Origin of the sequence: Flavobacterium sp. Root935 (assembly GCF_001429295.1) — a bacterium.
Taxonomy (GTDB): Bacteria; Bacteroidota; Bacteroidia; order Flavobacteriales; family Flavobacteriaceae; genus Flavobacterium.
In genome coordinates this window covers 51174-108844 of record NZ_LMJL01000008.1, presented here as the reverse complement: position 1 = coordinate 108844, position 57671 = coordinate 51174, and the positions used below count along the sequence as shown (strand labels likewise).

Here is a 57671-nt window from a genome sequence, read left to right as displayed (position 1 = left end):
AAAAGTGGGCGAACATAAAGGCGGCAGAACCACTTTCACATTAAACATAACAAAAGCCGTTTCTTTCGATAAAGAAAACCAGATTTTGGTTAAAGCCGCACATCCCTCTTTTATTGCAGATCTTCCGTGGGTTTGCGGAGGCTGTTCCGGAGAATGGGGATTTTCTGAAGGCTCTCAGCCAATGGGAATTTTTAGACCAGTTTCTTTAGTTGTAACAAACGACGTTCGGATAGAACCTTTTGGCGTTCATATCTGGAATGATAAATCAGTTTCCAAACAAAAAGCGATTCTTCATACTACAACAGAAATCAAGAATTACGGAACATCAGCACGAAATTTGACTGTAGAAAATGTTCTCGTTGATGCTTCAGGAAAGAAAGTTGCCATTACAAAAAGCGACAACAAAATTAATTCAGGAGAAATAAAAGAAATAGCACAAACACTTCCAGAGATTGTAAATCCGAAATTATGGTCGCCGTCCAATCCGTATTTGTATAAATTGGTAACTTCAGTTTACGAAAACGGAAAAGTAATCGATCAGTTAACAACGCCTTACGGAATCCGCTGGGTGAGCTGGCCGGTCAGCCGTGACGGAAAAGACAATCGTTTTTTTATCAATGGCGAACCTTTATTCATCAACGGAACCTGCGAATACGAACACTTAATTGGAAACAGTCATTCGTTTTCAGACGAAATGATTCATTCCCGAATCGAGCAAATCAAAGCGGGTGGATTTAATGCTTTTAGAGAAGCACATCAACCACACAATTTATTATATCAAAAAGAATTAGACGAAAACGGAATTTTATTTTGGAGTCAGTTTTCGGCACATATTTGGTACGATACGCCTGAATTCAAAGAAAATTTTAAAACCTTATTACGCGAATGGATTAAGGAGCGCAGAAACAGTCCGTCGGTGGTGATGTGGGGCTTGCAGAACGAAAGTACTATTCCGAAAGAATTTGCTGAAGAATGTACACAGATTATTCGTGAAATGGATCCGTTATCAGCTTCTCAACGAATCGTGACGACTTGCAACGGAGGAGAAGGTACAGACTGGAATGTCGTTCAAAACTGGTCAGGAACGTATGGCGGAGATCCGTTAAAATATCATTTGGAAATGAGCACGCAGTTGCTAAACGGCGAATACGGCGCTTGGCGTTCCGCCGATTTACATACCGAAGGCGAGTTTGACCAAAAAGGAACTTTGAGCGAAAACAGATTCTCTCAATTAATGGAAATTAAAGTCCGCGAAGCCGAATCGGTTAAAGATAAAATTGCAGGGCAATTCAACTGGCTTTTTGCTTCGCACGAAAATCCGGGACGTGTGCAAAACGGAGAAGGATTTCGAGATATTGACAAAGTTGGTCCGGTAAATTACAAAGGGCTTTTCACCATTTGGGGTGAACCTTTAGATGCGTTTTATATGTACAGAGCCAATTACGTTTCGAACAAAACCAATCCGATGGTATATATCGTTTCGCACACTTGGCCAAGCCGTTGGGATAAACCGGGCATCAAAAACGGAATTGACATTTATTCTAATTGTGACGAAGTAGAATTGTTTAATGACGTGAATAAATCTTCTTTAGGGAAATTAAAAAATCCAGGAATCGGACAGCATTTTCAGTTCAATAATGTCAATATTCAATACAATGTTTTGTATGCTGTTGGTTATGTAAACGGAAAAGTGGCTGCTAAAGATTATATCGTTTTGAATACACTTCCGAAAGCACCAAATTTAGCCGATTTAACTCCTGAAAAAACAGATTTATTAAAAGATAAAAAAGGCTATAATTACATCTACAGAGTAAATTGCGGTGGATCTGAATTTAAAGACAGTTCAGGAAACACTTGGTTTACAGATACACACAAAAGCGGAAAATATACTTGGGGTTCTTCATCATGGACAGATAACTTTGAAAAACTTCCGGATTTCTTTGCGAGTCAGAGAACGACTTTTGACCCAATAAACGGTACAAAAGATTCCGAATTATTCCAGAGTTTTAGATATGGCGCTGATAAATTGCGTTACGAGTTTCCTGTTCCCGAGGGAGAATATTTAGTAGAATTATACTTCACAGAACCGTGGTACGGAACAGGAGGAGGAATGGACTGCAAAGGCTGGCGTTTGTTTGATGTTGCGATTAACGAAAATGTCGTTTTAAAAGATTTTGATATTTGGGCAGAAGCTGGACACGATCAGGCTTTGAAGAAAACTTTTACAATAAAAAGCAAAGACGGAAAAATTGTGATTTCGTTTCCGAATGTAAAAGCAGGGCAGGCCATTATTTCTGCAATTGCCATTGGAACTAAAGATCGAAAACTAAGACCCGCCGATGCTTCGCCAAAAAATATTGAGAATTTGGTTCTGGATTCGTATGAGAAAACCAACCGAATAGCTTCGTGGATGGATATCAATTCAAAACAATTTTCAGATTCTGATGTTGTTTTTACCGAATTGCCTTCTGAATTATTTGGTGCCGATTATTTACAGCTTTCAGTTACTTCTAAAAATAAAGGTTCGTTTACTGCCAAAGAAGATTCGAATATTTATGTTTTGGCTGATAGCAAAATGAGAGAATCAACTTCATTTTCTGATTATAAAAAAATAGAGGAAAAAGCGAAAAACAGCAATGGAGTTTCGTTTACCATTTTCAATAAAAAGGTTAAAAAAGGAGAAAAAGTTCTTTTTGATAATACTGAGTCTATAAGCACAATTGCTGTTGTCCCAGTTTATGATATGGGCGAAAAAGACGATTCAAGACCTGTTGTAATCATTGAAGCTGAAAACGCTAAAACAACAGGAACCGGAATTGAAAAAGGAAATTTCAAAAAAGCCGATTATATTGAGTTTACCAAAAAAACAGCAAACAGTATTCAGTTTGAAGTAAAACCGGGCGTTGCGGGAATTTATTTGATGCGTTTTAAATTCATGAATAGAAATGAAACGCCTTTAAAAGTCAAATTTAAAATGGAAGATGCATACGGAATTTTAATGCGAAACGATACCATTGAGTTTTTTACAGCACCAGAAAAATGGAAGATTTTAAATACGACGTCAGGTGGTTATATTAATGCGGGAACGTATAAAATAACGTTGGAAGGAGATGATTTGAAAGGATTGATGCTGGATAATTTTGAGTTTCAATAGGTTTTTTTTGAGGTTCAAAGGGGCAGAGGTTCAGACGGACAAAGGTTTTCATCGTAGAGACGCACTGCAGTGCGTCTAACACACAGTACGGCCAATTGGAACGTAGACGCACTGCGGTGCGTCTCTACGGAAAAAACGTGTGAAGATTTTATTAGAATAAAAAACATATTTATGATTAAACATAAAAACATATTTCAAAAAATTACAATAGCCTTATTGTTTTCGATTTCAATTTTTGCGCAAAAACAAGCCAGAATTGTCGAAGATTTCAATAAAAACTGGAACTTTAAATTAGGAGATTATCCAGATGCAATTCAATCAAATTTCGATGTGAAAGATTGGAGAACTCTTCAACTGCCTCATGATTGGAGTATTGAAGGCGCTTTTGATAAAGATGCTAAAACCAAACAAGCGCAGGGATTTCTACCCGCTGGAAAAGGCTGGTACCGCAAAATATTTACTGTTCCTGCAAACTGGAAAAACAAAACGGTTTCGGTTGAGTTTGACGGCGTTTTTAAAAACAGCGAAGTTTTCATAAATGGCAAATCTTTAGGAATGCGCCCAAATGGTTATATTTCATTTGGGTATGATTTATCGAAATATGTCAACTTTGGAAAAGAGAATATTATCGCGGTAAAAGTCGATAACGATGCACAACCGAATTCAAGATGGTATACGGGTTCGGGAATTTACAGAAATGTACGTTTGGTTGCCAGCGAAAAATTGCATGTAGGGAAGTGGGGAACTTTTGTTACCACGCCTGAAGTTTCTGCAGCAAAATCTAAGATTCATTTAGAAGTTACGATTGATAATGACAATGAAACTTCGAAAGAATTTAAACTAGTTACTTCAGTTTTAAATGCGGACAATAAAGAAGTAGCTAATTTCACTTCAACGGAAAAAATATCGGCTAAAACGTCAGAGAAAAAGATTCACGATTTGGTTTTAAATCAGCCAAAATTGTGGGATACTGAAAACCCATATTTGTATAAAGTAGTTACTAAAATTTATGAGAAATCGAAATTAGTTGACAATTACGAAACGCCTCTTGGTTTCCGTTTCTTTAGTTTTGATTCGGCGAAAGGATTTTCTTTAAACGGAAAACCAACGAAGATTTTGGGAGTCTGCCTACATCATGATAATGGCGCTTTAGGAGCTGTCGAAAATATTCATGCGGTAAGAAGAAAACTGACTTTGATGAAAGAAATGGGCGCAAACGCCATTAGAATGTCTCATAATCCTCATTCTTTGGAAATGATGCAATTGTGTGACGAAATGGGGTTCATCGTTCAGGACGAAGCTTTTGACGTTTGGAAGAAGAAAAAAGTGACCAACGATTACCACAAAAATTGGGATGCGTGGCACAAACAGGATTTAGAAGATTTTATTAAAAGAGACCGCAATCACCCATCGGTTATGATGTGGAGTATTGGGAATGAAATTAGAGAACAGTTTGATTCGACAGGAATTGCGATTACAAGAGAACTGGCTAAAATCGTGAAATCGTTAGATACGACTCGTCCTGTAACTTCGGCTTTGACCGAAAATGTTATTGAAAAGAATTTTATTTATCAATCTGGAGCTTTGGATCTTTTAGGGTTTAATTACAAACACGAAGATTATAAAGATTTTCCAACTCGTTTTAAAGGACAAAAAATATTGGCTTCAGAAAGCGTTTCGGCTTTAGAAACACGCGGACATTATGATTTTCCAGATGGAATTAAAGCCTGGCCAACCAAACACGGTGCTCCATTTGACGGGAATGCAGACTGGACGGTTTCAGCTTACGATCAGGTGAAATCGTACTGGGGCGCAACGCACGAAGAAAACTGGAAAACTATTAAAAAACAGGATTTCATGGCGGGAACTTTTATATGGACCGGTTTTGATTATATCGGAGAACCTGATCCATATCCGTATCCGGCGAGAAGTTCTTATTTCGGAATTGTGGATTTGGCTGGACTTCCAAAAGATGTATATTATATGTACCAAAGTGAATGGTCGAACAAGACAATGCTGCATATTTTTCCGCATTGGAACTGGAAAAAAGATCAGGAAGTAGAAGTTTGGGCATATTACAACAATGCCGATGAAGTGGAATTATTCTTAAACGGAAAATCTCTCGGAACAAAATCAAAACAAAATGATGACTTGCATATTTCATGGAAAGTGAAATTTGAACCAGGAACATTAAAAGCTGTTTCAAGAAAGAACGGAAAATTAGTTTTAGAAAAAGAAATTCGCACAGCGGGAGAAGCTTCAAAAATAGATCTAAAAGCAGATAAAACGACAATTAAAAACGATACTTACGATTTGGTTTATGTCACGGTTTCTATGATAGATAAAGATGGAAACTTATTGCCAAATGCTATGGATTTAATCAATTTTGAAGTGACTGGCGGAGGAAAATTAGTTGGTGTTGATAATGGTTATCAGGCCAATTTGGAGTCGTTTAAAGCGAATTCCTGTAAGTTGTTTAATGGTAAATGTATTGCGATTATTCAATCAAACGGAAAAAAAGAAAATATTCAGTTGAAGGCGACGACAGGAAATGGAATTCCAGTTTCGTCGATTGATATAAAGATTAATTGATCGTTGAATTTATATTTCGCCCCGCTGGGGCTTTTTTCGTGATTTTTACCGTTTTCTATAAATATTTCGCTCCGCTGGAGCTTGTTCTAAAGAATTAAATAGTTTTCAGATCTGGAAGAGCGAAATATTTATAGAAAAGAATTTTCGAATTTATAAGAGCTCCATGGGAGCGAAATATTTGAATCTAAAATTAAAATTTAGAAATTCTATAAATTAAGCTCCTATTGTGTTTGTTATGCAATTAAATAGTTTTTCAGCTCTGTAAGAGCGAAATATTTATAGAAAAGAATTAACAAGATTATCACAAGCTCCATGGGAGCGAAATATTTAGATCTAAATTTAAAAAATCAGTAAACTCCATTAGAAATAATGGAGTTTTTTGTATGAAGTTACAAAGTAGATTTTGTCTTATATTAGCATCTTTGATAAGAAATAAAACACTATGATATTAGCATTTGATACTTACTATTTTGACGGAAAAGCCAAAACAGTTTGTTTGGAATTTGAAGAATGGAATGAAAGTAAAAACTTTAAAATTCACACCGAAATAATAGAAAATGTAGAAGAATATATTCCTGGTGAGTTTTACAGAAGAGAACTTCCCTGTATTTTAAGTTTATTAAATCAAATAGATCTAGCAAAAGTTGATGTTATAATAGTGGATAGTTTTGTTTATTTAGATGATGATAAAAAATATGGTTTAGGCGGACATTTATACGAAAGGCTTAATAAAGAAATTCCGATTATTGGCGTTGCCAAAACAAATTTTGCATCGATTGAAAAAGATAAAGTCGGGATATTAAGAGGTGACAGCCAGAAACCCTTATACGTTACGGCAATTGGTATTGAACTGGATGATGCAGTTCAAAAAGTAAAAAGTATGTCAGGAGAATTTAGAATTCCAACATTGTTGAAAGAGCTGGATCGATTGACGAAAGAGAATTTATAACCAAAACTCCATTAGAAATAATGGAGTTTTTTAGTATCCGTCATTTTGGCTAATAGATCTTCCAAAACGGCTACAAACACCTTTATACTTCGGCTGATCTTTGCATTATAATTTTAAAATAATTAAAAATGCAAAAGACAATTTTTATTACAGGAGCTTCAACAGGATTAGGAAAATCTACAGCAAAATTATTTCAAAGCAAAGGCTGGCAGGTAATTGCGACCATGCGTAATCCAGAAAAGGAAACAGAATTAAATCAATTAGAAAATGTGATTGTACTTCCGTTAGACGTGACAAATTCAGAGCAAATTGATTCTACGATTAAAAGTATTACAGAAAATTATTCGATCGATGTAGTTTTAAATAATGCTGGTTATGGTTTAATTGGCGCTTTAGAATCTTTAGAAAATCATCAAATCGAACGTCAGATCGTGACTAATTTATTTGGGGTTATTCGAGTTTCAAAAGCTTTTGTATCTCACTTCCGAGAGAAAAAAAGCGGTACATTCATTAATATTACTTCTACTTTCGGATTAATGGGTTTTCCTACTTGTTCGATTTATAGCGCAACAAAGTTTGCCGTAGATGGATTTTCAGAAAGTCTGGCATCAGAATTAGTCCAGTTTGGAATACAAGTAAAAGTTGTGGCTCCAGGCGGCATGAAAACAGATTTTGCCATACGATCTATGGAAGTTGCACAACACGAAGCATATGAAAAACTAACTTTTGAAGTGAGTAAAGGGTATAGCGCAGAACAATTAGAAAATTATACAAAAGCCGAAGATGTCGCTCAAATTATCTACGAAGCTGCGACAGATAATAAGAATCAATTACGTTATATTGCCGGAAATGATGCCAACGCATTATACAATGAGCGCTTAAGTTTGGGAGCTGAAAATCAGGTGAAAAGTATCAAAACAATGTTTACTTTTTAATTTTAGATCAGATGAAAAATCAAGCTATAGAATTGACTACCTTTAAATTGAAAGGATTTACAACAAAACAGTTTATTGAAGCTAATGCTGCAATTGATGCATTTTTGAAACGCCAAAAAGGATTTCGTTCCCGAACTATTTTCGAATTAAAGAAAGATGTCGTGTATGATATGCTGGTTTGGGACAGCGAAGAAGATGGTACAAGTGCAATGCATAAATTAATGACTGAATTGAGAGATTCGCCCGTACATGATATGATCGATCAAAGTACTGTGAGCTGGAACATTGCGCCAGTCGAACATTTTGTAAATTTGTAAAATATTCAGCGTTTTAAGCTGTACATTCATCCATGAAAATGAAAAACCAACCCAGAATATTCAATACCATTTCGGAGTTGCATAAAGCAATGGGACAACCGAAACCATTGCATCCGCTAATTAGCATTTTGAATTATGGCGAAGCCGTATTTGAGCCCACAGATTTTGAAAATGGAATTGTTTTGGATTTTTATAAGATATCTTTCAAGACAAATTTTACAGGAAAACTGCGTTACGGACATGGTTTTTACGATTTTGAAGAAGGCGGAATGTCGTTTGTTTCTCCGGGGCAAGTTTTGAAAATGCAGGAAGAAGAAGCCGATTACAGCGGTATGTCATTAAATATTCATCCAGATTTTTTTCGTCCATATTCTTTAAATGAAAATATTAAAAAATATGGATTTTTCTCTTATTCGGCTGCCGAAGCTTTATATCTTTCAGAAAAAGAAAAAGAGACAATTTTAGGCGTTTTTATAAATATTCAGAATGAACTGAACGAACGAATCGATCATTTTAGTCAGGATGTTATTATCTCGCAAATAGAACTTTTGCTGAATTACAGTAATCGATTTTACAATCGACAATTTATAACCCGAAAAGCGGTTAATAATGATGTGCTTTCTAAACTGGAAAATTTATTAGAAGATTATTTTAATAGCGAAAAACCACAAGAAAATGGTTTGCCAACGGTTCAATATGTTGCAGACGAATTGCAGTTGTCCTCCAGATATTTGAGCGATTTATTACGAAGTACTTCGGGACAAAATACACAACAGTTTATTCATGACAAATTAATAGAAAAAGCTAAAGAATACATTGCCAAAGGAACTTTTTCGGTTTCAGAGATCGCTTATAAATTAGGTTTTGAACATCCGCAGTCATTTAATAAACTTTTCAAGAAAAAGACAAATACAAGTCCGATCGAATTTAAAGAATTATTTAATAAAAATTAAAATATTGCATTAGTAATTTTGAACCATATATGTTATTTTAAGTTTCCTCTTAATTAAGATAACATATATGGTTTTATTCTTTAAATTAACTTAGCGCCTCTGCTTCAGATAGCTATCGGGATTGTGTGATTCTTTGTACATTTATAAAAAAAAATAATGACACCAACTTTCTTCGCAAATCAATCCGAATTTAGAAAATGGCTAGAGAAAAATCACCAAAAAGAGAAAGAACTTTTGGTCGGTTTTTACAAAGTTAACAGCAAAAAGCCATCTATGAGCTGGTCAGAATCTGTAGATCAGGCGCTTTGTTTTGGGTGGATCGATGGCGTTCGGAAATCTATAGATCAAGATAGTTATACCATCCGTTTTACTCCCAGAAAGCCTTCCAGCATTTGGAGCGCGATTAATATTCAAAAGATGGAAGATTTAACCAAAGTAGGACTTATGACAGATGCCGGATTAAAAGCATTTAGTTTTAGAACGGAAAGTAAATCTAAAATCTATTCACACGAAAAAGAACCCGTTCCGCTGGATGAAGCTTATGAGAAAGAGTTTAAAAGTAATAAAATAGCTTGGGAATTTTTTGAGAAACAAGCGCCTTCATACAAAAAAGTAATGATCCATTGGATTATGAGTGCCAAGCAGGAAAAAACGAGACAATCACGTCTTGAAAAAACGATTATAGAAAGCCAAAATCAAAAGAGAATATTGTAAAAAATTATTGTGCTTTGGCCTTTTAACCAATGGTACATATACGTTTTTTTTCATATCCATTTATAGATGCCACAAAGTTAGGTTTTTCAATTACAATGATAAACAGATTGTTTGTTTTGCTTGCGTTTGTTGTTTCCGCTATTTTGATTTTTATTTTGAGATGGAAGATTAAACTCTTTCAAGTCAAATCATATTTTAAATATACATTCAAAACCAAAACACTTTTAAATTTGTTGTTGGTCGAAATTCTGTAGATGAGAAAATCAATTTATACTACATTTATGCTTTATAGACCATTTTAAAGCAGATCAGCAATGAAAAAAATATTCCTTTCCTTATGTCTTTTGGGTGTAATTTCTAATGTTTCGAGTCAGGAATTGGCCAATGCTCCAAAGCCTTTTGGACCGCTTCCGACGCAAAAACAAATTGACTGGCAGGAAATGGAATTTTATGCTTTTGTACACTTTTCATTAAACACTTTTACCAATAAAGAATGGGGTTACGGAGACGAATCGCCAGAACTTTTTAATCCGTCACAATTAGACGTTCGCCAGTGGGCGCGCGTGGTAAAAGAGGCTGGAATGAAAGGAATTATTTTGGTAGCCAAACATCACGACGGTTTTTGTTTATGGCCATCAGCTTATACAGAACGCTCGGTTAAGAATTCACCTTGGGAAAATGGAAAAGGAGATTTGGTAAAAGAATTGGCTGAAGCCTGTAAAGAATACGATTTGAAATTAGGATTATATCTTTCGCCTTGGGACAGAAATCATCCGCAATACGGAAAACCTGAATATATAACGTATTTTAGAAATCAATTAAAAGAATTATTGACAAATTACGGAGATGTTTTCGAAATGTGGTTTGACGGTGCAAATGGCGGTGATGGTTATTACGGAGGCGCCAATGAAACCAGAAAAATCAATTCGCTTACTTATTATAATTGGGATGAAACTTATAAAATGATTTACGATATCGCTCCAAAAACTTTGGTTTGGGGAGTTGGACCATCAGAAGCAAGATGGATTGGGAATGAAGAAGGACGTGCCGGAAAAACCAATTGGTCGTTATTACGTCAGAAAGATGAATTGGCTGGAAAAGTCCATTACAGCGAATTTATGTCTGGACATGAAGATGGCGAAAAATGGGTTCCTGGTGAAGCCGATGTTTCGATCAGACCAGGATGGTTTTACCATTCCGTTGAAGACGATAAAGTTCGTTCGCTTGACGAAATGGTTGATATTTATTATGAATCAATTGGAAGAAATGCGACTTTGTTATTGAATCTTCCAGTTGACAGACGTGGTTTGGTTCATGAAAATGATGAAGAGAGATTAAAGGAATTGGTTGCAACAATAAAAGCCGATTTCAAAACAGAATTATTGGCTGGTTCTAAAGTTCAAGCTTCAAACATAAGAGCAGTCGATTCTAATTTCGGACCTCAAAATGTTATTGACGGAAATAAAAATACATATTGGGCAACAGACGACAAAGTTAAGCAAGCTGCAATCGAGTTTACGTTTAAAAAGCCAACAGCAATTAATAGAATTTCACTTCAGGAATATATAAAATTGGGTCAGCGCGTAAAAGCATTTTCTGTTGAAGCAAAAGTTGACGGACAATGGAAAACGATTGCCAATGAAACTACAATTGGTTACAAAAGAATTCTTCGTTTAGACCGTGTTACAGCTTCGGCAATTAGAGTTAATATTTTGGATGCTAAAGCAGGATTTGTAATCAGTACAATTCAAGCATATAATGCTCCGACTTTTGTTAAGGAACCTCAGATTCTTCGTGATAAAAATGGCTTGGTGACAATTAAATCGGAAGATGGAAATGCCGTTTATTACACTTTAGACGGAAAAATGCCTTCTGGAAAAAGCACTTTATACAAAACTCCTTTTACTTATAATAAAGCAGTAACAATTAAAGCCATTTCCAGAAATACGAAAGAAAAAATTAATAGTGCTGTTAAAACGGCTAAATACGGAGTTTCTAAAGAAAAATGGAAAGTGATTTCGGTTTCAAGCGGTGACACTAAAACTGTTGAAAAAATTATTGACGGCGACGCCAATACTGACTGGGGTTTTGGAAATGACGAAAATAAACTGCCTCAATCTGTAATTATCGACATGGGTGAATTAATGGAAATAAAAGGCTTTACGTATATACCACAGCAGGTTGGAAATAATTTAAATTTAATTTCGAATTATGAATTTTATACCAGCGAAGACAGTATCACATGGACTAAACAATCGGAAGGAGAATTCTCAAATATTAAACACAACCCAATTGAACAATTTAAGAGTTTTGCTGCAGTTAAAGCAAGATTTTTAAGATTTGCTGCAACAGCTGGCATAGGAAAAGGGCAAAGTGTTTCGATTGCCGAAATCAGCATCATCGAATAATAACTTTTTCTGCTCGTTAAAAACTACTTGAAGTTTGCTATTTTGTTTTCTGCCGAACGATAGTCGTTATTAGTCGAAATTTTAGTTCTAAAGGACAATTTAATTCTACTTTTATCTTACATTAATTAAATGAGCGACAGCGATATGATTAAAGAAGATATTGGTTTTACGGAAGCAGGAAAATTTGAAGAAACTCGTTTTGAGAAAATTCATAATGTTATTTTCGAATCGTCGCAGGAAGCTTCTTTATTGGTCGCGCAGGAAATTGCCAATTTAATTCAGAGAAAAAACGAGCTGAACGAACCTTGTGTTTTAGGTTTAGCTACAGGATCTTCTCCAATAAAAGTTTACGAAGAGCTTGTAAGAAAACATAAAGAAGAAGGACTGAGTTTTGCAAACGTAGTGACCTTCAATTTAGATGAATATTATCCGATGGATAAAAATGATATTCAGAGTTATTATCATTTTATGCACGAGCATTTGTTTCATCACGTTAATATTCTTCCAGAAAATATCAATATTCCAGACGGACAGGTTAGTGCTGAGGAATTACAGCAATATTGTATTGATTATGAGATGAAAATTAAATCGTACGGCGGATTGGATTTTCAGCTTTTAGGAATTGGCAGAACAGGACATATTGGTTTTAATGAACCAGGTTCGCATGTAAACTCTGGAACCCGAAGTATTACTTTGGATCATTTGACACGTGTCGATGCGGCCTCTTCTTTTTTAGGAATTGACAATGTTCCCAGAAAAGCCATTACAATGGGAATTGGAACCGTTAGAAATGCAAAAAGAATCGTTTTACTAGGATGGGGAATCAGTAAAGCAGGAATTATAAAAAATACAATTGAAGGCGAGGTTTCTTCGCAAGTGCCAGCTACGTATTTACAAGAGCATAACAACACAACATTTGTTCTAGATACAGAAGCTTCATCTGAACTTACAAGAGTAAAAACGCCTTGGCTGGTTAAGTCTTGTGTTTGGACAGATGAATTAAAATTAAAAGCGGTGGCCTGGTTAAGTGAGTTGACGAAGAAACCTTTCCTAAAACTAACAGATAAAGATTATAACGACAACGGTATGTCGAGTCTTTTGACGGAAGAAGGTACTGCATATGATTTGAACATTAAGATGTTTAATAAAATGCAGCAAACCATTACAGGATGGCCGGGAGGAAAACCAAATGCAGATGATACCTATAGACCAGAACGTTCAACTCCTGAAAAGAAAAGAGTAATTATTTTCAGTCCACATCCGGATGATGATGTGATTTCGATGGGAGGAACATTTGACCGTTTGGTAGAGCAGGGACATGAAGTTCATATTGCGTATCAGACTTCTGGAAATATAGCGGTTTCGAATGAGGAAGCTCTAAAATTTGCAGAAATTTCAAAAGCATTAAATCCAGATTCTGCTGTTTCGGATGAAATTGTTGATTTCCTTCAAAATAGAACTGGAAATGAAATTGATTCTCCTGAGGTTAGAAAATTAAAAGGATTAATAAGAAGAAGCGAATCTTTTGGGGCAACTCGTTACATTGGTTTGCCAGATTCAAATGTTAACTTTTTAGATCTTCCTTTTTACGAAACAGGAACAGTGAAAAAGAATAATCTTTCGGATGCAGATATCGACATTATGTGTGATATTATTGAAAGAATAAAACCGCATCAAATTTATGCCGCCGGAGATTTGGCAGATCCGCACGGAACTCATAAAGTTTGTTTAGACAGTTTGTTTGAAGCTTTAAAAAGATTAAAACACAAAAGTTTTATGGACGACTGCTGGGTTTGGCTTTACAGAGGCGCATGGCATGAATGGGAATCGTACCAAATTGACATGGCAGTACCAATGAGTCCTGACCAGGTTTTAAAGAAACGACATGCAATTTTTTATCACCAATCTCAAAAAGACGGGGTTATGTTTCAAGGTGATGACAGCAGGGAGTTTTGGGTGCGAGTTGAAGACAGAAATAGATTGACTGCAGAAAAATATCACAACTTAGGATTAGCAGATTATTCGGCTATCGAAGCGTTTAAACGTTATCATTTCTAATGGTTTTTCCAGCAATAAAGATAATAGACTATTTCATGGTTTATTTTGGTTAGTTACCTATAATTGAGAGAAAATGCGGTCGTGGTTGGCCGCATTTTCGTTTTTTACTCGTTTTGTGTTTTTTTACTGCAGAGTTTTTTTTAACCGCGAAGTTTTTTTAACCGCAAAGAGCGCAAAGATTTACGCAAAGCTCACAAAGGGTTTTTTTCTAAATGAAAATAGATAAAAAAGTTCGCAAAGCTTATTCTTTAAGCTTTGCGAACTTTTTTATAATCCTTTTTTAAAATATAAACTAAAAAAAACTTAGCGAACTTTGCGTAAATCTTTGCGCCTTTGCGGTAAAACCCTAAATGGAAGAATTCAAAATTTTCTGCTTTACTTCGTCTATATAAGATCTTCCGATAACGTATCTAAGTCCTTCAATTTCAATGCTATTTCCTTCTACAGCATCAATTTTGTCAATTGCGATCGTGTAAGATCTGTGGATTCTGATGAAATCTCTTTCGGGCAATAAACTCGTAAAATCTGATAAAGTGCTGTGAATAATGAACTTTCCAGAGGTTGTGCTTATTTTTAAATAATCTTTTAAGCTTTCGATGACTAAAATTTCGTTCAAGAAAATCTTCTTCATTTTTTTCTTGTCGATTTTAACGAAGATGAAAGGGTTTTCTTTACTATTTTCCTGCGGAATTTTACTGGTATTATTAAGTCGTTTGTTGATTTTGTTTACGGCTTTCATTAATCTAGGAAACTCAATTGGTTTTACCAGATAATCTAAAACATCCAGCTCGTAAGTTTCAATTGCAAATTGATCATAAGCGCTCGTGATAATAAGCAGAGGCGGGTTTTCTAAACTTTTGATAAAATTTATACCGTCTAACACAGGCATATTAATGTCAAGAAAAATTACATCAATAGTATTGTTTTTCAAGAAATTTAACCCTTCAATAGAATTACTAAAGGTATTAATGAGTTCTAAATCTTCAATCTGTTCAATATAACTTTTAATAACGTTTATTGCCAATGGCTCATCATCGATAATTAAACACTTTATTTTCATTTGTAAATATTATTTTAGGCCGATATGGTTTTTTTGTAGGTATAGTTTTCGAAATAGCTAAAAGCGAGGCTACGTGACTTTTATGACTAGTTTAACGACAAAAATATTCTTTTTATTTTTAAATGAAAGCTTATAGTCACTTTTATTATATCCTAATTCAAGTCTTTTTTTGACGTTTTCAATACCTATACCACTTGCCTTGTTAAAATTATCTTTATGTACGGTAATTTCGGGCATTGGGTTTGAAATACTGAAGTATAAGAAATCGCCTTTTACCTTAAAATTAATATCGATAACAACATTTCCGGTATTTTTATTAACGCCATGTTTAAAAGCATTTTCAACAAAAGTCAATAATAGAACGGGTGAAATTTCTTTATCATGTATATCTCCCGAAATGTACATATTAACTTCTAGTCTTTCTCCGTTTCTAATTCTCTCTAAATCAAGATAATTTTGAATACATAGAATTTCGTTCTCTAATGACTGTTTTTTTTCTTTTGTTTCATAAAGCATGTAACGCATTAATTCAGAGAGCTTTAAAACTATCTTAGGCGTTTTATTTGATTTTTCTACAGAAAGCGAATAAATATTATTCAAGGTATTAAAGAAAAAGTGAGGTGAAATCTGAGATTTTAAAAATAATAATTCTGTTTCCAGCTGCGATTTTTCCAGATCGGTGACACGTTTTTGTTCTTGTAAAAGATCAAGCGTGATTTTAATAGCTGTTACAAAAGTCATCACATATAATTCACCCATCATCATATCTATCGTATAATTTAGCGTAAGTGTATTGATGGTTTGCGGACCTTCTGGCCAAACGTCATGCGTAATCAGCAAATAAGTCAAATTAAATTTTAGAACAACCATGACAAATATCGCCGAAAGTACAGTTATAATATATAGGACATATTTCTTGCGATAGACCAAATGAGGCATCAAAACCAAAATATTCAGATAACATAATGCCATGTGAATAGGAAAACCAAGTAAAGTAGTTTTTAAAGAATATACGTAATCGTTAAAATAGCTTCCCCAGCGCAGTGTATTGAACAAAAAATACGTGAGCCAAAAGTAAACATGATAGCGTATAGGTAAAGTGTAAAGCTTGCTTGAGTTGAAAATCATAGTGGTAATTTAAAATGTCGTTTGTTGCTTTTTTTTGATGTTTAGAGCTGTTTAAATGTCGTCCGTCTAAATTTATTTTGGTAAAAGTTGAATTTATCTAAATTTAAAGTTAAATTAATATTGTTTTGATATGAGGAAAATTACTCTGCTTTCTCTGACGGTAATTTTTATTGCAAGTTGCAAAATAAATGTAGATAAAAATAAACATCAGCAAAGTTTTGCAGCAAATTATGTAGATCCTTTCATAGGTACTGGAGGTCACGGACATACGTATCCAGGCGCAACGGTTCCTTTTGGGATGTTACAAGTGAGTCCCGATAATGGAATTTCAAGCTGGGACTGGTGCTCAGGCTATCATTATTCTGACTCTATAGTTTCTGGATTTAGTCACTTACACTTAAGCGGAACAGGAATCGGTGATTTGGCAGATATTTTATTTATGCCGACAAACAAAAAGTTAGACTTAACCGCCAAAGCCGCTTCACGCGATTTCCTTCCGTATAAATCAAAATATAATCATGTTAACGAAAAAGCAGTACCGGGTTATTACCAAGTTTTTCTTGAAGATCCTAAAATCAATGTAGAATTAACGTCTACGCAAAGAACCGCATACCATAAATATACTTTTAATGATACCAATACACAATCAGTTATTGTAGATCTTGGTTTCGCTATTAATTGGGACAAAGCGGTAAAAACTTCTATTACAATTGAAGATGCCAATACCATCAGCGGTTACCGTTACAGTACAGGCTGGGCAAAAAATCAGAAAGTATTTTTTGTGGCTAAATTTTCAAAACCAATCACCGAATCTATTATTACGGCTGATAAAAAGGTAGTGAATGCTAAAAATGCTGAAGGAGAAAATACTGCGCTGCAATTATTCTTTGATCCTAAAAATTCTAAAGAATTAGGAGTAAAAGTGGCACTTTCTTCAGTGAGTATTGCTAATGCGAAAGACAATTTAGATAAAGATCAGGAATTTGAAAAAGTAAAAACAGATGCTTCTGCAGTTTGGAATAAAGCTTTAAGCAAAATTTCTGTAGAAACTCCAATTGATTCTTTAAAAACTATTTTCTACAGCGCTTTGTATCACGCTCAAGTTGCACCAGTTACGTACAGCGATAAAAACGGACAGTTTAGAACTGAAGATAACAAAATTGTAACTTCAAAAAATTATACCGCTTATTCTACTTTATCACTTTGGGATACGTTTAGAGCTGAAAATCCGCTCCTTACTATTTTAGATCCAAATAGAGTTTCAGATATGGTTAACTCAATGTTAGCGTATTACGAAACCAAAAAAATATTGCCAGTTTGGACTTTGTATGCTAATGAAACCAATACAATGACAGGATATCACTCTATTCCAGTTATTACAGATGCTTATTTAAAAGGTATTAAAGGTTTTGATGCGGAAAAAGCTTTTGAAGCAATGAAAGCCACAATGATGCAGGATGAACGCGGCTTAAATTTCTACAAAAAATACGGTTACATTCCTTATAATTTATTAGACGAATCGGTTACCATTACTTTAGAATATGCTTACGACGATTGGTGCGTGGCGCAAATGGCTAAAGCTCTAGGAAAAACAGCTGATTATGAGTTTTTCTCCAAACGTGCAAAAGCTTACGAATATTTATTTGATGCGAAATCTGGTTTTATGAGAGGAAAATCGGAAGATGGAAAATCTTGGAACGAACCTTTCGACCCAAAACATTCAAATCACAGAGAACATACTGATTATACAGAAGGAAATGCTTGGCAGCACAGCTGGTTTGTACCTCATAATGTTGACAATTTTATTAAGCTTCATGGCGGAAATGCCACTTTCACAAAACGATTAGAACAATTATTTACAGAAAGTTCTGAAATTACTGGAAACAATGTTTCAGCAGATATTTCTGGTTTGATTGGGCAGTATGCACACGGAAACGAGCCAAGCCATCACATTGCTTATATGTTTAATCACGCTGGTCAGCCTTGGAGAACGCAATATTGGGTGCGTCATATTTTGGACACACAATATAATACGACTGCAAATGGTCTAAGCGGAAACGAAGACTGCGGACAAATGTCGGCTTGGTATGTATTCAGCTCAATGGGATTATACCCAATGAATCCAGCTTCTGGTGAATACGAAATTGGAAGTCCGATTTTCGAGAAATCAACTTTAAATCTTCCAAACGGAAAAACTTTTGTAATTGAAGCAGAGAATGTTTCCAACAAAAATTTTTATATCCAATCGGCTACTTTAAACGGAAAAGCATTTAATAAAACAGCAATCTCTCACCAAGAAATGCTGCAAGGCGGTGTGCTTCATTTTACAATGGGAGCACAGCCAAACAAAAACTGGGGTTTGACTAACTAATTCAAAATAAATATTTAATGAACATTATAGACGTATCAATCATTTTAATCTATATCGTAATGTCGGTCGGTATAGGAATCTGGATTTCAAGAAAAGCATCAAAAGGGCTTGACGATTATTTCCTTGGCGGGAAATCTATCAAATGGTATTTTTTAGGATTGAGCAATGGCTCAGGAATGTTTGATGTTTCAGGAACTTCCTGGATGATTGGAGTTTTATTTTTATATGGCGTAAAAAGTTTCATGTTTATGTGGCTTTGGCCGATTTGGAATCAGATTTTCGTCATGATGTTCCTCGCAGTCTGGATTAGAAGATCGAAAGTAATGACGGGTTCTGAATGGATTTTAACTCGTTTTGGAAGCGATAAAGCAGGAAAAGCTTCTCATATTATTGTAGCCATTTTTGCTATTATTTCTACGATTGGTTTCATCGCTTATTTCTTCGTTGGAATTGGAAAATTTGTAACCATTATTCTTCCTTGGGATTTAACAGTTCACATGAACGGTGGTGTTTTCTTAACATCAGAACAAGCTTATGCATTGTTAATCATTTTCTTAACTACGATTTATACCGTAAAAGGCGGAATGTTTTCAGTAGTGGCAACAGAAGTGGTCCAATATATCATTATGATTGTTGCAGGTGTTCTAATTGCTGGTTACGCATTCATTAATTATACTGATATTCAAATCAATTCTGTAATTACTCCAGAATGGAAAAATGTCTTCTTCGGATGGGAATTTGAAACACAATGGGGCGATAAATTTGAAACTTTCAACAGATTAATTGATACAGAAGGTTATAAAATGTTTGGTGCTTTCATCGGAATGACGCTTTTCAAAGGATTCTTTGCAAGTGTCGCAGGTCCAACTCCAAGTTACGATTTACAGCGTGTTCTTTCTACAAAATCAGTAAAAGAAGCAGCTTACATGAGTGGTTTTACCAACTTGATTTTATTTATTCCGAGATATTTATTAATCACTGGAATTGTGGTTATTGCATTGGTAAATCTTGCGCCAGAATTAAACGCAAATGTTAATCTTACGGGAGCAGATTTAGAATTATTAATGCCAAAAGTGGTGAATCTTTATATCCCAGTTGGAATTAAAGGAATTCTTCTAGCAGGTTTATTAGCTGCTTTTATGTCTGGATTCTCAGCTTTCGTAAATGCTGGTCCTGCATATATCGTAAATGATATTTATAAAAAATACTTCAAACCAGTTGCTTCAAATCAGCACTATATTAAAGTAAGTCAGATTTCTTCTTTCTTAGTTGTTGGACTTGGAGTTTTCATGGGATTCTTTGCAGATTCTATCAACTCTTTAACGCTTTGGATTACAAGTGCTTTGTACGGAGGTTACGTTGCGGCGAACTTCTTAAAATGGATTTGGTGGCGTTTCAACGGATGGGGTTATTTCTGGGGAATGGTCGGCGGACTTGTTGCAGCTTCGCTTCAATTTGTTTTAGATCAGAATAAAGGAAATTTTGGAGACGGAACGTTATTACATCAACTTTCGCAAGTGCCATCGATTTACTTATTCCCATTAATTTTCGGATTTTCGATATTAGGTTGTCTTTTAGGAACTTACTTGAGCAATCCAACAGATATGGAAGTGCTGAAATCTTTCTACAGCAATGTTAGACCTTGGGGATTCTGGAATCCAGTTTACAAACAATTAAAAGCGGAAGATCAATCTTTTCAAAAAAATAATGATTTCTATCTAGATATGATGAATTGTGTGATCGGAATTGTATGGCAGTCAAGCATGATCCTGCTTCCGATTTATTTCATCATCAGAGATTATCCAAAAGCTTGTGTTGCTTTAGTTGTCTTTTTAGTTACAACTACAGTATTGAAGTTTACTTGGTTAGACCGAGTTAGGAAGATTGAAGAGTAGATTTTAGAGGCGAGATTTTAGAAGCAAGAAGCAAGATAATAGAAATAAGATAATAGAGGGAAAAGCGAGATTCTAGAGGTAAGAATTTTGAAATATTTTTAAACACATAGAAACATAGATTTTTTTGACTTTGAAAAGAGTGTAGAAAGAAACTAGTTTCTAACACATAGCTTTGAACATAGCCCGTAGTTTCAACTACGGGAACTTAAGATTGTCCGTAAAGCTATGTTTATTAAAATAAGTGAAACGCCTTTTGTACGTTCCAAAAAGCTATGATTCTATGTGTTTAAATAAAGAATAAAAAAAAACTAATAAATAAAAAAAAACAAAAAATGAGTACTATTCCTTGGCAAGACAGACCCGAAAACAGTAAAGATGTAATGTGGAGATATTCTGAGAATCCAATTATCGACAGATATTCGATTCCTTCTTCAAACAGTATATTCAATAGTGCAGTTGTACCTTTTGGAGACGGATATGCTGGGGTTTTTAGATGTGATAATAAAGCAGTTCAGATGAATATTTTTGCTGGGTTCAGTAAAGATGGTATCAATTGGGACATTAACCACGAACCAATTGAGATGAAATCTGGAAATACAGAAATGATCGAATCTGCTTATAAATACGATCCTCGTGTGGTTTGGATCGAAGATCGTTACTGGATTACTTGGTGTAACGGTTACAACGGACCAACAATTGGTATTGGTTATACTTTTGATTTTAAAGAATTTTTCCAATGCGAAAATGCCTTTTTACCATTCAACAGAAACGGAGTTTTATTCCCGCAAAAAATCAACGGAAAATATGCCATGTTAAGCCGTCCAAGTGATAATGGACACACTCCTTTTGGAGATATCTGGATCAGCTATAGCCCAGATATGAAATATTGGGGAGAACACAGATTAGTGATGAAACCATCTCCATTTGAGCAAAGTGCTTGGCAGTGTACAAAAGTAGGTGCAGGACCAATTCCGATTTTAACTGACGAAGGTTGGTTAATGATTTACCACGGAGTTATCAATACCTGCAACGGTTTCCGTTATGCAATGGGTTCAGCATTATTAGAAACAGACGCTCCAGATCAAGTAAAATACAGAACACAACCTTATTTATTAGGACCTGCAGAAACGTATGAGATGGTTGGAGATGTACCAAATGTAGTTTTCCCATGTGCTGCTTTACACGATTTTGAAGAAGATAAATTAGCAGTTTATTACGGTGCTGCCGATACTCACGTAGCAATTGCTTTCGGAAAATTAAGTGAAGTAATTCAGTTTACAAAAGATAATAGTTTATAATATAAAGATGCATAGTAGAGGTAAATTATTGTCCCTTGCCGTTTTTTTTGTTGGTTTGATAGGGTATTCGCAATCTGAAAAAGAGGTTACACCAAAAAGTTATATTGCGTATAAAACGTCAAAAGAAATTGTTATTGACGGCGATGAAGCAGATAAAGCTTGGGAAAAAGCAGCTTGGACAACACCTTTTGTCGACATAGAAGGTGTTGAAACTCCAAAATACAAAACTCAGGTTAAAATGCTCTGGGACGATAATTACTACTATATTCTGGCTAAGATGGAAGAGCCTCATGTTTGGGCAAATCTTAGACAACGCGATACAATTATTTTTTATAATAATGATTTTGAGGTTTTTATTGATCCAGATAATGATACTCAAAATTATTATGAATTGGAAATAAATGCATTAAACACCGCTTGGGATTTATTTATAAATAAACCCTACCGCGAAAAAAATACCGTTTTAAACGATTGGAATATCGATGGTTTAAAATCGGCTGTTAAAGTAGATGGAACTTTAAATAATGCATCAGATATTGATAAAGGCTGGACATTAGAAATTGCCATTCCATGGTCGGTTTATAAAACATCTTATCATGATAATATTGTTCCTAAAGATAAATTTTGGAAAGTCAATTTCTCTCGAGTAAATTGGCAGCATTCTGTTGTTAACGGAAAGTACGAACGAAAAAAAGATACAGAAGGAAAGTTTCTCCCAGAATACAATTGGGTTTGGTCGCCTATGGGAGTCATCAATATGCATGAGCCCGAAAAATGGGCTTATGTATACTTTTCTTCAAAAGAAAGCGAAGACAAATTTGTAATTCCGCAGGAAGAAAAAGTAAAATGGGAACTGTATACTTTATATAGAGCTCAAAAAAGATATTTCGAAAAGAATAAATCTTGGGCAAAATCCCTTCAGAATATCAGTAAAAAAAATATAGTGGTTGACGGAAAGACTTTAAAGCCAATTTTAGAAAATCATTCATCAGGATTTAATATCTTGGTAAAAAGTCCTTTTTCAAACAAAACCTTAATAATTAAAGAAGATGGTAAAATTATTACGAACGAGTAAGTTGCAAAAACTATCAAAAGTTTTAGTTCTTGCACTTTCGATGAGTTTATTCTCTTGCGGACAAAAAGAGAATAAAGACTCCGAAAACGGAAAATTCATTTTTGGAGTCTGGACAACTGCTGACGCTAAAAAATCGGATGCAGATTATTCGAAAGAATTCAAAAAATACAAAGACGGCGGAATCGATGAAGTTTTAATTAACACGCAAACAGATCCGAAACTATTAGCAAGATTAGTTCCGCTTGCAGCAAAAGAAGGACTAAAAGTACACGCTTGGATCATGGCAATGAACCGCCCGAATGACTCTGTAGCGTTACAGCATCCAGATTGGTATCAAGTAAGTAAAGAAGGAAAATCTTGTTTTGATAATCGTCCGTATGTAGATTATTACCAATGGCTTTGCCCAACTAAAGAAGAATCTAGAAACCACGTCTTAGGCTTGGTTGAAGGTTTAGCAAAAGTAGAAGGAATAGAAAGTGTACATTTAGACTACATTCGCTTTCCAGATATTTTCCTGCCAATCAGTTTATTACCAAAATACAATTTGGTTCAAGATACAGAGTTACCACAATTTGATTTCTGTTATTGTGATGCCTGCGTAAGCAAATTCGAAAAAGAACATCATAAAAATCCAAAAAACAGCCACAATACTTCAATTGATATGGAATGGAAAAATTTCAGATTAAATGCGGTAAAAGCTGTGGTTGACGATGCATACAAAATTGCTCACAAATACAATAAAAAATTAACGGCAGCAGTATTTCCTTATCCAGAAATGGCAGATCATATGGTGCGCCAGCGTTGGGATAAATGGAATATTGATGAAGTGTATCCAATGATTTATCATAGTTTTTATGATGAAGAAATTGACTGGGTAGGTTATGCAACCAAACAAGGCGTTGCAGATCTAGAAGGAAAACCAACTAAAGTAAATACAGGAATCTACATTCCAGGATTAAAATCGGATGCCGAATTGAAAGAAGCGATTCTAGAAGCGAAGAAAAATGGCGCAACAGGAGTTTCATTTTTTGACGGAAATGCTTTATCAGAGAGTAATTTAAAAACAATTAAGTCGGTAAAAGATTCGTTATAGTCGATTTTACTGGGATTAAAAATTATTACTGATTAATTTAGCAACATTAAGAAAACTTAGTTTCTTAGAGTTGAACCAAAAATGAAACACATGTCAAATAGAAGAGATTTTATCAAGAAAACAACTTTAGGCACTTTAGCCATAAGTTCTGTTTTGGGCGTAAGCGGATTTGCTGCAAATCACGAAAATGAACCAGAAGCTGAATCAAAAGAAAAAAAACAGACCAAACCGATCATCATCTCGACATGGAATCATGGTCTGCCTGCTAATAAAGAATCTTGGAAAAATTTAAAAGAAGGAAAATCAGCTTTAGATGCCATCGAAGCTGGAATGAAAATACCTGAAGCCGATCCGAATGTTCGCAGTGTGGGTTATGGAGGATATCCAGACCGTGAAGGAAAAGTTACCCTTGATGCCTGTATTATGGATCATAACAGCAACTGCGGTTCTGTTTGCTTTCTGCAAGGAATCAAACACCCTATTTCTGTTGCGAAAAGAGTATTGCAAAATACGCCTCACGTGATGTTAGCAGGGCAGGGAGCGTTGCAATTTGCGTTATCTGAAGGCTTTAAAGAAGAAAATTTATTGACTCCAGAATCTGAAAAAGACTGGAAAAAATGGCTGGAAGATTCTAAATACAAACCAGTTATTAATATAGAAAATCACGATACCATCAGTATGCTAATGTTAGACCAAGAAGGCAATCTTTCTGGCGGATGTACCACGAGCGGTGCAGCTTGGAAAATGCACGGACGCGTCGGTGACTCCCCAATAATCGGCGCGGGTCTTTTCTTGGATAACGAAGTAGGAGCAGCTGCAGCAACTGGTTTAGGCGAAGCCGTAATTAGAACTGCAGGAAGTGCAATGGTTGTAGAACTAATGCGTCAGGGAAAATCGCCTTACGATGCTTGTAAAGAAATTACAGAACGTATTTACAACAAACATAAAAACCACAAAGACATGGAATACCTGCAAGTCGGTTTTATTGCTTTGAATAAAAACGGAGAATATGCGGGTTACAGTTTAAGATCAGGATTCAATTACGCCGTTTCTGATGACGTAAAAGGCCACAGAATGGAAGACGCGAAATTTAAAATGGCTTGGGATAAATAATATTAATCCGTTAAAGAGATTAAACGCAATATTTGTCATTTCGATCCCGAAGCCTCGGGATCGAAATGACAAACTAAACCTAAAAACTACATCTTTAAATGTTTGAACAAACAATTAGAGAAACCAAAAAACAAAGAATGAAAAAATTATTATTCCTATTAACCCTAATCACTTCAATTTTCTCGGCTCATGCACAGAAAGTTTATACAGAAAGTGATATTAACATTATTCCGAAACCGAGTCAGACTTTTATTAAAACTGGTGTTTTTGAATTTACAAAAGATACTAAGTTTGTAGTAAACGGCGATTTCCAAAGAGATGCTGCAAATGCTTTAGCTTCTAAATTTGAAGTGGCTGCGGGATGGAAACCAGAAACGACAACTAAAGCTCCAGTAAGCAATTTTGTGCAGTTTAAAGTAGATCCTAATTTAAAAAATGAAGCTTACGTTTTAGATGTAAATCCGACGAGTATTGTTATTTCTGCAAAAGGAAATGTTGGTTTTCTATATGGATTAGAAAGTGTTAGGCAATTACTTCCTGAAGCGATTGAAAGCAAATATGCAATCACTTCTGCAAAGTGGCAGATTCCAAGTTTAACAATTAACGACGAACCACGTTTTAAGTGGAGAGGTTTAATGTTGGATTTATCTCGTCATTTCTTTGATAAAAATTACATTTTAGCGACAATCGATCGTTTGGCAATGCATAAAATGAACGTTTTACATTTGCATTTGGTTGACGATCAAGGTTGGAGAATTGAAATTAAAAAATATCCAAAACTAACTGAAGTTGGAGCATGGAGAGTTGATAAAGAAAACACTAGCTGGAATGCGAGACTAACGACAAATCCTGACGAAAAAGGAACCTACGGCGGCTTCTTTACGCAAGATGAATTAAGAGAAATTGTAAAATATGCTTCGACAAAAGGAATTGAAATTATTCCTGAAATCGAAATGCCGGCGCACGTAAGCAGTGCCATTGCAGCTTATCCAGAATTGGCTTGCTTTAATCAGAGAATTGGTGTTCCGTCAGGCGGGGTTTGGCCTTTAACTGATATCTATTGTGCAGGAAAAGAAACTACGTTTGAATTTTTGCAAAATGTAATTGATGAAGTAATCACGATTTTCCCTTCAAAATATATTCATATTGGCGGTGATGAGGCGACGAAAACCAATTGGGCAAAATGTCCGCATTGCCAAAAAAGAATCAAAGACGAGAAATTAAAAGATGTCAACGAGTTGCAAAGCTACTTTGTAAAACGTATGGAAAAATACATCAACTCAAAAGGAAAACGAGTTATCGGCTGGGATGAAATTTTAGAAGGCGGTTTGGCTCCAGATGCAACGGTAATGAGCTGGAGAGGAATGAAAGGCGGAATTGAAGCTGCAGATCAAGGTCATGACGTAATTATGACGCCAGAATCTCCTTGCTATTTTAACTTTTATCAAGGTCCGCAAAACGAAGAACCTTTAGCTTTTGACGCTTATAATCCGTTAAGTGAAGTGTACAAATTTGATCCTGTAGTTTCAACAATGACACCTCAGGAAGCGGGACACGTTTTAGGAGGACAAGCGAATTTGTGGGCAGAACATTTAGCGCTGCCAAAAGATTCAGAATACATGATTTTCCCAAGATTAGCGGCATTATCAGAAACTTTATGGAGTCCGAAAGAGAAACGCAATTGGAATGATTTTACAACGAGATTGTTTTCATTATTAAAACGTTACGATTATTTAGGAATCAATTATGCTAAAAGCGCTTATTTGGTAACGGCTTCTTCTACAGCAGATTTAGCTAATAAACAAATCAAAGTTGAATTAAAAAACGAGTTTCCTAGTCCGGACATTCGTTATGTTTTAGGAAACCAGAGCATTGATCACCATGCGATAAAATATACAAGCCCAATTGCAATAAAAGAAACGACGGTTTTAAAAGCTTCTTTATTTCAAGACGACAAGCCAGTGGGAAAAACATATACAGATACGATTGTTTTCCATAAAGCATTTTCGAAAAAAGTGAAATACTTGACCCCTTACAATTCGAATTATAAAGGCGATGCCAATACAATGGTAAATACGATCAGAGGAAGTAAAAATTTCCATGACGGACAATGGCAGGCTTGGTTAGTTAACGATATGGAATTGGTTATCGACTTAGAAAAAGTAGAAAGTATCGAGCAAGTAAAAGTTGGAGCTTTAGAAAGTCAAGGAGCAGGAGTTAATTTCCCAATTCAAGTTAAAGTCTTGATTTCTACAGATGGAATTAAATACACTCAGGTAGGGAAAATTATGCGCCCATATGCGTTAAATGCTGTTCCAGAATTGAAAGATTTCAAAATCAATTTCCAAAAACAAAATGCACGTTTTGTGAAAGTTATTGCAGGCAACTTAAAGAAAAGTCCAAAAGGAGAAAGCTCTTGGTTGTTTGTCGATGAAATTTTAATTGATTAATTATTAAAAAAATGAAGAAGGTACTATTTAAGCTCGGGATATTATTGATTTGCTTAATGCCGTTTTTTACTAAGGCACAAACCAAAGGATTTTCTATATCTAAGGGAGAATTTCAGCAAGACGGGAAAATAATTAAGATACATTCGGGAGAAATGCACTATGCACGTATTCCTAAAGAGTATTGGAGACATAGATTGCAGATGCTTAAAGCTATGGGAATGAATACCGTGGCAACCTATGTATTTTGGAATTATCACGAAGTAGCACCAGGTGTATGGGATTTTAAAACAGGAAATAGAGATCTTTCAGAATTTTTACGTATTGCCAAAAGTGAAGGATTGTATGTCATTCTTAGACCAGGTCCGTATGCATGTGGCGAATGGGAATTTGGAGGATACCCTTGGTGGCTGCAAAATAATCCAGATTTAGTAATTCGTACCAATAACAAAGCATTTTTAGACGCTTGTAAAACGTATATAGAACATTTGTATGCAGCGGTAAAAGGAAATTTTGCTAATCAAGGCGGACCTATTATTATGGTTCAGGCCGAAAATGAATTTGGTTCTTATGTTTCTCAAAGAACTGATATTAGTGCTGAGGATCATAAAGCCTACAAAACTGCAATTTACAATATACTTAAACAAACAGGATTCCCGGAGCCTTTTTTTACTTCTGACGGTGCCTGGTTGTTTGAAGGTGGTATGGTAGAAGGCGCGTTACCGACTGCAAATGGGGAATCAAATATAGAAAATTTAAAAAAACAGGTTGATAAATACCATAAAGGACAAGGGCCTTACATGGTCGCAGAGTTTTATTCTGGCTGGTTAGATCATTGGGCAGAACCATTTATTAAAATTGGATCTGAGGAGATTGCAAGTCAAACTAAAAAGTACCTCGATGCAGGTGTTTCTTTTAATTATTATATGGTGCACGGCGGTACTAATTTTGGATTTACCTCTGGGGCAAATTATAATGAAGAAATGGATATTCAGCCAGATATTACAAGCTATGATTATGATGCTCCTATTAGCGAAGCAGGTTGGGCAACACCAAAATATATGGCTATACGTGAAGTAATGCAAAAGTATTCTAAAACAAAATTAGCCTCAATTCCAGCCAAAATACCAGTTGCAAAATATCCTAATCAGACGATCAAATCAAGTATGGATGTTTTAAGTTGGATAAAAAAAGAAAAACCAGTTATAAATGACCAGCCTTTAACATTTGAAAAATTAGATCAAGGACATGGATATGTTTTGTATCGAAAAAGATTTACGCAGCCCATTTCTGGAAAATTAAAAATTGAAGGATTGAGAGACTTTGCTACAGTTTATGTAAACGGGGTTAAAGCAGGTGAGTTGAATAGAGTTTTCAAAAACTATGAGTTGACAGTTACGATTCCTTTTAACGGTATTTTAGAAATTCTAGTTGAAAATATGGGTCGCATTAACTACGGTGCCGAAATAGTACATAATACTAAAGGAATTATTACTCCAGTATATTTAAATGAATTTGAAATTAGCGGTGGATGGGAAATGTATAAAATGCCGATGAATGAAGTTCCAGCTGTTAAAAATGAAACGATAAAACCTGGACGTCCCGTTTTATATGAATCTACTGTAAACATAGATAAACCTGCTGATACTTTTCTGGATATGACAGGTTGGGGAAAAGGAATTGTATTTGTTAACGGACACAATCTTGGACGTTACTGGAAAGTTGGACCGCAGCAAACGCTTTATGTACCAGGTTGTTGGTTGAAAGAAGGCGAGAATAAGTTTGTTGTATTGGAGCAGCTTAATGAAAACAGTAAAACAGAATTGACTTTTACAGATCAGCCTATACTTGAAAAATTAAATTAGAATTACCTACTAAACTAAAAACAAAGAATAATAAATTATAAATTAGATTAAAGATGAAAAGAGGAATATTCATTATCGCCCTTTTATTTTCAGCTCAGATATTCGCGCAGGCGATATATGAAGATGAAAGATACGTACCAGAGACAGATCCGGCAGTATTAAAAAACTTAGATGAATGGCAAGGCAAAAAATTTGGTCTGCTAATGCACTGGGGAACTTACAGCCAATGGGGTATTGTAGAATCTTGGTCTATTTGTCCTGAAGATTACGGATGGTGTGAACGTAAAAAAGGAAGTAATCCATCTAATTATAATGATTATATAAAAGATTACGAAGGGTTAAGAAAAACATTTAATCCAGTAAAATTCGATCCAGAAAAATGGGCAAAAGCAGCGAAATATGCTGGAATGAAATACATGGTTTTTACAACAAAACACCATGACGGATTTAATATGTATGATACTAAATATTCTGATTATAAGATAACTAGTAAAGATGTTCCTTTTCATACAAATCCAAAAGCAGATGTTTTAAAAGAGATTTTCAACTCTTTTAGAGGCGAAGGTATTTCTACAGGAGCTTACTTTTCAAAACCAGACTGGCACAACGAAAACTACTGGGATCCTTATTTTCCGCCATTTGACAGAAACGTAAACTACGATCCGTCTTTGTATCCAGAAAAATGGCAGAAATATGTTGACTTTACACACAACCAGATTTTAGAAATTTTGACTAATTATGGTAAAGTGGATATTCTTTGGTTAGACGGAGGATGGGTTCGTAAAAGAGATCAAGTAAACATCAAAGAAAACTACGACGAGAAATTTACTGAAAACGAATCTAAAAACGGTTTCATCAAACACAGAGTGGTAGACCAAGATCCAAAAATGGACGAATTGGTTGTAAAAGCACGTGCAAAACAACCAGGTTTAATTGTGGTGGATAGAGCAGTTCACGGTAAAAACCAAAACTACTTAACTCCAGAAGGACGTGTTCCTGCTAAGACTTTGCCTTATCCTTGGGAATCTTGTATTCCTGCAGGTGGTGGATGGTCATATTCTCCAGGTGCTACTTACATGACTGGAAGACAAGGTATTCATTTGTTAGTTGACATTGTTGCAAAAGGCGGAAACTTATTATTAAACATTGCGCCAAGTCCAGAGGGAGAATGGGATAAAGGGGCTTACGATTTATTGCAGGCTTACGGTGATTGGATGAAAGTAAACAGCACAGCGATTTACAACACCAAACCAATCGAACCTTACAAAGAAGAAAACATTTGTTTTACACAGAATAAAGCTGGAAATGTATTTGCATTTTATTTAGCGAAAGACGGGGAGGATAAAATTCCAGCAGCAGTGACAGTAAAATCTATAAGTCCGAAAAAAGGAACAAAAATTACCATGTTAGGTTCTAAAACTTCTTTAAAATGGACAAAAGAAGGAAACGGATTTAAAGTAATTATTCCAGAAAGTTTAAGAAACAATCTTCCTGCAAAAGAAGCTTGGACTTTAAAAATTGAAGCGATCAACAGATAAGAACGAAACCTATGGTTTTAAATACTAAAAATAAATTTAAGACAGCATGTATTTTATACATGCTGTTTTTTAGCATAACAATTTTTGCGCAGGAGCCAGCCGATTTTGTAAATCCGTTTATTGGGACTTCCAATTATGGGGCGGCTTATCCAGGACCAATTGCACCACGCGGAATGGCAAGTATTAGTCCGTTTAATGTGGCGGGAGTAAAAGGTACACCGATGGAAAAAGACAGTCAATGGCTTTCGAATCCTTATGTGAATGAGAATACCTTTTTGACAGGATTTAGTCAAGTGAATTTAAGCGGTGTAGGCTGTCCAGAATTGGGTGTTATTTTATTGATGCCAACAACTGGAAATGTAGAAATCGATCACTTAAAATACGGTTCTACTTATTCTAATGAAGTAGCTAAGGCAGGCTATTACAATGTAAACATCGACAAGTATAAAGTAAAAGGAGAGTTTACAGCTTCAAAACGAGTGGGAGTAAGTAGATTCACTTTCCCGAAAGGGCAATCTAATATTTTATTAAATCTTGGATTGGGATTAACAAATGAAGAAGGTGCAATGGTAAAAGTAGTTTCTTCGACAGAAATTGAAGGAATGCGATCTGTTGGATCCTTTTGTTACAACAGTCCAGAAGATGCCTATCCAGTTTATTTCGTAGCTCAATTTTCTAAGCCAGCCGATAAATTTGGCGTTTGGAAAAAACCTTCAAAATACAACGGTGTTGAAGCACAATGGATGGGTTACAATGGAAAAGCTAGAATAATGGAGAATACAATCAAAACCGTTGTGGGTGATAGTATTGGAAGTTATTTTACTTATAAATTCGAAAAAGAAGAAACAGTTGAAGTGAAGATCGGAATTTCGTACGTAAGTATCGAAAATGCCCGTGAAAATTTAGCAAAAGAAGTAGGTAACAGATCTTTTGACGCAATTTACAAAGAAACCTACAACGAATGGAATGAAGAACTTTCTAAAATTTTAGTTGAAGGCGGTTCAAAAGATGACAATACGATTTTCTATACGGCTTTGTATCACACTTTAATTCATCCCAATATTTTAAATGATATTAACGGACAATATCCCGTAATCAAAAGAAGTAAAATTGCTAAAACCGATGACACCCGTTATACCGTATTTTCTTTATGGGATACGTACCGAAATGTACATCCATTGATGTCTTTGGTTTATCCAAAACAGCAATCTGATATGGTAAAAAGCATGTTGACTATGTTTGATGAAAACGGCTGGTTACCCAAATGGGAACTGAATTCGACTGAAACTTTTACCATGGTTGGAGACCCTGCAAGTATTGTAATTACAGATACTTATATGAGAGGAATTCGTGATTATGATGTTAATAAAGCCTATTATGCGATGTTGAAAGGCGCAAATAATATTGAAAATAATCCGCTTCGTCCTGGATTGAAAGATTATATCAAAAAAGGCTATTTAACAACCGACAATAAAGGTCCAGTTTCTACAACTCAGGAATACAATATTTCAGATTATTCTATTTCGCTTATGGCCAACGAATTCGGGGACAAAGACAATGTAAAACGTTTTAAAGAACGTTCATTATCCTATAGAAAATTATTTGATAAAAACTTAAATCTACTTCGACCAAGAACGGCTGACGGAAAATGGTATGAGCCATTTGATCCTGCTTCTGGAGCTAATTTTGAAGAAAATGTTGGCTTTATCGAAGGAAACGCTTGGCAGTATGCATTTATGGTTCCGCACGATATTAACGGATTAAAGAAATTAATGGGTGGCGATCAAGCCTTTTCGGCGCAATTGCAGAAAATCTTCGATACCAAACAATTTGATATGGCAAACGAACCAGACATTGCCAATCCGTATTTATTCAATTATGTAAAAGGTGAGGAGTATAAAGCTCAGGAAATGGTAAAGAAATTGGTTCACGAATATTTCAAAAATGAACCAAAAGGATTACCAGGAAATGATGATACCGGAACCATGTCAGCTTGGTTGGTTTATTCAATGATGGGAATTTATCCAATATCACCGGGAGATCCAATTTACACCATTACAACGCCAATGTTTCATAGAGTAACGATTAAATTAGATCCAAGATATTATAAAAAAGAAAGCATCGTAATTGAAAGACAAGAAAATAATGGCGGGAAAATCAATTCGATTGAGCTAAACGAAAAAACACTTAACAGCTTTTTTATTTCGCACGATGATTTTGTGAATGGAACAAAGCTTAAAGTGATTCAAAACTAAACACAACACAACTATGTTACAATTAAGAATGAAGAAAACGGCCATTATTTTTGTAATGGCTGTTGGTTTTTTAAACCAGACTCATGCCCAGAAAAAGTTTCCATATCAGGATGCACAAACACCTGTTGAAGACAGAGTAAAAGACTTGTTGAGCCGTATGACACTTGAAGAAAAAGTGCGTCAGATGGATATGTATAGAGGAGATTTTTTTAAAGATAAAGAAGATTTCGCGAAATCTAAATCGGCAGAAAAAATCGGGAAGTTAGGAATTGGAGCTATTCATGATCTTTATCCGCGTTCAGCTAAAATGATCAACGATTTGCAAACCAATGTAATCAAAGGAAACCGTTGGGGAATTCCGGCGCTTATTATGTGTGAAATGCTTCATGGTTATTTAGACGAAGGAAGTACAGCTTTTCCAATGAACATTGGACTTGGAGCAACTTGGGATGTTGCCGTGATGGACAAAGTGGGTAAAGTAATAGGTATGGAAGCCAGAGCGCATGGAGTTCATTTTGGTTTTGGTCCAAACTTAGATTTAGGACGCGAACCAAGATGGGGAAGAGTTGCTGAAACTTTTGGTGAAGATGCTTTCTTGAACAGTGAAATTGGTTTGGCATTCATAAAAGGTTTACAAGGAAACGATTTAAAATCAGATCGATCTATTATTGCAGAGCCTAAACACTTTGCCGTTCATGGTATTCCGCAGGCGGGAGGAAATTCTTCGCCAATTTTGGTTGGAGAACGTTCAGCAAGAGAAGACCATTTACCATCTTTTCAAAAAGCATTTACAAAAGGCGGCGCTTTGGGAACAATGTGTGCGTATTCTGAATTGGACGGAATTCCTTGTGCAGCAAATCATTGGCTATTGACGGATGTTTTGAGAAAAGAATGGGGATTTAAAGGGCTTGTAGTTTCAGATTTAGGAGCAATAAAATACATTCAGACGACTCACAAAGTTGCTGATTCTCCAAAAGATGCTATTAGAGAAGCAGTTTCTGCTGGTGTTGATATGCAGTTTTATGATTTTTCAAACGAGTTCTGGCAAAATACTGTTATTGAACTGGTAAATGAAAAAAAATTGACAATGGAAAATATCGACCGTGCGGCGGGAGCAGTTTTACGTTTGAAATTTTTATTAGGATTATTTGAAAATCCGTACACAGATAAAAATCTGATTAAAGAGCGTTTTCATACTAAAGAAAATCAAGCTGTTGCTTTAGAAGCGGCCCAAAAATCAATGATTTTGCTGAAAAATGACAATAATATTTTACCGTTGAGTAAAAGTATTAAAAACATTGCCGTTATAGGACCAAATGCAAACGCTTCAAGAATGGGAGGTTATGCTCCTAAAAATAGTGTTGGAACAACAGTTTTCGAAGGTATACAGCAAATTGTTGGAAAAACAGCAAATGTAGTTTACGAAGAAGGAGTTCCATTAATTGTAAAAGGACAAATTATTCCATCTAAATATTTATTTACGCCAGACGAATCTCAAAACGGATTAAAAGGAGAATATTTCAATAACAGAAACCTGGAAGGAACTCCAGCATTGACTCGTATCGACAGTCAATTAGAGTTTGACTGGCCTTGGGCGCCTGGTGATGGTGTAAATGTAGATGATTTTTCTATCAGATGGACAGGATTCTTAAAATCAGATCAAGCCCTTGACGGTTGGTTAGGTTTAAGTTCTGATGACGGAATCAGAATGTATATCGATGACCAATTGGTAATTGACAACTGGACTAAAGGTGCGACAAGCATGGTTACAGTTCCAAAAAATATTGAAAAAGGTAAAAAATACAAAGTCCGCATTGAAATGTGGGAAGGAGGCTGGGGTGCCAGAGCGCATTTCCGTTGGAATTTAGAAAAAGTAAACTTACAGCCTGCAATCGAAGCTGCTAAAAAAGCAGATGTTGCCATTGTGGTTTTAGGAGAATCTAACGAATTGGTAGAAGAAAACAGAGACGTTGCTTCTTTAGACTTATTTGGAATACAACAGCAATTGATCGAAGAAATTCAAAAAACGGGAACACCTGTAGTTTGTGTGTTATTAAATGGTCGCCCGCTTTCTACAAATTGGATTGCAGAAAATATTCCAGCAGTAATTGAAGGATGGTTCCCAGGAGAATTTGGAGGAAGAGCTGTTGCAGATGTTTTATTTGGAGATTACAATCCAGCAGGAAGATTACCAATAACAGTTCCAAAATCGGTTGGGCAGTTACCTATATATTATAACCAAAAACCATCTGCGATACATAAATATGTAGCAGAAAGCGAACATCCTTTATATTCATTCGGTTTTGGATTGAGTTACACGAAGTTTGAATATTCAAATCTTAAAATCAGTGCAACTGAAATTAAACCAAACGGAGAATTGAAAGTTTCTGTTGATGTTAAAAATATTGGAAATCTTGATGGAGATGAAGTTGTACAATTATATATTAATGATGTTTACAGCTCTGTTACCACTCCAGAAAAAACGTTAAAAGGATTTAAAAGATTGAATATTAAAAAAGGAGAAATAAAAAATGTTGAATTTACACTTACACCAGATGAGTTATCTATCTGGAACAGAGAAATGAAGAGCGTTGTAGAGCCTGGAGATTTCGAAGTTATGGTTGGCGGAAATTCGACAGATTTACTAAAAACTAAATTTAAGGTTTCGAACTAAAATCGCTTAAACGCAGAATAATTTTAAACGTTTTTTAGATAAAAAAAAGAATACAATTGAAAAAGGCCAAAATCTATTAGATTAATAGATTTTGGCCTTTAAAATAAGGAAGAGTTAGATTACAAATGAAAACGTTTTCTTTCAATAAAACGCGAAACTTTCACCAACACCTTTTCAAAATTGTCATTTGTCGAAATTATGTATTGTTAACAAAACGTATTCTTAAATTTAACATGTTATTAACTCTAAAAAAACAACTAATATGATTAAAAACGTACTAAAATTACTGTTGGTCATATGCCTTTTCGGATTCCAAAGCCTTGAAGCGCAGACTACAGTAAAAGGAACGATAACAGATGCTCTTACTGGAATTCCGATTCCTGGAGCAAATATTATTGTTAAAGGAACAAAAACAAGTGCTTCATCAGATTTTGATGGTAAATACAGCATTAGTGTTCCAAATCAATCAGCAGTTTTAGTTTTTACTTATGTAGGATCTGCTACAAAAGAAGTTGCTGTAGGATCTCAAACTACTATTAATGTAGCTTTAGGTGCAGACACCCAGCAGTTGGGAGAAGTAGTGGTTACGGCTCTTGGTATTAAAAGAGAGAAAAAAGCCATTACGTATTCTGCACAAAACGTTTCAGTAGATGAACTTTCTGAAGCTAGATCATTAAACGTTGCCAACTCTCTTTCTGGTAAAGTTGCAGGTCTTAACTTCTCGACTACTTCAAATGGTGTTGGTTCTTCTTCCAGAATTACTTTAAGAGGTAACAGATCTCTTAATGGAAACAACCAGCCTCTTTATGTAGTAGATGGTGTGCCAATTAGTAACGGAACAACAACAACAAATCCTGATATTGATACAGGAGGAACTACACAGCCAGATGGTATTTCTAACATTAACCCAGAAGATATTGCTTCGATGACTGTTCTTAAAGGACCTTCTGCAGCAGCACTTTATGGTTCTAGAGCATCAAATGGTGTAATCGTTATTACAACAAAATCTGGTAAAGCAGGAAAAACTTCAGTTTCGTTATCATCTAACTTTATGGCTTCTTCAGCTTATAACTTGATGAATTTACAAAACGAATACGGTCAAGGTACGAATGGAGTGTATGTTCCAAACTCATCTTCAAGCTGGGGAGGAAAATTAGACGGAAGCCAAGTTTCAAACTGGCAGTTAGTTCGTAACCCAAATTATGCTGGACCAGCTACACAAAGCTATTCTCCACAGCCTAATAACGTTATTGATTTTTACAAAACAGGTTACAACTTAGCAAATACATTAACTGTAACTGCTGGTAACGAAAAAGCGCAAGGTTATTTCTCTTATACCAACACACGTGCTGAAGGTATCGTTGGAGGAAACCAAATGGATAGACACAATCTTAACTTAAGATTGACGAGCAAAATCTCTGATAAATTATCATTAGATGTAAAAACAAACTACATCGTTCAAGATATTGATAACTTATTGAGAACTGGTGAAGAGTCTATTGGTACATCTGCATATTTATTGCCTCGTAGTATCGCATACAACGATTACAAAAATTTCGAATATTTTGATGCTGCAGGACAAAGACAAGTAAACTATTTCCTTGACGAAACTGGAGCTCCAGGAGGAAACCCATTTTGGTCTGCATTAAGAGATGATGCTCGTACAGATAAAAGAAACAGATTTATTGGTTTAGCGTCTCTTAAATATGAGTTTACAAAAACGTTAAGCTTACAAGGTAGAGCTGGTTTAGACCAAATGACTAACAAAAACGTAAGAAACAGATATGCAACAAATGCATTTAACAGCAACATGGGTTCATACAGCGAGTCTTATGAAACAGTGAGCGAATTAAACGTTGATGCTTTACTTTCTTACAATGAGAAATTTGGTGATTTTTCTATCGGACTTAATGCTGGTGCAAACTCATTGCAACAAAATAGTTCAGCTTTAAATTCTGGTGGTGTTTTAAGTAAAAGAAACTTCTTCGCATTATCTAATGTGCAGACAGTTCAATCTACATCTACTGCTTCAGAAAAAAGAATCAATTCAGTTTACGGATTTGGTCAAATTGGTTATAGAAACTATTTATTCTTAGACGTAACAGCTAGAAATGACTGGTCTTCTACATTACCAACAGATTATTTCTACCCATCTTTTGGTCTTTCTGCAGTTCTTTCTGACATGTTTACATTGCCAGAAGTAATCAGCTTTGCAAAAATTAGAGGTTCTTATGCACAAGTTGGTAACGATACAGATCCATACCAAACACAACAAAGATTCTCATATATTGGAGGAAATGGTGGTATGTTGTACGGACAAAGCACAAAAGCTAATCCAAACTTAAAGCCTGAGATTTCTTCTTCTACAGAGTTTGGTGCAGATGTTAGATTCTTTAATAACCGTTTAGGTTTAGATTTTACATATTTCAATACATTAACAGACAATCAGATTTTCTATATTAACACTCCTGAATCTTCTGGATATTCTAGAGCAATCGTAAATGGTGGAGATATTGAAAATAAAGGTATTGAGCTTACGCTTACGGCAACTCCAATTCAAACTGCAAACTTTACTTGGGATATTACAGCAAACTATGCTTCTTATAAATCAAAAGTTAAGTCTATCTTTGAAGGAAGAGATGAGTTAGTTTTAGGTGAAGGACGTTTAGTTAGAAGTAAGGTTGTTCAAGGTGGTGAATATGGAGATTTATATATTAAAGGTTTCCAAAGAGATCCAAACGGAAATATTATTGTAAACAGCGCTGGTATTCCATTGGCAACAAATGGTTTTGATGTTCGTGCTGGAAACTTTAACCCAGACTGGACAGCAGGTTTCAAAAATAATTTCAAATACAAAGATTTCTCTTTAAGCTTCCTTGTTGATTTTAGAATTGGTGGAGAAGTTATTTCATACACTCAAGCAAGACAAGCTGGTTTAGGGGTAAGTGATATTACACTTGCTGGAAGAGAAGGTGGAATAATTGTAGATGGTGTTGTTGCTGCAGGAAATGGTACATACACTCCAAATACTACAAGTATTACAGCAGAACAATACTGGACAGCTATTGGACAAAGAACTCCAATTGCAGAACCATTTATTTATGATGCTACAAACATCAGATTAAGAGAGCTTGTTTTTGGTTATTCTTTACCAAAACGTTTATTAGGTGACTCAGGATTTACAAGCATCGATTTCTCATTAGTAGGTAGAAATTTATTCTTCTTCTTGAATAAAGCTGAGCATTTTGATCCAGAAGCTGGAGCAGGTACAGGTAACTTACAAGGGATAGAATCTTTCAACATTCCTTCAACTAGAGATTATGGAGTTAATGTTAAATTCGGATTTTAATTAAAAAAGAGATATCATGAAATATAGTTTTAAAATAAAAACACTAGGAGTCGCTGTAGCGATGCTATCTACTTTTTCTAGTTGTACAAAGGACTTCGACGAAATAAATACGGATCCAAATTCGCTTACAGAAAGTCAGTTAGATCCAACTCTTGCTGGTCCTGCATTTGCATCTGCATTATACGCAGGTATCCACAACGGATCTTATTCTTCTCCAGGTGTAGATGATCAAGGTACTTGGGGTATTGCAACAGGTATTTTATCTTCAACTTTTATTCACTACTTAAATTGTGGATACGGAACGGAAAGAAATGCTTTCGTTAACGGATACGAAGGAAGAGGATGGACAAGATTTTATACAGTTGCTGCGCCAGCTTTGACAAATGCTTTTAAAGCATCTGAAGGAAATGCTGAAGCTTTAGCAGTTCTTAAAATTTGGAAAGTTTTCATGTACAACCAAATGGTTGATGCTTACGGACCAATTCCTTACACTGAAGCAGGTAATGGTAAAGAAAAAGTTCCTTATGACAGCGTAGAATTCATCTATGAAGATTTCTTTAAATTGTTAGATGAAGCAAACGCAGTATTGAGTTCTTCTTCTACTGCATCTGTAGCCTCTCTTGCCCCAAATGATAGAGTTTATTCAGGAAGTGTTGACAAATGGAGAATTTTTGGAAACAGTATGAGATTGCGTTTAGCTTTAAGAATTTCGGATAAAGATCCAGGAAAAGCAAAGACTCAAGCTGAAGCTGCTGTAGCTGCAGGAGTTATGCAGACAAATGATCAAAGTGCATTCTTTAAAGCAAGTAACATTACTCCAAACAATTTAAACATGATTGTAAACAGCTGGGGTTATGTAATGACAGCTTCTATGGAAAGTATCTTAGTAGGATACAACGATCCACGTTTATCAAAATGGTTTGCCCCAATCGATACTGGAGTTTATAGAGGTAACCCTGTTGGAGGTTTAGAAGATCAATTTGGAACTACTAAATTCTCTGCTTTCAATAATGACGTAATGGGTAATGGTGCCACTAACAACCTTAGTGAAACTAAAAATATCGAAATCTTCATGGCTTCTGAAAACTATTTGAGCAGAGCAGAAGGTGCATTGAATGGATGGAACATGGGCGGAGATGCTAAAACTTTGTATGAAACAGGTATTAGATTATCTTTAGCACAATGGGGAATTACAAATGCTGCTGAAGTAGATGCATACATCAATGGTTCATCATTGCCAACTTTACCAAATATCTTAACAGTTTACCCTACTTTAGACTTAAGAGATATCCCTGTTAAATTACCAGTAGCTTGGTCTGCATCTACTGCTGATCAACGTACACAGATTGCAGTTCAAAAATACTTAGCAATTTTCCCAGAATCTTGGGAAGCTTGGGCAGATTTACGTAGAAGCGATGCTAAAGTTATTTACCCAGTATTAAACACAGATAACCCAGACCCAGGAGTTGGAAAATCTCTAATGAAGAGAATCATTTATACTACAAATGAGTATTCTTCTAACAAAGAAGCAGTTGATGATGGTATCGCAAAATTAGGCGGTGCAGATTCAGGTGGAACTAGACTTTGGTGGGACACAAAATAATTAATTTGGTGAGTAATGATCGACACAATCCTTACTTAAAATTCAAAAGGAGAGGTAACTCTCCTTTTGTTTTATCCATATGTCAGTAATTTTTGGCATACAAAATTTCTTTTAACTACTGATGATTTTCTCCAATTCAACAAATCATCAAACCACAAAAACGTAAATAAAAATGGTTGATACAAATACCACTAACTCCTCACAAACCAAACCAACCACATTCGTTCCAATTTTAATAATAGCAAGTCTGTTTTTTATTTTTGGATTTGTTACCTGGATCAACGGCGCTTTGATCCCGTTTATGAAAACAATTAACGAATTAACTTCAGCGCAGTCTTTATTAGTTGCGTCGGCATCTTATATTTCGTTTGTTGTAATGGCACTTCCTGCCTCTTATATTTTAGCTAAAATCGGCTATAAAAAAGGAATGTCTTTGGGATTATTCATTATGGGTTTCGGAGCCTTAATTTTTATTCCTGCAGCCGAAGCGAGAACATACTGGATGTTCCTTACAGGAATTTTTATTCAGGGAGCTGGAATGACTTTATTGCAAACAGCATCAAATCCTTATATTACTATTTTAGGACCAATTGAAAGCGCAGCAAAAAGAATCTCTATTATGGGAATTTGTAATAAAATCGCTGGAGCTTTAGGCTCTCTTATTTTCGGATCTATTTTATTGTCAGGAATTGATGAAATTCAGGAAAAACTGGCTGTAGTAAGCGTTTCTGAAAAGAATATATTACTAAATAATATGGCAGACAGTGTTGTAGTTCCTTACATTTCAATGGCAGTGGTTTTGTTTATTTTAGGATTGCTGATTCGTAAAGCACCGTTGCCAAATGTTGAAGCCGTGCCAATCGAAGAAACAAAAGAGGGAGAAACAGCAAAAACAAGTATTTTTCAGTTTCCGCATCTTTGGCTTGGAGTACTGACTTTGTTTATGTACGTTGGAGTAGAAGTTATTGCTGGTGATACGATTATAGCTTACGGAATCGCGTTAGGATTTCCTGCAGCCGATGCCAAATTCTTTACAACATTTACTTTATTAGCGATGGTAGCTACTTATGCTTTGGGAGCATTTTTGATTCCGAAATATATTACGCAGGCTTTGGCTCTAAAAGTGAGTGCGGTTTTAGGAATTATATTGTCATTCTGCATTGTGTTTTCTAGCGGATTTACTTCTGTTTTATTCGTTGCTGGATTAGGAATCGCAAATGCATTAGTGTGGCCTGCAGTCTGGCCTCTTACACTTAACGGTTTAGGAAAATTTACAAAAACAGGAGCTGCATTATTAGTAATGGCAATTTCTGGAGGAGCAGTTATTCCGCCTCTATATGGGAAATTCGTAGACGGAACAAAAGCTGATCTTATTGCACAGGGAATTAGCGAAGTAAATGCAATAGCAGCAGCCTCAACAAAAGGATATTGGATTTTACTTCCTTACTATATTATTATCCTGTACTATGCGATTTCAGGACATAAAGTGGGGTTGAAGAAGAGTTAGATTTTTTTAATCTGAAAGATGTAATATGTAAGATGTGGGATGTAAGATGTGGGATGTAAAATGAAAGAATGTAAGATGTAAGATTTAAAAGCTATATCAAAGTGACATTTTTTATATTGAAAAGTAAATTCAAAATCTTGCTTCTTGCTTCTTTCATCTAAAAAAAAGCAAAAACAAAGAAAAAGAAAATGATTTTAAAAAAGAGATATACTACAGCTGCATTATTGATGGTAATTGTTTTTTCCAATTCAGTAAAAGCGCAAATTAAAGCTGTGAATATTGAAAGCAGTTATATTGCAGATCCGCCTGTTACAGCCAACAGTCACGCATCGACATTGGTTGAATATAAACCAAATGAGATTATGGCAGCTTGGTTTGGCGGTAAATACGAAGGTGCAAAAGATGTCGGAATTTATATTTCTGATTATAAAGATAAAAAATGGTCAACGCCAAAAGAACTGATTCAGCCATTAATCAAAAACGGTGATACGCTTCCTTGTTGGAATCCGGTGTTGTTTAAAAGCAAAAGCCAGAATTTGTATTTGTTTTACAAAGTCGGAAAAAATCCCAGAGAATGGTTTGGCGCTATGATAGTTTCAAAAGATAATGGAAAGACTTGGGGACAGCCAAAATATCTTCCCGAAGGAATCTACGGTCCAATTCGTAATAAACCAATCGAAACAACTCCTGGAGTTATTTTGTGCGGCAGCAGTACAGAAAGTGTTGACAAAGACGAATGGAGAATTCATGTAGAAACTTACACAGAAGCTGACGATTCTTGGAAAAAAATTGAAGTTGAAAACAATAAACAATTAAATGTCATTCAGCCTACATTTTTAGTGCATAGTGAAAGTGATATTGAGATGTTGTCCCGCAGCAAGCACAATAGAGTAGTTGCAAGCTGGTCTGGAGATAACGGAAAAAGCTGGATAAGAACCAATACAATTAATGTGGTCAATTCAAATTCGGGAATAGATGCTTTAACTGTAAATAAAAATCTTTTTTTATTGGTTAACAATCCACTGCCGCAGGGAAAAGACTGGTTTAACGGCCGCAATATTTTAGACGTTGAATATTCGACAGATGGTTTGAACTGGAGAAAGTTATTTGATTTGGAAAATCAGGAAAAAGGAGAGTTCAGTTACCCAGCCATAATTCAAACCACCGACAAGAAAGTACACGTACTGTATACTTATGATCGAAAATACATTAAGCATACCTCTTTTGATTTATAATCTTTGAATGATGGTACGCGGATGACACTCATTTACTTCGTAAAGACGCTGATTTTACGATTTTATTTGATTAATTTTTATAATATCTGCGTTTATCCGCGTTTTTGCAAAGCAAATCCGTTTCATCCGCGTTCCATTCTATAGAAAAACAATTATGAAATTAAAACTTTTTTTTACGACCGTATTTTTTTGCTGCACTTTCGTGAATGCACAAATTTCCAAAACCTTTTATAAACATGATAAATATCTATCATCAGATAAATTGGAAGGCCGTTTTCCGGGTACAAAAGGGAATAATAAAGCAGCAGCTTATATTCAGAAGTATTTTAAAAAATATGGTTTACAAGAATTCAATAATTCTTATTATCAGCCTTTTAAAGTTTTTGTAAAAGAAGGCATCAATAAGATGAAATCAGATAGTGCTGCAACTCAAAATGTTTTGGGTTTTATCCAAGGATCTGATCCGGTTTTAAAAAATGAATATATTTTAATAGGAGCTCATTACGATCATTGGGGCTGGGGCGGGCCAGGTTCTGGAAGTAAAAAGAAAGAAGCGTTTGCCATTCATAACGGTGCAGATGATAATGCTTCTGGTGTCTCGGCGCTGCTTTGCATTTTAGAAGAAATTTCAAAACAAAAAATCAAACCAAAAAGAAGCATCATTTTTATTTCGTTCAGCGGAGAAGAAGAAGGATTATTAGGTTCTAAATACTTCGTAACCCATCTGCCAGTTCCAAAAGAATCCGTAAAAGTAATGCTCAATATGGATATGGTTGGAAGATTGAATGAGAAAAAAGAGCTTTATATGGGCGGTGCTGGAACTTTTCCAAATGGAGTCGAACTGATGCAAAAACTGCAGGAAAACTCAGGATTAAACCCAGTTATTCACGCAGGAGATGTTGGCGGTTCTGATCATGTTTCTTTTTATAAAGAATCTATTTCGGCTGTTGGTTTTCATACCGGCGGACATCCGCAGTATCACACACCAGAAGATGATATCGACCTCATTAATTCTGATGGGGGAGCATTGGTTTCAAAATATATTTATAATGCCTTAACAGAAATTGCCAATTACAAAGAAGCTTTGTTTTTTATCAAACAGAATTAAACAAAGCAATTAAAAATAAGTTAATTAGTTTTTTGTTGTTTGAAAAGGCGGTGTCTATTAAACGCTATAGATGCCGTCTTTTACTTTAAAAGCCCACGCTGCCATTGCATCAATAACGGGTAATAATCCCTTTCCAGCATCACTTAATTTATAAGTCACAAAAGGAGGAACGACAGGTTTTGCTTCGCGAATCACCAAACCATCCGCTTCTAATTGTTTTAAATGCTGAATAAGCATCTTCTCTGTTACAGCCGGAATTGCTCTTTTCAATTCGCTGTAACGTTTATCTCCAGTCGATAAATGATATAAAATAATGGGTTTCCAGTAGCCTCCAATTTTTTCCATAACAAAAGTTACAGGGCATTGTTCCAACGCATACTGCTTGTTTTCCTGAATAGTTGACGATTCTTTAATTGCTGTCATGATACATACTTTAGGGTAAGTACTTGTGTAAAAGTAAGTACAAAGATACCTTTGTCTTGTTAAATAAAAAAACTTTAAAGATGAAAATTATAATTTCAGGTTCGTTAGGAAATATCGGAAAGCCTTTAACGGCTCAATTAGTAAAATCAGGACACGAGGTAACGGTTATAAGCAGCAATGCAGATCGAAAAGCTGCGATTGAAGATCTTGGTGCAAAAGCAGTAATAGGATCAGTTAGCGATGCCGATTTTCTTTCAGAAACTTTTAAAGGTACAGATGCCCTTTTCGCCATGACGCCTCCAAATATGGGCGGTGTAAATATTATTCAAAATACTACAGATGCTGGCACCGCTTTCGCGAAAGCGATTCAGAATGCCAACATTAAAAGAGTAGTAATGCTAAGCAGTATAGGAGCTGATTTACCAAAAGGAAACGGACCAATTGCGGGTTTGTATAATATTGAGAAGATTTATGAGAAACTAAATACTTCAATTACATTTTTGAGAGCTGGATATTTCTACATTAACTTCTTCAACGATATTCCGATGATAAAAGGAGCAGGGATTATGGGAGCAAATATTCCAGCAGGAAATCGTATTCCGTTAGTGCATCCAGAAGATATTGCATGGGCTGCTGCAGAAGAATTACAAAAATTACCAGAAGGAAAAAATGTGCGCTATATTATTAGTGATGTTCGCACGCCTTCAGAAATTGCAAAAACATTCGGAGCAGCAATTGGAAAACCAGAACTTCCTTGGGTTGAATTTACTGATGAACAATATTTAGGCGGAATGACTCAAGCTGGAGTTCCAGAAGAAATGGCTGGTTTATATACCGAAATGGGAAGCGGACTTCGTAATGAAACCATTGCAGCAGATTTTCTAAACAATGATGGAAAAGTTCAAGGAAAAATCAAACTAGAAGATTTTGCAAAAGAGTTTGCTTCAAAATTCTAATCAAAAAAACATTCCGCTTCTATTTACAGTAAGCGGAATGTTCAATTTAAATAATGAGTTATCATTATTTCATACCCTTTATAATTTCACCGAAGACTCAAGCGATAGCGAACAGACAAAGTAATCATTTCGACAAAATCTGCTTCCCATGACCACCAACCACCAACCACCAACCACCAACCATCAACCATCAACCATCAACCATCAACCAACAACTTACAATTTATAAGAGAAATTCTTAGACTTAACCACTTTTCCTTTATCAGTAATTATTACGCAGCTGTATTCTGGGAATTTTTGGAGCAGCAGTAAGCCTTCTTTTAGACCTAAAACCATCATTGAAGTACTTAATCCGTTTGCCGTTTCGGCGTTTGGACCAAAGACAGTTACACTGCACAAACCAATTGCGGGATACCCAGTTGCAGGATTTATAATATGGGAGTAGCGTTTTCCATTAAAAACAACAAACTTTTCATAACTGCCAGAAGTAGTGACAGCGCCTTCTTTTAAAGGAACAACAGCTAAAATTTTTTCAGGTTTAAACGGATTCGTAATACCGATTTTCCAGTCCTTTCCGTTGGGTTGTTTTCCCCAGGTGCTCATATCGCCAGAACCATTGATAATTCCGGCTTTAATGCCTTTTTCAATCATCATGGCACGGCATTTATCAGTGGCGTAACCTTCGCCGAGAGCACCAAATCCGATTTTCATGCCTTTTAATTTCAAAAAAATAGTCGATTCTGTGCTGTCCAAAATAATATTCTTGTAACCCACTTTTTCAACCGATTTTTTTATGGCATCCGCCGAAGGCATTTCCTTCATCGAACCGTCAAATTTCCAGATTCTGTCCATTGCAGCAAAGCTGACGTCAAATCCGCCATTTGTTATTTCAGAAAGTTTAACAGCTCTTTGGGCAAGTTCAAAAACTTCTCGATCTACTTTTATAGGTTGAATTCCCGCATTCTGATTCACTTTAGAAATTTGAGAATCGGCCTTCCAATCCGAAATTAGATTTTCTATGCGGGTAATTTCAGCAATTACAATATCACTATTTTTTTCAGCCGAAAGCGAATCTTTATCGACAATACTAATATCAAAACGGCCGCCCATTAAGAGCGATGTTCTTTTTCGTAATACTTGCGAATAGCCTGTAAAGCAGTGAACCGTTACGAAAAGAATTAAAAGTTTATTTATAATTGATTTTTGCATAAAAAATCATTTTTTAGAGCTCCAGCGGAGCGAAATATTTATAGTTATAATTTAGACGTTTCAAATTAAAGCTTCGCCAGAGCGATATGTAGTTTGTATATGTCGCTCCGCTGGAGCTTTAACTTTGTGTGAACCAAATGTAATCTATAAATATGTCATCCCTCTGGGATTCATTTATAATTCCGATCTAAATTCTATAATCTATCCCGAGGCTTCGGGACTACAGTCTAAAATCCAAAATCCAAAATCCAAAATCCAAAATCTACAATCTAATTCTAATAGCAATCCGTTAATAATTGACCATTTTCTTTGTATTCAGAAAGACTTTTAATTCCATTTTCCAGACACAATCCATTCAAAACAGCTTCAACATCTTTCTGCATCGCAAGCGAACCGCAGATCATGATTACACCGCCTTCTTTCAGTAAATTCATAAAAAAAGAAGCATCTTTCTGAATCAAATCCATAACATAAATATTTGCTCCTTCACGAGATAATGCTACGTGAAAGCGATCCAGATGTTGTTTTTGAATCATCACTTTTGCAAACTTTTTATAAGCCAAAAGAGTTGGAGTTACCATTCTAAAACCGCTGTACAAATGTATTTCTTTCTTAGCTTTATTCTGTTCAATCATTCCCAGAAAAGGAGCAATTCCAGTTCCGTTAGAGATTAGAGCCACTTTTGGTGCTTTCTTTGGAAGATGAAAAGTAGGGTTTTTAAGAATTCTAGCTTTTATTGTATTTCCAGGTTCTAAATTATTCAAAAAGCCAGAACCCAATCCGTTTTCATGCAGTTTTACAACCAATTGTATGTTTCCAGAATGATTTCCAATAGAGTAGAGGCGTTCTCTAGAATCATTAGCAGGATAAATTGCCAGTAAATCACCAGAAACAAATTTAGCCCTAGAATTAGCGCGTAATGTTAGTATAAAAGTATGTTCGGTATCAGAAATCGGCGTCTTATCTAAAACCATTAATTTCTGCAGTCCTTTCGGTACGTGATTGTATAATGAAGGAGTTGTCGCCAAAGGAATTCCCGTTTTAGCACTCCATAATTTTATCCAGTTTACAAATTCAACAGCCGATTTGTCGTTAACAGTTTGTAAATCTAAATAACGATCTGCCCAATTTTGATTGGCTAAAAGCTGATCGATTTCAACCGCAAACTGGCAGAAATCTGGATAAGCTTTCGAACCAAAACCAACGACAGAAAAATTAATTTTCTGATCCTGATTTTGCTTTTCTAATACAGCTTTAAATTTTTTTCCGTTAGAAGGTGCGTCACCTAAACCGTGAGTAGAAGTAAAGACAATTATATGTTCTGCCTTTGGATAAGCGGAAAAGCGATTCAGTTCGGTAATAAAAGCCTTGTAGCCTTGATCGGTTAATTGTTTCAGAATAGCATTTGCAAATCGAAAAGAACTTCCATTTTCAGAACCAACTAAAAGAATAAAAGTACTTTCGTGCGCTTTGAATTTGTTTTTAATTCGGCTTGACCTTCTTTTTAAAGTAATCGCAAAACCAGAATAAATAAAGAATAAAATATTGATGCAAGCTATTGCTAAGATTACAGCCCAGACTCCGTTAATTCTACCTGTATGAAGATCAAGGCTCAAAGCAGCAAATTGTTTGGTTACCGGCGAAAGTTTTTCTGAAATAACAGCACCAGAAACCTGATTAACTTCGATCTCGCGATCTTTTAATTCAATGATATAATATTCTTCAGGATCATCTGTAAAAGGAAACTCAATTTTTTTTACATCAGAAAGTAAAGTAGTTTTAAATATAGAAGTCGTTTTGTCTTTTTCTGAAAGTTCAGATTTTACAGGTTTCGCTTTTTCTTCACCCATAAAAAAGTTAAATCGTTCCAACGATAAATAGGTTCCTGTTAATGCAATAATTAGAATTGGAATTAAAGCCAATCGCCCCAAAACAACATGATAATACTGGGCGAAATATTCCTTAATTACTTTGGAGAAGAAATTTCGAATACCGCGTTGTCTCTTTAAAACCAATACAAAACCCGAAAGCGAAATTAGTAATAAACAAAAAGAAATTATGCCGACAAAAAAACGTCCTGCTTCATGAAGAAACAACGAGCGATGAAAACTTGTAACCCATTGAATAAATTCGCTTTTTTTTACAGGAGTTCCTAAAGCTTTTCCAGTTTTGGGATCAACATAAGCATTAACATCATTTCCGTTTTGATCAATTGCCTGAAGCGTTACAAACTGATTGTAATCAACACTTAATTCTGTAATTTCTGGGTAAGCCTTTTTTAGAATAGGAAGAGTTTCTCCTAAAGTTATTTCATTAAAATTTTCAGTTTTGTACGGAAGAGTTTTTTCCTGCACTGCATCGACCGCCAGAATAATTCCGGTTACCGTGGCTAAAAACAAAAATATAGAAGAAAATAAGGCCAGGGCCAAGTGTGCGTAACGCCAGAAAGAAAGAGTCATTGAATGTATTAAAAGTAATAAATGTTTAAAGCTTTGTCAAAGTTAAAAACTTTGACAAAGCTCAGATTTCAATTTTAAGCAGAAAAAAATAGAATTCATGCTTATAGAGGTTAAAAAATAATATGCTGAATATTAAATTTTGCTTAACCTTACGTATTTAATATAGCCTTTCCCATCTGTTTTAGCAGCCAAACCTTCTGTTGTAAGCGGAATTTCAAGATCGCTTACATAATACTTTTGATCTTCAACAGCTGTTTCAAAACGTAATTTGTAACCTTTGTTAATTTTAGAATTTTCAATTTCTATTGTTGTCACACTGCGATCTCCACCAGTAACAGAAGCGCCTGTTTTTGCGCTGATATCATCATTTTTTTGAGTATGGAATTTGTTCCATTCTTTTAATGATTTGTACCACTTTTTATCATCGCCCATTACATAAAGTGTTTTTTCGTATTCGCCGTTTCCATTAACGAGTGAAACTACGATATATGCACCTTCTCCCATATAATTATTCATTTGAAGCATGCATTTGTATTTGCTTGACTGCGCATTAGATTGAAAAGAAAGTAAAAATACAAATGCACTTGTAAGGGCAATTTTAAATATAGATTTCATATTTTTTTAATTGTAATTTGGAATTTTATTTTTGAAGTTTAAAACTATTTACTTTAAGAATTCAACCGAAATATTGTTTTTTGTAAGCAGATCATTTTCTTTTGCCAAAGCGTAAGCTGTCTCGTCAAATTCTGTATTGATGTCTTTTTTGGCTCCAACAGAAACAAGATATTTTAAAATCGAATCATCTTTAGAAGTCATAGCCGCTCTGTGCAGTGCAGTTAAACCATCTTTGTTTTTAACGTTTACATCTACTTTTAAATCAGTAATTTTTTTAAGGAGAGAAACATCATTTTTAGTGATTGCTAAATGATATAGAGTGTTTCCGTCTTTTTGTGCTGCCGCCAAATTTAATCCTTTATCCTGAAGTAATTTTGCTTTTGCATCAAAAGGATCTTTTTTAGGAGCATCTTTATCTTTTCCCGCAGGACGATAAGACTGTACTAAATAAACTCCTAAATTATTGCCGTCTTTGTCTTTTACATTAATATCTGCACCTTTCGCTAAAAGCAGACTTACAGCTTCTGGAGTTCCAGATCTTACGGCATATGTCAAAGCAGATTCTCCTTTTACGTTTTGAGCATTGATATTTTTTGCATTAGGAAGAAAAAGTTCTAAAGCAGCAGTTTCTCTTGCAGATGCAGCAGCCATAACTGGCGTATTTCCTTCTTTATCAGCTTTGTTAACATCAACACCTTTTCCTAAAAAGTATTTGATAATTTCAGTTTGATTGGGTTTTCCAGCTAAAATATGTAATACATTTTGTCCTGCTTTGTTTTGTGCAGTTGCTTTTATTTTTACTTCTTCAACCAAATATTTGTACGTTTCGATTGTATTAGTTTCTCTTCTGCTTCCCTGTGCAGCAATCAAAAGTGCAGTTTCTGTTGGTTTAATTCCTTTTTCTAAAAGTTTTTTCAAAAGTGGAATATTTCCAGATCTTGCAGCGTATGTAAAAGCAGTATTTCCATCATTATCAACATCTTTAAGAGACATTCCTTTAGTTGCAAAATATTCTGCAGCTTTTAAATCTTTATCTGACGCAATTGCCAAAAGTAAAAGGTTTGCTCCATTTGTATATTTTTTTGTCGGATTTACTCCAGCCTTAAAAAATGCATCGTACATCGCAGGACTCGACTGCCCGTTTGATGCTGCGAAATCTGCAGGAGTAGTTCCGTGACTGTCTTCAAAATTTACATCAGAACCTTTATTAATAAGATATTCTACTAATTCTGTATTTCCTCTATAAGCCGCCCAATGCAAATAAATACGATTATCGTGTGTTAATTTCGTAACCGAATTTCCTGGCTGTTCAATTAAAAATTTAATAGTTGCAACAGGCGCATCATTATTAATTGCCAGCGTTGTAACATCAAAAGCATTGGCATTTGCCTCTGAAGGATTATTTCCCTTTGCTATTTCGGCCTTAACAGTTTCGATATCTGGAGAAGTTTTCCAAAAAGATTGTTCTAAAAGAGTATTTTTTTGCTGAGCACTTACAAAAAGCGTAACAGCAAATGCAAAAGAAGCGAAAAGATTCTTTTTCATGTTTTGATAATTTATGGTTATAGAATTATTCAAGATTAAATTTATTTTCAGATATGTATTTTACTCTATTTAGAATAAATAAAAATAAAGCAAATGTAAAGATTAATATTTTTAAATCAATACAAATTTGTTGTTAAAACGGATTTTTAATCTAGTATTTCGGAATTTTAAGAATGTCTTAAGCTGATTTTAATTTTTATATTCAAACAATATCCTTTAGACAATTGATATTTGAAACTATTAAGATCAGAGTAATTTCTTAGATAAAAATTATATATTTTTTGAATTTATTTACCTTGAATAATGTTTTTACCAATCTTTCCTGTTAAAAGCAATTGTTGGTCTTTTTTGAATGTACTTCACATCAATCTTAAAAGTGTTTTTTAGTCTAATTATCTGTTATAAAAAATGTTATGTTTTTTAGTAACACAATATTATTTAGAATAATTATTAATAACTAGCGTTTTTTTATTTTGAAATTGATTTTAAAATTAATCTTTTTCCAAATCAACTGTTGATAACTGCTTAGCTCTGTACCTCAAAAAATATCACTTTAAGATGTTGATAACTTACTATTAATTTTAGGGAAACAGTTAGTTCATTGAGAATTACAAGACATTATTTTCCTGTTGATAAAATTCGCAGAAACTCCAATTTTTGAAGTTTTCAAACTGTTGATAATTGGAGAGATTTTTAACATCTAAAACTGGACAAAAGGATAACTGTGGGCTAAATTTGTAATTATAGAAAATCACGCCGATACCACCTGCAAAAGAGCGCTCGATTTTTTATTTCAAAATAGTCACTTAAAATTCTATATATATGTCAATTTTCGATAAAAGAATCAATTATAAACCTTTTGAATATCCTGAGGTTCTCCAATTTACTGAAGCAATTAATAAAGCCTACTGGGTGCACACCGAAGTAGATTTTACTGCCGACACACAAGATTTTCATGCTCATTTAAATCTGGCTGAAAAAACAGCAATTAAAAATAGTTTATTGGCTATTGCACAGATCGAGGTAGCTGTAAAAAGCTTTTGGGGAAATATATACGAGCATTTTCCAAAACCAGAATTCAACGGATTGGGAACTACTTTTGCAGAATGTGAATTCAGACATTCTGAAGCATATTCTCGTTTGTTAGAAGTTTTAGGTTACAATGATGAATTCGAAAAACTTTTAGATGTTGCTGTAGTACGCAGACGTGTAGATTATCTTTCTAATGTATTAAAGGATACCAAATCTCAGGACAACAGAAAATACATGGTTTCGCTGATTTTATTCAGTATTTTAATCGAAAATGTTTCTTTGTTCAGTCAGTTTGCAATTTTATTGTCGTTCACAAGATTCAAAGGCTATATGAAAAATGTGAGCAACATTATTGCTTGGACATCTATCGACGAACAAATTCATGCGAATGGTGGAATTTATATTATTAATAAAATCCGTGAAGAATTTCCTGAATATTTCGATGCTGAAACATTAGAATTAATTAGAGAAACAGTTAAAGAATCTATAACTGTTGAAGCCGATATTTTAGATTGGATTTTTGAAGACGGAGCGATCGAAACTATTAATAAAGAAGACTTAGTGAACTTCATGAAATTTAGAATTGATGAAAGTTTAAAACAAATAAATATTGAAACGATCTTTAATGTTTCTCCAGACGAATATTCAAAAATGACTTGGTTTGAAGAAGAAGTTTTTGCAAACAGTTTAGACGATTTCTTTGCCAAACGTCCTGTTGAATATACGAAACATGATAAAAGCATTACCGCAAACGATCTTTTCTAATACAAGCCCAGAATACTTATGAATACGATAGACACAAACCCAGTAAATAATTTTGAATCACAGAACGATAGTAAAATGTGGTGGAAGAACTCTGAAAGTGAGCAAATTTTAAATCGCGGATACCTTTTAAAAGGTGAAACGGTTGAAGGTGCAATCGATCGAATTTGTACCGCTGCCGCTAAAAGACTTTACAAACCAGAATTAAAAGAATCTTTTGTTGAAATGATCGAAAGAGGCTGGATGAGTATTAGTTCGCCTGTGTGGGCAAATATGGGAACAGAAAGAGGTTTGCCAATTTCTTGTTTTAATGTACACGTTCCAGATAAAATTGAAGGAATCACCCATAAATTGGGCGAGGTAATTATGCAGACTAAAATCGGAGGCGGGACTTCTGGTTATTTTGGTGAATTACGCGAGCGCGGAAGTGCCGTAACAGATAACGGAAAGAGTAGTGGAGCCGTAAGCTTTATGAAACTTTTTGATACTGCAATGGATACAATTTCGCAAGGCGGAGTTCGTCGTGGCGCATTTGCAGCTTATTTAGATATTGACCACCCGGATATCGAGGAGTTTTTGAAAATTAAAAGTATCGGAAACCCAATTCAGAATCTGTTTACGGGAATCTGTGTTCCAGATTATTGGATGCAGGAAATGATTGATGGTGATGCTGATAAAAGACAAATTTGGGCGAAAGTTTTAGAAAGCCGTCAGCAAAAGGGATTGCCGTACATCTTTTTTAGTGACAACGTAAATAAAAACAAACCACAAGTTTATAAAGATCAAAACTTAAGAATCAATGCCAGTAACTTGTGCAGTGAGATTATGCTTCCATCAACTCATGATGAATCATTTATCTGCTGTTTATCTTCAATGAACTTGGAGCTATATGAAGAATGGAAAGATACTGAAGCAGTAAAATTAGCGATCTTTTTCTTAGATGCTGTTTTACAGGAATTCATCGAAAAAACTGAAGGGAACTATTATCTTTCTGCAGCTAATAAATTTGCTAAAAGACACCGTGCATTAGGTTTAGGCGTTTTAGGATGGCATTCTTATTTACAGAAAAACATGATTCCGTTTGAAGGAATGGAAGCTAAAATGAAAACGACAGAGATTTTTAAACATATTAGCGATAAAGCAGATAAAGCAAGTCAAGAATTAGCTAGAATTTACGGAGAGCCGGAATTGTTAAAAGGTTACGGAAGACGTAATACAACCACAATGGCAATTGCACCAACAACATCTTCTTCTGCAATTTTAGGACAAACTTCTCCAGGAATTGAGCCTTTTAGCAGTAACTATTATAAAGCTGGATTGAGTAAAGGTAATTTTATGCGTAAAAATAAATACCTTAAAAAACTGTTGGAAGAAAAAGGTTTAGATAATGAAGAAGTTTGGAGAGGAATTATGCTGAATGGCGGAAGTGTTCAGCATATGGAACTGTTGACTCAGCAGGAAAAAGATGTCTTTAAAACATTTAAAGAAATCAGTCAGTTAGAAATTGTACAGCAGGCAGGAATCCGCCAGAAATTTGTGGATCAGGGACAAAGTTTAAATCTTAATATTCCAGCAGAATTGGCAATTAAAGATGTGAACCGTTTAATGATCGAAGCGTGGCAGCAAGGAGTTAAAAGTTTATACTACCAAAGAAGCCAGAGTGTTTCTAAAGAATTAGTAACAAGTCTTGTTTCCTGCAGCAGTTGCGAATCATAAAAAAACAAAGCCGAATCTTATTTTAGATTCGGCTTTTTTATTGTTGCTGAGAGTTTCACGCAGATTTTAAAAGATTTGGGCAGATTTTAGTAGATTTTTTATTTCTGTACTGTTTGTAATGTCGACAGAGGAGACATCTCCGCTAGATTTAGAACGCTAAAAAAGGCATTTTACTTTGTATTAATAAACCTAGCAGGCTATGTGTAAAACCGTTCTTTTTTAATTCTTTACAAACAAATCAAAATACTAGGTCTCTATGTGTTTAAAAAAAACTAAACCATAAACTTCAACCAACTCAAATTTCCTGAGTTTAATGTAAGTCAAGAAATTGACGATTCTTTTTTAGTGTTATTTTAATTTAATTATCATAATATATTAATTTAGTGCCAGAAATTATAATCCCAAACCAATAAATACCCGCAGTAAATAAATGGAAAATATCACAGTAATTATAATGTTACTCTTTGGCGTAGCTTTTCTTAGCCTTGTTAGTAAAAGATATAATTTTCCGATTCCAATTGTTTTGGTTTTGTGCGGTGTTGTCATTAGTGTTGTTCCAGGACTTCCTGTAATTGCTTTAAGTCCAGAAATAGTATTTATCGTATTTCTTCCACCTCTTTTGTATCATGCCGCGTGGCATACCAGCTGGTCAGACTTTAAGCAATCCATACGTCCGATAACTTTTGCCGCCGTTGGTTTGGTGTTTTTTACTACAGGATTAGTTGCTGTTTTTGCGCATTGGCTTATTAATGATATGTCTTGGCCGTTAGCCTTTTTACTTGGTGCTATTGTTTCGCCTCCCGATGCGGTTTCTGCAACTGCTATTACAAAAGGATTAGGACTAAATCCACGATTAATTGCCATTCTAGAGGGAGAAAGTTTAGTAAACGATGCAAGTGGTCTTGTAGCGTACAAATATGCTCTTACTGCGATTACAGCAGGAAATTTTATTTTATGGCAGGCGGGATTAAATTTTGTTTTAATGTCGGTTTTAGGCATAGCCATAGGTTTAGCTGTTGGTTATATCATGTATTATATTCATAAGAGATTTGTTTGTGATGATATTATCGAAGTAACGCTCACATTATTGACACCATTTGCTTCTTATCTACTTGCAGAACATTTTGAAGGTTCGGGAGTTTTGGCTGTCGTAACAACAGGTCTTTTTTTGGCTGCGAGATCGGGAACCATATTTTCTCATGAAAGCCGAATTATGACAAATACAATTTGGGATGTTCTAAACAATATTCTAAACGGTTTGATTTTTATTTTAATCGGACTTCAGTTAAGGCAGATTATTGCAGGCATCAGTAATTACTCTGGAAATTCGTTGTTTATCTGGGGAGCTGTTATCAGCATTGTGGTTATTTTGGTTCGTTTTTTATGGGTTATTCCAGCTGCGATTCTTCCGAGAATAATAAGTAAAAAGATCCGCGAAAAAGAAAAATTTGATTATCGAAATATGATCATTTTCGGATGGTCTGGAATGCGTGGTGTAGTTTCCATGGCAGCTGCTTTGGCACTTCCCTTAATGTTGAATAAAACAGAAGCATTCCCGCTTCGTAATTTGATTATTTACTTGGTTTTTTGCGTAATACTATCCACTTTGGTTATTCAAGGGCTTACGCTTCCTTGGCTAATTAAAAAACTAAAAATCGAGCGTTATTCTATTTTGGCAGAAGAATATGAAATCCGAAATAAAATAGTTTCTGAGACAATCGCACATATCGAAGATAATTTTTCTTTACTAGACGATGAATTACTCCATAACATTAAAAGCAAGTATGAAGTAAAATTTAACCGACTCCAAAAGACAGAACTTCCGGCTAATTTTTTCGGAAATGGAAAAGTATTGGGTGGACAAATTTTTAATGAGTTTACCAAAGTTCAGATTGATCTTTTGAACGTTGAACGGAATAAACTCGAAAGTATGCACAAAAAAGGATTAGTAAACGAAGAGATTTTTCGCAAAATTGAAAAAGAACTTGATTTAGAAGAAACCCGTTTGTGGATGGAAATGTATGAGGAAAATTAATTTTTAATTTTTAATTGTGAGTTGTGAATTGTGAGTTGTGAGTTGTGAGTTGTGAGTTGTGAATGAGCTTTATATAAAGAATAATTCTTAATTCACCATCAAGCATTAACTATTACCATCAACAATTAATAATTCACCATCAACCATCAACCATCAACCATCAACCATCAACCATTAACCATCAACTATCAACTATCAACCATTAACCATAATNNCACCATTAAC

Annotated in this window: 36 protein-coding genes (1 of these 36 only partly in view); 29 read left to right on the top strand and 7 right to left on the bottom strand. The window is 35.0% G+C overall.

The annotated features are described in order from the left end of the window. The 9 genes from ASE40_RS06060 to nagB form a co-directional block, all read left to right on the top strand. A protein-coding gene (locus ASE40_RS06060) for a malectin domain-containing carbohydrate-binding protein (protein WP_057116073.1) crosses the window boundary here: on the top strand, positions 1-3154 show its 3' portion. 374 nt of this gene lie to the left of the window's left edge; only the last 3154 of its 3528 coding nucleotides appear in the window; its start codon lies off the left edge, out of view; the stop codon is at positions 3152-3154. Positions 3155-3325: 171 nt separating this feature from the next. After that, positions 3326-5746, top strand: a complete 2421-nt coding sequence (locus ASE40_RS06055) for a sugar-binding domain-containing protein (protein WP_057116072.1) — start codon at positions 3326-3328, stop codon at positions 5744-5746. Between the two features lie 442 nt (positions 5747-6188). After that, positions 6189-6695 carry an endonuclease V gene (locus ASE40_RS06050; protein ID WP_057116071.1) on the top strand — a complete coding sequence of 169 codons (507 nt, stop codon included), beginning with the start codon at positions 6189-6191 and terminating at the stop codon, positions 6693-6695. 128 nt (positions 6696-6823) lie between these two features. Further along, positions 6824-7630 carry an SDR family oxidoreductase gene (locus tag ASE40_RS06045; RefSeq protein ID WP_057116070.1) on the top strand — a complete coding sequence of 269 codons (807 nt, stop codon included), beginning with the start codon at positions 6824-6826 and terminating at the stop codon, positions 7628-7630. An 11-nt stretch (positions 7631-7641) separates the two neighbouring features. Beyond that, complete coding sequence (locus ASE40_RS06040) at positions 7642-7947, top strand: hypothetical protein (protein ID WP_057116069.1); 306 nt, start codon at positions 7642-7644, stop codon at positions 7945-7947. Between the two features lie 38 nt (positions 7948-7985). Beyond that, a complete protein-coding gene (locus tag ASE40_RS06035) occupies positions 7986-8900 on the top strand; it encodes a helix-turn-helix domain-containing protein (protein WP_082586794.1) in 915 nt (304 codons plus the stop codon). A 156-nt stretch (positions 8901-9056) separates the two neighbouring features. Continuing rightward, positions 9057-9614, top strand: coding sequence for a YdeI/OmpD-associated family protein (locus tag ASE40_RS06030; RefSeq protein ID WP_057116067.1), 558 nt, complete (start codon positions 9057-9059; stop codon positions 9612-9614). Between the two features lie 314 nt (positions 9615-9928). Next, positions 9929-12022, top strand: a complete 2094-nt coding sequence (locus ASE40_RS06025; RefSeq protein ID WP_057116066.1) for an alpha-L-fucosidase — start codon at positions 9929-9931, stop codon at positions 12020-12022. Between the two features lie 129 nt (positions 12023-12151). Continuing rightward, complete coding sequence (gene nagB, locus ASE40_RS06020) at positions 12152-14080, top strand: glucosamine-6-phosphate deaminase (protein WP_057116065.1); 1929 nt, start codon at positions 12152-12154, stop codon at positions 14078-14080. Between the two features lie 346 nt (positions 14081-14426). Here nagB and ASE40_RS06015 read toward each other — a convergent pair whose 3' ends face one another. Continuing rightward, positions 14427-15140: a LytR/AlgR family response regulator transcription factor gene (locus ASE40_RS06015; RefSeq protein WP_057116064.1), complete on the bottom strand. Its 714-nt coding sequence runs from the start codon at positions 15138-15140 to the stop codon at positions 14427-14429. Between the two features lie 69 nt (positions 15141-15209). Continuing rightward, on the bottom strand, positions 15210-16268 hold the full coding sequence (locus ASE40_RS06010) for a sensor histidine kinase (RefSeq protein WP_057116063.1): 1059 nt from the start codon (positions 16266-16268) through the stop codon (positions 15210-15212). Positions 16269-16398: 130 nt separating this feature from the next. Here ASE40_RS06010 and ASE40_RS06005 point away from each other — a divergent pair, with 130 nt between their 5' ends. From ASE40_RS06005 to ASE40_RS05930, 16 genes are all read left to right on the top strand, one after another. Beyond that, entirely contained in the window at positions 16399-18639 is a 2241-nt protein-coding gene (locus ASE40_RS06005; protein WP_057116062.1) for a GH92 family glycosyl hydrolase, read from the top strand. Between the two features lie 17 nt (positions 18640-18656). After that, positions 18657-20534, top strand: coding sequence for a sodium:solute symporter family protein (locus tag ASE40_RS06000; RefSeq protein ID WP_057116061.1), 1878 nt, complete (start codon positions 18657-18659; stop codon positions 20532-20534). Positions 20535-20866: 332 nt separating this feature from the next. Further along, entirely contained in the window at positions 20867-21832 is a 966-nt protein-coding gene (locus tag ASE40_RS05995) for a glycoside hydrolase family 130 protein (protein WP_057116060.1), read from the top strand. Positions 21833-21839: 7 nt separating this feature from the next. Next, a complete protein-coding gene (locus ASE40_RS05990) occupies positions 21840-22907 on the top strand; it encodes a carbohydrate-binding family 9-like protein (RefSeq protein WP_057116059.1) in 1068 nt (355 codons plus the stop codon). Then, on the top strand, positions 22882-24000 hold the full coding sequence (locus tag ASE40_RS05985) for a putative glycoside hydrolase (RefSeq protein WP_057116058.1): 1119 nt from the start codon (positions 22882-22884) through the stop codon (positions 23998-24000). The genes ASE40_RS05990 and ASE40_RS05985 overlap by 26 nt, the downstream gene beginning before the upstream one ends. Positions 24001-24090: 90 nt before the next feature. Then, complete coding sequence (locus ASE40_RS05980) at positions 24091-25113, top strand: isoaspartyl peptidase/L-asparaginase family protein (RefSeq protein WP_128414943.1); 1023 nt, start codon at positions 24091-24093, stop codon at positions 25111-25113. Positions 25114-25250: 137 nt separating this feature from the next. After that, entirely contained in the window at positions 25251-27563 is a 2313-nt protein-coding gene (locus ASE40_RS05975; RefSeq protein WP_057116972.1) for a beta-N-acetylhexosaminidase, read from the top strand. An 11-nt stretch (positions 27564-27574) separates the two neighbouring features. Further along, a complete protein-coding gene (locus tag ASE40_RS05970; RefSeq protein ID WP_057116057.1) occupies positions 27575-29425 on the top strand; it encodes a beta-galactosidase in 1851 nt (616 codons plus the stop codon). 53 nt (positions 29426-29478) lie between these two features. Continuing rightward, the gene (locus ASE40_RS05965) at positions 29479-30963 is read left to right on the top strand and encodes an alpha-L-fucosidase (RefSeq protein WP_057116056.1); all 1485 of its coding nucleotides are present in this window, start codon (positions 29479-29481) and stop codon (positions 30961-30963) included. A gap of 11 nt (positions 30964-30974) precedes the next feature. After that, positions 30975-33218 (top strand): GH92 family glycosyl hydrolase, encoded by a 2244-nt coding sequence (locus tag ASE40_RS05960; protein WP_057116055.1) that lies wholly within the window; start codon positions 30975-30977, stop codon positions 33216-33218. Positions 33219-33231: 13 nt separating this feature from the next. Next, entirely contained in the window at positions 33232-35892 is a 2661-nt protein-coding gene (locus ASE40_RS05955) for a glycoside hydrolase family 3 protein (RefSeq protein WP_057116054.1), read from the top strand. Positions 35893-36154: 262 nt separating this feature from the next. Further along, positions 36155-39241 carry a SusC/RagA family TonB-linked outer membrane protein gene (locus ASE40_RS05950; protein WP_057116053.1) on the top strand — a complete coding sequence of 1029 codons (3087 nt, stop codon included), beginning with the start codon at positions 36155-36157 and terminating at the stop codon, positions 39239-39241. 16 nt (positions 39242-39257) lie between these two features. Then, entirely contained in the window at positions 39258-40844 is a 1587-nt protein-coding gene (locus ASE40_RS05945) for a SusD/RagB family nutrient-binding outer membrane lipoprotein (protein ID WP_057116052.1), read from the top strand. A 172-nt stretch (positions 40845-41016) separates the two neighbouring features. Next, the gene (locus tag ASE40_RS05940) at positions 41017-42351 is read left to right on the top strand and encodes a sugar MFS transporter (protein WP_057116051.1); all 1335 of its coding nucleotides are present in this window, start codon (positions 41017-41019) and stop codon (positions 42349-42351) included. Positions 42352-42539: 188 nt separating this feature from the next. After that, entirely contained in the window at positions 42540-43586 is a 1047-nt protein-coding gene (locus ASE40_RS05935; RefSeq protein ID WP_057116050.1) for a sialidase family protein, read from the top strand. Between the two features lie 154 nt (positions 43587-43740). Beyond that, positions 43741-44694 carry a M20/M25/M40 family metallo-hydrolase gene (locus ASE40_RS05930; RefSeq protein WP_057116049.1) on the top strand — a complete coding sequence of 318 codons (954 nt, stop codon included), beginning with the start codon at positions 43741-43743 and terminating at the stop codon, positions 44692-44694. A 57-nt stretch (positions 44695-44751) separates the two neighbouring features. On the opposite strand, the gene ASE40_RS05925 is transcribed toward ASE40_RS05930, so the two are convergent. Beyond that, positions 44752-45117, bottom strand: coding sequence for a winged helix-turn-helix transcriptional regulator (locus ASE40_RS05925; protein WP_057116048.1), 366 nt, complete (start codon positions 45115-45117; stop codon positions 44752-44754). 80 nt (positions 45118-45197) lie between these two features. On the opposite strand from ASE40_RS05925, the gene ASE40_RS05920 reads away from it, so the two are divergent. Then, positions 45198-46073: an NAD(P)H-binding protein gene (locus ASE40_RS05920; RefSeq protein WP_057116047.1), complete on the top strand. Its 876-nt coding sequence runs from the start codon at positions 45198-45200 to the stop codon at positions 46071-46073. Positions 46074-46289: 216 nt separating this feature from the next. Here ASE40_RS05920 and ASE40_RS05915 read toward each other — a convergent pair whose 3' ends face one another. The 4 genes from ASE40_RS05915 to ASE40_RS05900 all read right to left on the bottom strand — a co-directional run bounded on the left by ASE40_RS05915 (position 46290) and on the right by ASE40_RS05900 (position 51901). Next, positions 46290-47282 carry an FAD:protein FMN transferase gene (locus ASE40_RS05915; protein ID WP_057116046.1) on the bottom strand — a complete coding sequence of 331 codons (993 nt, stop codon included), beginning with the start codon at positions 47280-47282 and terminating at the stop codon, positions 46290-46292. A gap of 275 nt (positions 47283-47557) precedes the next feature. Beyond that, positions 47558-49741 (bottom strand): PepSY domain-containing protein, encoded by a 2184-nt coding sequence (locus ASE40_RS05910; RefSeq protein ID WP_057116045.1) that lies wholly within the window; start codon positions 49739-49741, stop codon positions 47558-47560. A gap of 132 nt (positions 49742-49873) precedes the next feature. Next, positions 49874-50356, bottom strand: coding sequence for a DUF2271 domain-containing protein (locus tag ASE40_RS05905; RefSeq protein WP_057116044.1), 483 nt, complete (start codon positions 50354-50356; stop codon positions 49874-49876). Positions 50357-50404: 48 nt separating this feature from the next. After that, positions 50405-51901, bottom strand: coding sequence for an ankyrin repeat domain-containing protein (locus ASE40_RS05900; RefSeq protein ID WP_057116043.1), 1497 nt, complete (start codon positions 51899-51901; stop codon positions 50405-50407). An 822-nt stretch (positions 51902-52723) separates the two neighbouring features. Here ASE40_RS05900 and ASE40_RS05895 point away from each other — a divergent pair. From ASE40_RS05895 to ASE40_RS05885, 3 genes are all read left to right on the top strand, one after another. Further along, positions 52724-53698, top strand: coding sequence for a ribonucleotide-diphosphate reductase subunit beta (locus ASE40_RS05895; RefSeq protein ID WP_057116042.1), 975 nt, complete (start codon positions 52724-52726; stop codon positions 53696-53698). An 18-nt stretch (positions 53699-53716) separates the two neighbouring features. Beyond that, a complete protein-coding gene (locus tag ASE40_RS05890) occupies positions 53717-55411 on the top strand; it encodes a ribonucleoside-diphosphate reductase subunit alpha (protein ID WP_057116041.1) in 1695 nt (564 codons plus the stop codon). 430 nt (positions 55412-55841) lie between these two features. Next, a complete protein-coding gene (locus tag ASE40_RS05885) occupies positions 55842-57446 on the top strand; it encodes a Na+/H+ antiporter (RefSeq protein WP_057116040.1) in 1605 nt (534 codons plus the stop codon). Positions 57447-57671 lie beyond the last annotated feature (225 nt).

What these genes read in the sequence shown, in the direction of transcription:
- ASE40_RS06055 (WP_057116072.1), top strand. Translation starts at nt 3,326, where the DNA reads ATGATTAAACATAAAAACATATTTCAAAAAATTACAATAGCCTTATTG.
- ASE40_RS06050 (WP_057116071.1), top strand. Translation starts at nt 6,189, where the DNA reads ATGATATTAGCATTTGATACTTACTATTTTGACGGAAAAGCCAAAACA.
- ASE40_RS06045 (WP_057116070.1), top strand. Translation starts at nt 6,824, where the DNA reads ATGCAAAAGACAATTTTTATTACAGGAGCTTCAACAGGATTAGGAAAA.
- ASE40_RS06040 (WP_057116069.1), top strand. Translation starts at nt 7,642, where the DNA reads ATGAAAAATCAAGCTATAGAATTGACTACCTTTAAATTGAAAGGATTT.
- ASE40_RS06035 (WP_082586794.1), top strand. Translation starts at nt 7,986, where the DNA reads ATGAAAAACCAACCCAGAATATTCAATACCATTTCGGAGTTGCATAAA.
- ASE40_RS06030 (WP_057116067.1), top strand. Translation starts at nt 9,057, where the DNA reads ATGACACCAACTTTCTTCGCAAATCAATCCGAATTTAGAAAATGGCTA.
- ASE40_RS06025 (WP_057116066.1), top strand. Translation starts at nt 9,929, where the DNA reads ATGAAAAAAATATTCCTTTCCTTATGTCTTTTGGGTGTAATTTCTAAT.
- nagB (WP_057116065.1), top strand. Translation starts at nt 12,152, where the DNA reads ATGAGCGACAGCGATATGATTAAAGAAGATATTGGTTTTACGGAAGCA.
- ASE40_RS06015 (WP_057116064.1), bottom strand. Translation starts at nt 15,140, where the DNA reads ATGAAAATAAAGTGTTTAATTATCGATGATGAGCCATTGGCAATAAAC.
- ASE40_RS06010 (WP_057116063.1), bottom strand. Translation starts at nt 16,268, where the DNA reads ATGATTTTCAACTCAAGCAAGCTTTACACTTTACCTATACGCTATCAT.
- ASE40_RS06005 (WP_057116062.1), top strand. Translation starts at nt 16,399, where the DNA reads ATGAGGAAAATTACTCTGCTTTCTCTGACGGTAATTTTTATTGCAAGT.
- ASE40_RS06000 (WP_057116061.1), top strand. Translation starts at nt 18,657, where the DNA reads ATGAACATTATAGACGTATCAATCATTTTAATCTATATCGTAATGTCG.
- ASE40_RS05995 (WP_057116060.1), top strand. Translation starts at nt 20,867, where the DNA reads ATGAGTACTATTCCTTGGCAAGACAGACCCGAAAACAGTAAAGATGTA.
- ASE40_RS05990 (WP_057116059.1), top strand. Translation starts at nt 21,840, where the DNA reads ATGCATAGTAGAGGTAAATTATTGTCCCTTGCCGTTTTTTTTGTTGGT.
- ASE40_RS05985 (WP_057116058.1), top strand. Translation starts at nt 22,882, where the DNA reads ATGGTAAAATTATTACGAACGAGTAAGTTGCAAAAACTATCAAAAGTT.
- ASE40_RS05980 (WP_128414943.1), top strand. Translation starts at nt 24,091, where the DNA reads ATGTCAAATAGAAGAGATTTTATCAAGAAAACAACTTTAGGCACTTTA.
- ASE40_RS05975 (WP_057116972.1), top strand. Translation starts at nt 25,251, where the DNA reads ATGAAAAAATTATTATTCCTATTAACCCTAATCACTTCAATTTTCTCG.
- ASE40_RS05970 (WP_057116057.1), top strand. Translation starts at nt 27,575, where the DNA reads ATGAAGAAGGTACTATTTAAGCTCGGGATATTATTGATTTGCTTAATG.
- ASE40_RS05965 (WP_057116056.1), top strand. Translation starts at nt 29,479, where the DNA reads ATGAAAAGAGGAATATTCATTATCGCCCTTTTATTTTCAGCTCAGATA.
- ASE40_RS05960 (WP_057116055.1), top strand. Translation starts at nt 30,975, where the DNA reads ATGGTTTTAAATACTAAAAATAAATTTAAGACAGCATGTATTTTATAC.
- ASE40_RS05955 (WP_057116054.1), top strand. Translation starts at nt 33,232, where the DNA reads ATGTTACAATTAAGAATGAAGAAAACGGCCATTATTTTTGTAATGGCT.
- ASE40_RS05950 (WP_057116053.1), top strand. Translation starts at nt 36,155, where the DNA reads ATGATTAAAAACGTACTAAAATTACTGTTGGTCATATGCCTTTTCGGA.
- ASE40_RS05945 (WP_057116052.1), top strand. Translation starts at nt 39,258, where the DNA reads ATGAAATATAGTTTTAAAATAAAAACACTAGGAGTCGCTGTAGCGATG.
- ASE40_RS05940 (WP_057116051.1), top strand. Translation starts at nt 41,017, where the DNA reads ATGGTTGATACAAATACCACTAACTCCTCACAAACCAAACCAACCACA.
- ASE40_RS05935 (WP_057116050.1), top strand. Translation starts at nt 42,540, where the DNA reads ATGATTTTAAAAAAGAGATATACTACAGCTGCATTATTGATGGTAATT.
- ASE40_RS05930 (WP_057116049.1), top strand. Translation starts at nt 43,741, where the DNA reads ATGAAATTAAAACTTTTTTTTACGACCGTATTTTTTTGCTGCACTTTC.
- ASE40_RS05925 (WP_057116048.1), bottom strand. Translation starts at nt 45,117, where the DNA reads ATGACAGCAATTAAAGAATCGTCAACTATTCAGGAAAACAAGCAGTAT.
- ASE40_RS05920 (WP_057116047.1), top strand. Translation starts at nt 45,198, where the DNA reads ATGAAAATTATAATTTCAGGTTCGTTAGGAAATATCGGAAAGCCTTTA.
- ASE40_RS05915 (WP_057116046.1), bottom strand. Translation starts at nt 47,282, where the DNA reads ATGCAAAAATCAATTATAAATAAACTTTTAATTCTTTTCGTAACGGTT.
- ASE40_RS05910 (WP_057116045.1), bottom strand. Translation starts at nt 49,741, where the DNA reads ATGACTCTTTCTTTCTGGCGTTACGCACACTTGGCCCTGGCCTTATTT.
- ASE40_RS05905 (WP_057116044.1), bottom strand. Translation starts at nt 50,356, where the DNA reads ATGAAATCTATATTTAAAATTGCCCTTACAAGTGCATTTGTATTTTTA.
- ASE40_RS05900 (WP_057116043.1), bottom strand. Translation starts at nt 51,901, where the DNA reads ATGAAAAAGAATCTTTTCGCTTCTTTTGCATTTGCTGTTACGCTTTTT.
- ASE40_RS05895 (WP_057116042.1), top strand. Translation starts at nt 52,724, where the DNA reads ATGTCAATTTTCGATAAAAGAATCAATTATAAACCTTTTGAATATCCT.
- ASE40_RS05890 (WP_057116041.1), top strand. Translation starts at nt 53,717, where the DNA reads ATGAATACGATAGACACAAACCCAGTAAATAATTTTGAATCACAGAAC.
- ASE40_RS05885 (WP_057116040.1), top strand. Translation starts at nt 55,842, where the DNA reads ATGGAAAATATCACAGTAATTATAATGTTACTCTTTGGCGTAGCTTTT.